Source organism: Ruegeria sp. BF8 (genome assembly GCF_056538625.1).
Window position 1 is genome coordinate 53,680 of the sequence record NZ_JBQFTL010000007.1, and the last position, 41,195, is coordinate 94,874.

General features: G+C 59.3%; 42 protein-coding genes and 1 tRNA gene. 12 read left to right on the forward strand and 31 right to left on the reverse strand.

The window, feature by feature from the left end:
* Positions 1-11: 11 nt before the first annotated feature.
* The 8 genes from ACR0LD_RS18520 to ACR0LD_RS18555 all read right to left on the reverse strand — a co-directional run bounded on the left by ACR0LD_RS18520 (position 12) and on the right by ACR0LD_RS18555 (position 8,262).
* Positions 12-1,070, reverse strand: coding sequence for a LacI family DNA-binding transcriptional regulator (locus ACR0LD_RS18520; protein ID WP_170343496.1), 1,059 nt, complete (start codon positions 1,068-1,070; stop codon positions 12-14).
* Positions 1,071-1,077: 7 nt separating this feature from the next.
* Positions 1,078-2,700: a dihydroxyacetone kinase subunit DhaK gene (locus ACR0LD_RS18525; protein ID WP_480638394.1), complete on the reverse strand. Its 1,623-nt coding sequence runs from the start codon at positions 2,698-2,700 to the stop codon at positions 1,078-1,080.
* Positions 2,701-2,710: 10 nt separating this feature from the next.
* Positions 2,711-3,703 (reverse strand): ABC transporter ATP-binding protein, encoded by a 993-nt coding sequence (locus tag ACR0LD_RS18530; protein ID WP_480638396.1) that lies wholly within the window; start codon positions 3,701-3,703, stop codon positions 2,711-2,713.
* On the reverse strand, positions 3,696-4,793 hold the full coding sequence (locus tag ACR0LD_RS18535) for an ABC transporter ATP-binding protein (protein WP_170373382.1): 1,098 nt from the start codon (positions 4,791-4,793) through the stop codon (positions 3,696-3,698). Before ACR0LD_RS18535 ends, ACR0LD_RS18530 begins: the two co-directional genes overlap by 8 nt.
* Before the next feature lie 2 nt (positions 4,794-4,795).
* On the reverse strand, positions 4,796-4,984 hold the full coding sequence (locus ACR0LD_RS18540; protein ID WP_170343500.1) for a hypothetical protein: 189 nt from the start codon (positions 4,982-4,984) through the stop codon (positions 4,796-4,798).
* A complete protein-coding gene (locus tag ACR0LD_RS18545; RefSeq protein WP_010442361.1) occupies positions 4,981-5,919 on the reverse strand; it encodes a carbohydrate ABC transporter permease in 939 nt (312 codons plus the stop codon). Before ACR0LD_RS18545 ends, ACR0LD_RS18540 begins: the two co-directional genes overlap by 4 nt.
* The gene (locus tag ACR0LD_RS18550; protein ID WP_170332156.1) at positions 5,916-6,863 is read right to left on the reverse strand and encodes a carbohydrate ABC transporter permease; all 948 of its coding nucleotides are present in this window, start codon (positions 6,861-6,863) and stop codon (positions 5,916-5,918) included. The genes ACR0LD_RS18545 and ACR0LD_RS18550 overlap by 4 nt, the downstream gene beginning before the upstream one ends.
* Before the next feature lie 79 nt (positions 6,864-6,942).
* Positions 6,943-8,262, reverse strand: coding sequence for an ABC transporter substrate-binding protein (locus tag ACR0LD_RS18555; RefSeq protein ID WP_093965439.1), 1,320 nt, complete (start codon positions 8,260-8,262; stop codon positions 6,943-6,945).
* A gap of 397 nt (positions 8,263-8,659) precedes the next feature.
* Here ACR0LD_RS18555 and ACR0LD_RS18560 point away from each other — a divergent pair, with 397 nt between their 5' ends.
* Entirely contained in the window at positions 8,660-9,439 is a 780-nt protein-coding gene (locus ACR0LD_RS18560) for an MOSC domain-containing protein (protein ID WP_170530413.1), read from the forward strand.
* Positions 9,440-9,539: 100 nt separating this feature from the next.
* On the opposite strand, the gene ACR0LD_RS18565 is transcribed toward ACR0LD_RS18560, so the two are convergent.
* The 7 genes from ACR0LD_RS18565 to ACR0LD_RS18595 all read right to left on the reverse strand — a co-directional run bounded on the left by ACR0LD_RS18565 (position 9,540) and on the right by ACR0LD_RS18595 (position 17,115).
* Complete coding sequence (locus tag ACR0LD_RS18565; RefSeq protein WP_480638399.1) at positions 9,540-10,373, reverse strand: sulfotransferase domain-containing protein; 834 nt, start codon at positions 10,371-10,373, stop codon at positions 9,540-9,542.
* Between the two features lie 399 nt (positions 10,374-10,772).
* Positions 10,773-12,320 carry an arylsulfatase gene (locus ACR0LD_RS18570; protein WP_170372805.1) on the reverse strand — a complete coding sequence of 516 codons (1,548 nt, stop codon included), beginning with the start codon at positions 12,318-12,320 and terminating at the stop codon, positions 10,773-10,775.
* A 561-nt stretch (positions 12,321-12,881) separates the two neighbouring features.
* Complete coding sequence (locus tag ACR0LD_RS18575; RefSeq protein WP_170392427.1) at positions 12,882-13,730, reverse strand: enoyl-CoA hydratase/isomerase family protein; 849 nt, start codon at positions 13,728-13,730, stop codon at positions 12,882-12,884.
* A gap of 78 nt (positions 13,731-13,808) precedes the next feature.
* Positions 13,809-14,597 carry an SDR family NAD(P)-dependent oxidoreductase gene (locus ACR0LD_RS18580; protein ID WP_480638401.1) on the reverse strand — a complete coding sequence of 263 codons (789 nt, stop codon included), beginning with the start codon at positions 14,595-14,597 and terminating at the stop codon, positions 13,809-13,811.
* A 12-nt stretch (positions 14,598-14,609) separates the two neighbouring features.
* Positions 14,610-15,575 (reverse strand): LLM class oxidoreductase, encoded by a 966-nt coding sequence (locus ACR0LD_RS18585; protein ID WP_480638403.1) that lies wholly within the window; start codon positions 15,573-15,575, stop codon positions 14,610-14,612.
* Between the two features lie 13 nt (positions 15,576-15,588).
* On the reverse strand, positions 15,589-16,365 hold the full coding sequence (locus ACR0LD_RS18590; RefSeq protein WP_170392432.1) for a CmcJ/NvfI family oxidoreductase: 777 nt from the start codon (positions 16,363-16,365) through the stop codon (positions 15,589-15,591).
* Positions 16,366-16,419: 54 nt separating this feature from the next.
* The gene (locus ACR0LD_RS18595) at positions 16,420-17,115 is read right to left on the reverse strand and encodes an NAD(P)H-dependent oxidoreductase (RefSeq protein WP_480638405.1); all 696 of its coding nucleotides are present in this window, start codon (positions 17,113-17,115) and stop codon (positions 16,420-16,422) included.
* 110 nt (positions 17,116-17,225) lie between these two features.
* Between ACR0LD_RS18595 and ACR0LD_RS18600 the strand changes: the two genes are divergently transcribed.
* On the forward strand, positions 17,226-18,140 hold the full coding sequence (locus ACR0LD_RS18600) for a LysR family transcriptional regulator (protein ID WP_170343509.1): 915 nt from the start codon (positions 17,226-17,228) through the stop codon (positions 18,138-18,140).
* A gap of 44 nt (positions 18,141-18,184) precedes the next feature.
* On the opposite strand, the gene ACR0LD_RS18605 is transcribed toward ACR0LD_RS18600, so the two are convergent.
* From ACR0LD_RS18605 to ACR0LD_RS18630, 6 genes are all read right to left on the reverse strand, one after another.
* Positions 18,185-19,267 carry an energy transducer TonB family protein gene (locus ACR0LD_RS18605; RefSeq protein WP_480638407.1) on the reverse strand — a complete coding sequence of 361 codons (1,083 nt, stop codon included), beginning with the start codon at positions 19,265-19,267 and terminating at the stop codon, positions 18,185-18,187.
* Complete coding sequence (locus ACR0LD_RS18610) at positions 19,264-19,641, reverse strand: ExbD/TolR family protein (protein WP_170343511.1); 378 nt, start codon at positions 19,639-19,641, stop codon at positions 19,264-19,266. Before ACR0LD_RS18610 ends, ACR0LD_RS18605 begins: the two co-directional genes overlap by 4 nt.
* 4 nt (positions 19,642-19,645) lie before the next feature.
* Positions 19,646-19,972: an ExbD/TolR family protein gene (locus ACR0LD_RS18615; RefSeq protein ID WP_170343537.1), complete on the reverse strand. Its 327-nt coding sequence runs from the start codon at positions 19,970-19,972 to the stop codon at positions 19,646-19,648.
* A gap of 31 nt (positions 19,973-20,003) precedes the next feature.
* Positions 20,004-20,669: a MotA/TolQ/ExbB proton channel family protein gene (locus ACR0LD_RS18620; protein WP_170372791.1), complete on the reverse strand. Its 666-nt coding sequence runs from the start codon at positions 20,667-20,669 to the stop codon at positions 20,004-20,006.
* Positions 20,666-21,007, reverse strand: coding sequence for a hypothetical protein (locus tag ACR0LD_RS18625; protein ID WP_244952491.1), 342 nt, complete (start codon positions 21,005-21,007; stop codon positions 20,666-20,668). Before ACR0LD_RS18625 ends, ACR0LD_RS18620 begins: the two co-directional genes overlap by 4 nt.
* 259 nt (positions 21,008-21,266) lie before the next feature.
* On the reverse strand, positions 21,267-22,391 hold the full coding sequence (locus ACR0LD_RS18630; protein ID WP_480638428.1) for an ROK family transcriptional regulator: 1,125 nt from the start codon (positions 22,389-22,391) through the stop codon (positions 21,267-21,269).
* 306 nt (positions 22,392-22,697) lie between these two features.
* Between ACR0LD_RS18630 and ACR0LD_RS18635 the strand changes: the two genes are divergently transcribed.
* The 4 genes from ACR0LD_RS18635 (at position 22,698) to ACR0LD_RS18650 (ending at position 26,265) form a co-directional block, all read left to right on the forward strand.
* A complete protein-coding gene (locus ACR0LD_RS18635) occupies positions 22,698-23,666 on the forward strand; it encodes a sugar ABC transporter substrate-binding protein (RefSeq protein WP_093965461.1) in 969 nt (322 codons plus the stop codon).
* 114 nt (positions 23,667-23,780) lie between these two features.
* Complete coding sequence (locus ACR0LD_RS18640; RefSeq protein WP_093965462.1) at positions 23,781-24,854, forward strand: ABC transporter permease; 1,074 nt, start codon at positions 23,781-23,783, stop codon at positions 24,852-24,854.
* Positions 24,854-25,630 carry an ATP-binding cassette domain-containing protein gene (locus ACR0LD_RS18645; protein ID WP_170361606.1) on the forward strand — a complete coding sequence of 259 codons (777 nt, stop codon included), beginning with the start codon at positions 24,854-24,856 and terminating at the stop codon, positions 25,628-25,630. Before ACR0LD_RS18640 ends, ACR0LD_RS18645 begins: the two co-directional genes overlap by 1 nt.
* Positions 25,627-26,265 (forward strand): nucleoside/nucleotide kinase family protein, encoded by a 639-nt coding sequence (locus ACR0LD_RS18650; RefSeq protein ID WP_480638410.1) that lies wholly within the window; start codon positions 25,627-25,629, stop codon positions 26,263-26,265. The genes ACR0LD_RS18645 and ACR0LD_RS18650 overlap by 4 nt, the downstream gene beginning before the upstream one ends.
* Here the strand turns inward: ACR0LD_RS18650 and ACR0LD_RS18655 are convergent.
* The 6 genes from ACR0LD_RS18655 to ACR0LD_RS18680 form a co-directional block, all read right to left on the reverse strand.
* Positions 26,262-26,780: a GNAT family N-acetyltransferase gene (locus ACR0LD_RS18655; RefSeq protein WP_170361602.1), complete on the reverse strand. Its 519-nt coding sequence runs from the start codon at positions 26,778-26,780 to the stop codon at positions 26,262-26,264. The genes ACR0LD_RS18650 and ACR0LD_RS18655 overlap by 4 nt on opposite strands.
* Positions 26,777-27,331 carry a helix-turn-helix domain-containing protein gene (locus ACR0LD_RS18660; protein WP_170342880.1) on the reverse strand — a complete coding sequence of 185 codons (555 nt, stop codon included), beginning with the start codon at positions 27,329-27,331 and terminating at the stop codon, positions 26,777-26,779. The genes ACR0LD_RS18655 and ACR0LD_RS18660 overlap by 4 nt, the downstream gene beginning before the upstream one ends.
* A gap of 108 nt (positions 27,332-27,439) precedes the next feature.
* A complete protein-coding gene (locus ACR0LD_RS18665; RefSeq protein ID WP_170368099.1) occupies positions 27,440-28,453 on the reverse strand; it encodes a Fe(3+) ABC transporter substrate-binding protein in 1,014 nt (337 codons plus the stop codon).
* A 151-nt stretch (positions 28,454-28,604) separates the two neighbouring features.
* A complete protein-coding gene (locus ACR0LD_RS18670) occupies positions 28,605-29,768 on the reverse strand; it encodes a WD40/YVTN/BNR-like repeat-containing protein (RefSeq protein ID WP_480638413.1) in 1,164 nt (387 codons plus the stop codon).
* Positions 29,769-29,883: 115 nt separating this feature from the next.
* The gene (ykgO, locus tag ACR0LD_RS18675) at positions 29,884-30,009 is read right to left on the reverse strand and encodes a type B 50S ribosomal protein L36 (protein ID WP_005648635.1); all 126 of its coding nucleotides are present in this window, start codon (positions 30,007-30,009) and stop codon (positions 29,884-29,886) included.
* 93 nt (positions 30,010-30,102) lie between these two features.
* Positions 30,103-30,177: transfer RNA gene (locus ACR0LD_RS18680), tRNA-Val, on the reverse strand.
* A 148-nt stretch (positions 30,178-30,325) separates the two neighbouring features.
* Between ACR0LD_RS18680 and ACR0LD_RS18685 the strand changes: the two genes are divergently transcribed.
* Positions 30,326-31,186: an N-formylglutamate amidohydrolase gene (locus ACR0LD_RS18685; RefSeq protein WP_170368103.1), complete on the forward strand. Its 861-nt coding sequence runs from the start codon at positions 30,326-30,328 to the stop codon at positions 31,184-31,186.
* A gap of 6 nt (positions 31,187-31,192) precedes the next feature.
* Here the strand turns inward: ACR0LD_RS18685 and ACR0LD_RS18690 are convergent, their stop codons facing one another.
* On the reverse strand, positions 31,193-32,446 hold the full coding sequence (locus ACR0LD_RS18690) for a DNA polymerase IV (protein WP_170368105.1): 1,254 nt from the start codon (positions 32,444-32,446) through the stop codon (positions 31,193-31,195).
* Between the two features lie 373 nt (positions 32,447-32,819).
* Positions 32,820-33,536, reverse strand: a complete 717-nt coding sequence (gene pyrF, locus ACR0LD_RS18695) for an orotidine-5'-phosphate decarboxylase (protein WP_480638415.1) — start codon at positions 33,534-33,536, stop codon at positions 32,820-32,822.
* 87 nt (positions 33,537-33,623) lie between these two features.
* On the opposite strand from pyrF, the gene ACR0LD_RS18700 reads away from it, so the two are divergent.
* The 3 genes from ACR0LD_RS18700 to clpB all read left to right on the forward strand — a co-directional run bounded on the left by ACR0LD_RS18700 (position 33,624) and on the right by clpB (position 38,041).
* Entirely contained in the window at positions 33,624-34,880 is a 1,257-nt protein-coding gene (locus tag ACR0LD_RS18700) for a tetratricopeptide repeat protein (protein ID WP_480638417.1), read from the forward strand.
* Between the two features lie 100 nt (positions 34,881-34,980).
* Positions 34,981-35,295: a hypothetical protein gene (locus ACR0LD_RS18705; RefSeq protein ID WP_170368110.1), complete on the forward strand. Its 315-nt coding sequence runs from the start codon at positions 34,981-34,983 to the stop codon at positions 35,293-35,295.
* Between the two features lie 127 nt (positions 35,296-35,422).
* Positions 35,423-38,041, forward strand: coding sequence for an ATP-dependent chaperone ClpB (gene clpB, locus ACR0LD_RS18710; RefSeq protein WP_480638419.1), 2,619 nt, complete (start codon positions 35,423-35,425; stop codon positions 38,039-38,041).
* Between the two features lie 63 nt (positions 38,042-38,104).
* Here the strand turns inward: clpB and ACR0LD_RS18715 are convergent, their stop codons facing one another.
* Positions 38,105-39,088 (reverse strand): hypothetical protein, encoded by a 984-nt coding sequence (locus tag ACR0LD_RS18715; protein WP_480638420.1) that lies wholly within the window; start codon positions 39,086-39,088, stop codon positions 38,105-38,107.
* Between the two features lie 224 nt (positions 39,089-39,312).
* Here ACR0LD_RS18715 and msrP point away from each other — a divergent pair, with 224 nt between their 5' ends.
* On the forward strand, positions 39,313-40,215 hold the full coding sequence (gene msrP / locus ACR0LD_RS18720) for a protein-methionine-sulfoxide reductase catalytic subunit MsrP (protein WP_480638421.1): 903 nt from the start codon (positions 39,313-39,315) through the stop codon (positions 40,213-40,215).
* Between the two features lie 4 nt (positions 40,216-40,219).
* Entirely contained in the window at positions 40,220-40,834 is a 615-nt protein-coding gene (gene msrQ / locus ACR0LD_RS18725; RefSeq protein WP_480638423.1) for a protein-methionine-sulfoxide reductase heme-binding subunit MsrQ, read from the forward strand.
* 67 nt (positions 40,835-40,901) lie between these two features.
* Here the strand turns inward: msrQ and ACR0LD_RS18730 are convergent.
* A partial coding sequence (locus ACR0LD_RS18730) for a hypothetical protein (protein WP_480638425.1) occupies positions 40,902-41,195 on the reverse strand: 294 nt, incomplete at its 5' end.

A 41,195-nucleotide genomic window follows, 5' to 3' on the forward strand; every position in this document is an offset into this window, starting at 1 on the left:
AACCTAAGCCGCTATGGCGGTAAATTTTCCCTCAGATAGATGTCGATACGGATACGTTCCTGCGCTTTGTTGAATGGGACTTTGTCCGAAGTCGCACGCAGAAGACGGACGGCTGAACGAACAATGTGCCCGGTGTCTTGCGAGATCAGAGCGTCAAACGTGCCAAGCCTTAGAGCCTCTCGACTAAGCGGAGTCAGCTCATGCGCTATGATCACCAGATCCTTGCTGAGCTTGTTTTCCGAAAGGAACTGAATAAGGCCGGCATTGCCCGCTGCTGACGAGTATATTCCGACCAGATCCGGGTAGGTTTCGAAGATCTCGGGCATCATCTTGTAAATCAGATCCGGGTCATCCCGGCCCTCAACAGACGCCACGACCTCGAGATGCGGAAACTCCTCGGCCACAACAAGATCAAAGCCCTGGCGACGCTCTAGGTGGTCACGTGCCAAACGAGAGCCAGTCAGAACCAGGACCTTGCCTTCCCGATGCACGAAACGCCCCATCAATTGACCGGCGGTTCGTCCTGCGGAAACGTTGTCAATTCCTACAAAGTGGTCTCGCTCGGAACTCGGCAGGTCAGACACCAGGGCAACAACCGGGACCCCTTTGTCCTTGAGCCGTCTCACCGCATCGCGAACAGAAGGCGTTTCGGGTCCGAAAACGGCAACTCCATCGACATCTAAACTGTCGACAGCATCCAGAATGTTGACGATATCCTGCGGTTCAAACGGCGCGACCCTTTTGATCGTAATGCGTGTCCGCTCAATAAACTGGTCACGGGATTGCTCTGCGATCTGATTGCTGATCGCCTCCACAAATTCATTGTCGGTGTCCGGCAAAACAAAAAGGAAATTGTAAACCCGGTTTCGTGCGAGGTTGGCCGCCGCGGTGTCGCGCACATACCCCAGTTCATCAATTGCCTTTTGTACTTTCTGAACGGTTACTGCGCGCACGCCGGGGCGCCTGTTCAAGACCCGGTCCACAGTGGCCAGACTGACACCCGCAACCCGCGCGATGTCATTGACGGTTGGCTTCTTCACCAACTCTAGTTTTTGTTTTTGGTCTGCCACGTGTTCCTCAGCCCTCAAGCTCCCGCGCCAAGCCCTCGAACAACAAGGCAACGGCCTCAGCGCCGGGATCGTTATGTCCAACTAGGTTTTCTTCGGGAACATAAGCTGCTCGGCCCGCCTTCGCACGGCGAATTTTGGCCGTATTGTTCGCTCCTTCGCGGGCGGCATGTGCGGCATGGGTCAACCCCGATGGGAGAGCGGCAAGCGCGGGTGCCAAGGCGTCAATCATAGTTCTGTCGCCGACCTTGGCGCCTCCAACTTGGCTGACGCGTTTCAGGCCTTCTTCCAGTGATTTGGCAACGGTTGCCCCATTGGCACATGCGTCACCAGCTGCGTTGAAGAAAATTGCAAGTATCACACCGGAGGAGCCACCCATAGTCTGGCTCAATTCATTGCCCAACGCCGGAAAAAGCTGAGTCAAATCAGCGAGCGGCATGCGGTCAAGGCTGGCTTGCAGCGCTCTTGCGGCCGTCGCCAATGTGCTTCCTGTATCGCCATCACCGGATTTCGCATCCAGTTCGTTCAGTTTCTTCTCAGCGTTGATGAGGAGTTCGGACAAGCGCGAGATCGTTTCCCTTGTGGTGGGATTGTTCGAAGGAATTGGATCGATCGGCGTCAGGCCGTCAGGCAATGGTGCCACTTTGATCGGGTCGATGGAATTGACCCCGGGCCACGCGGCCAGATCAACAGGTGCTTCAAGAGCTGACAAATCGGCCTGATCCACGGGTAGAATGGAAACAGAAAACCCGTGCATATCCAGCGATGTCATCATGGGGGCCGGGCCGATGATATGGTGGGCAATACCGGTTTCGGACAAGGCGTGCGTGAGGACAGCCATTTCCAGCGGAGTCGTGGAACCGAGGTTGTTGACCAACGCCACACATTCCCCGGCCCCAAGCCGTTGCCTCAGTTTCTCCACCACTGTGGACATGGCCGATACGGCATTTGAGAATTCGACTTGCTGCACACCCGGCTCGCCATGGATGCCCAAGCCAAGTTCCGCCTTGCCGGGTGCGATCCTGTCTTCTTTCGGAGATCCCGGAACGGTACAGGTGTCCAGGCTCATACCGATGCTGACAACTTTTTCGATGGTGCTACTGGCTGCTTTGGCAACGGTGTCCAGGTCAGCACCGTTTTCCGCAAGCGCTCCGGAGATTTTGTGCACGAACAACGTGCCTGCCACGCCACGTGGCTGCGGCAGGTCAGGCAGGGCGATGTCGTCGTCGACGACCACCATCTCAACCTTGCGGCCCAATGCACGGGCGCGTTCAGCGGCCAGCCCAAAGTTCAGCCGGTCACCGGTATAGTTCTTGACGATCAGCAAGCACCCTGCCTCACCCGTGACTGCAAGAATGCCTGCCAGAACCGCCTCGACCGACGGGGATGCAAACACTTCGCCGCAGACTGCGGCCGTCAGCATACCAGCGCCGACAAAGCCCGCGTGGGCGGGTTCGTGACCTGACCCTCCACCGGACACCAACGCTACCTTCGACTTGTCCCAATCCGACCTGTAGACAACTTTGATATGCGGGTAGCCGTCCAGCCGGGTAAGCCTCCCTCCAGAGGAGGCCAGAAGACCGTCTATGGCATCTGTTACCAGGGTTTCTTTTGTGTTGAGGAACTGGGCCATGCTTTGCTCCTTAATTCACCCGCGCGCCGGACGCGTCAAAATACAATGGGTTGTGGGGGCGGATTTTAATAATTTTTCCAGATGGATAGTCCTGGTGGACATCTATCAACGTCACGACCGGGTGACCGTTTAGGTCCAGGTGCAGCCGTGTTTGATCGCCCAGATGCTCGGCGCGTATCACGCGCGCCTCACTGCCTTCACCTTCAACGATGTTTTCCGGGCGAAGCCCAATCTGCGGACCCTTGTGGTCGCCTCCGAACAACTCGGACGGCAGGATGTTGATCCGTGGCAGACCCAACCTGCTGGCCACGTAAACGCTGCCGGGGTTTTCATAGATATCGCGAGGGGTACCGTATTGAACCAGCCTTCCGTTCTCCAAAACGCCGATATGTGTGGCCATTGTCATGGCTTCCACCTGATCATGGGTCACATAAAGCAAGGTTGATCCCAGGTCGGCCTGAATTCTTTTCAGTTCGACCCGCAAATCCGCCCGAAGCTTGGCGTCCAAAGAGCTGAGCGGTTCGTCCATCAGGAAGATCTGGGGGTCACGCACCAGCGCCCGTCCGATCGAGACACGCTGCATTTCGCCGCCAGACAGTTCGGTGGCTTTGTTATCCAGCTTGTGCGGGATCTGCAGGATCTCCGACACTTCGGTGACCTTCCTCGCGATCTCATCCTCTGGCGTCTTCAGGATCGGCGACCGCAGAGGGAAAGACAGGTTTTCACGGACTGTCATGTGCGGGTACAGCGAGTATTGCTGGAAGACCATCGCCACATCGCGCTGGGCGGGTGTATCCATCCCGACGTCGCGCCCGGCAATGCGAACTGTGCCTGAATCCAGTTTCTCAAGCCCGGATATCAGTCTCAGCGTCGTTGTTTTTCCCGCACCCGTCGGACCCAACAACACCACAAAGGCGCCGTTGGGGATCGTCATTGAGATATCTTCCACCGCTTTGATGTCGCCGAATGACTTCGAAATGTTTTCCAGAACGACTTCAGCCATTGCTCAGTACCTCGTCGTTCAGTGCGGACCTCAACGCGCGTCCGGTAGATTTTTCGAAAAGGGTTACTGCGGATGAGCGGAATTCCAATCCGACCGTCTCGCCGGGATTGACGGTTTCGCGGGCATCAATCCGGGCTTTCAGCTCTCCGTTCGGGCTTTGCAGGGTCACGATCTGGGTGGTTCCCAGATATTCTGCGGCCAGGACTTTGGCACGGTAGGCGCTGGCATCCGACAGAAAAACATGCTCGGGTCGAACGCCGAAAACCAAGTCACCTTCCGCACCTTCCATCAGTTTGGGCACGGCTTCGTCATGGCCATTCAGCCGTACCATTTCCGAGCCAGGCGCGACCGTTCCCTGAAACGGCAGGAAGTTCATCGAAGGCGATCCGATAAAGTCCGCAACGAACATAGTGGCTGGTTTGTCGTAGATTTCCTGAGGCGTGCCGAATTGCTCGATCACAGCGTTGTTCATCACAACGATCTTGTCGCCCATTTGCATGGCTTCCAGTTGGTCATGTGTGACGTAAACAGTGGTTGCGCCCATGCGATCGTGGAGCGCGCGCAATTCTTCGGCCATGTGCTCACGAAACTCGGCATCCAAAGCGCCAAGAGGTTCGTCCATCATGAATGCCTTGGGTTCGCGAACAATTGCGCGACCCAGCGCCACGCGTTGCCTGTCGCCACCTGAAAGCCCACCCACCGGGCTGTCGAGGATGTCGTTTATCCCCAGAATTCCCGCGACTTCTTCGACTTTGGCTTTGACAGCAGCGCGCGGCATGCCCTGCGAAATAAGCGGATAGCTGATGTTCTTGCGCACGTTCATGTGGGGATACAGCGCGAACATCTGGAACACGAAGGCAATGTCCCGCTCTGATGGCGGCCGCTGGCTGATCTCTTCGCCGTCCAGATAGATTTCGCCCGACGTTGGAAGCTCCAATCCCGCGATCATCCGCAGCGTCGTCGTTTTCCCGCAACCGGAGGGGCCCAGCAGCATGAAAAACTCGCCGTCTTCAATCGTGAACGAACTTTCGCGGACAGCCGTGAAATCGCCGAACATCTTCTTTACGTTTTTGACTACGATCTGGGCCATTTCTACTCCGGGAAATGGCTGACTATGATGAACATGACGGTTCCGATCAGCGTGACGATGAAAGAGTAAGTGAAGGCCCAAAGGACAAAGGGCTGCATCAGCATGAAGACACCCAGTGCGATGAGGATGGTTGCGACCATCTCCCATGGGCCGCGGCGGAGCCGCACCAATCCGGAAAGAAACTCGCTCATTTGCGTACGGCTCCGAATGTTATCCCGCGCAGCAAGTGTTTGCGCATCAGGATGGTGAAAATCATGACCGGGATCAGGAAGATCGTCGCGCCGGCCGCAACGGCAGGCCAGTCCAAGCCGCCGATACCGATGATGGTCGGGATGAACGGTGGTGCAGTTTGCGCGTTTGCGGATGTCAGCAGCACGGCGAACGCATACTCATTCCAGGCGAAGATCAGGCAGAAGATCGCAGTTGACGCAATTCCGGTAGCGGCTTGCGGCAGCACCACTTTGTAGAAGGCCTGAAACCTCGTGTACCCATCGATAAGGGCGGCTTCTTCGTACTCTCTGGGGATTTCGTCGATGAATCCTTTCAGCAACCAGACCGCCAGGGAGATATTCACGCCCGTGTAGAGCAGGATCATCCCGAGATGCGTGTCGCTTAAACCGAGGTTTCTGAACATCAGGAAGATAGGGATGGCGACAGCGACCGGAGGCATCATCCTTGTACTCAGGATGAAGAACAGAAGGTCATCCTTAAGCGGGACCTTAAATCGGCTGAACGCATAGGCAGCCAACGTGCCAAGGAAGATACTCAAGAACGTCGAGCCAAATCCGATGATGACCGAATTCATGAAGCGCTCGCCGAACTTGGAGGGCCCAACGATCACCATGTCGTATTGGCGTACGATCTCATCGGCCCAGTTCTGCGGCGGGTTGGCTTCCAGAAACTCCTGCGTCTGCCTGGTGCGTGTGGTGAAAAGGTTTACGTAGCCTTCGAGCGTTGGGTCAAAGACCACTTTGGGCGGGTAGCTGATCGCGTCGGCCGGAGACTTGAAGCCAGTCAGCAAGATCCAAACCAGCGGGATCATCGTGATCAGCGCATAAGTGATGACCAGGAAGCCTGCGATCCATTTGGACCGGTTCGAAGGTTCAGTGACCGAAAAACTGCTCATCGCTGTTTCACCTTGTTCAGGGCTTTGACGTAGATCGACGCAAGGCCGAACACGGTGACGAACAAGATGATCGCATAGGCCGAGGCGTAGCCCGTCCGCCACTTCTCAAACGCCTCTCGCTTGAGATTGATTGAGGTGAGTTCCGTTACAGATCCCGGCCCACCGCCTGTCAGCTGAACAACCAGGTCGAACATCTTGAAGTTCTCGATCCCTCGAAACAGCACCGCGAGCATCAGGAACGGCAGCACCATCGGAATGGTAATCGTAAAGAACTGCCGCAGCTTGCTGGCCCTGTCGATCTCAGCCGCCTCGTAGATGTAGTCGGGGATGCTGCGCAGCCCGGCCAGACAGATCAGCATCACGAAGGGGGTCCACATCCAGGTGTCAACGATCACGATCGCCCAAGGGGCCAAAGTGACCGACCCCAGCATTTCAAAGCTTGAGGGGTCCTTGCCGGTGAACCAGGACACGATGTAGTTGAACAGGCCGATTTGAGGCTGATACAGGAATTTCCAGAAATTCCCGACGACGGCCGGGGACAGCATCATCGGCAGCACGATGATCGTGGTCCAAAGATCGTTGCCCTTGAATTTCTTGTTGATCAACCACGCCAGCGTGAACCCGATCAGGACCTGGAAAAAGATTGTCCAGAACAGGAAATGCGCTGTTGCCTGCATATTCAGCCAGGTATCCGAGTCCGTCAGGATACGCTCGTAGTTCCTGAGTCCGACGTCTTTGACTTCGCGCCCGATCCGGTTGGCCTTGTAGTTGGTAAAGCTCAGCTGGATGGTCCAGATCAACGGAAAGATGTTGATCGCCAGCAATAGAAAAATCGTTGGGGAGATGAAAATCCAGGCGATCGCGCGGTCGGATAATCCTCGGATTTTTCGCGCAACTCGCTCGGGCGTTGCCTGCGCAACGCGATCTACGGTCCTGTCAGACATCTCTTTGCCAGCTCTTGTTGGTTTAGGACTCACGGGTGAAGGTGGAGCGGGATTGCACCCGCTCCTGCCTGTGTCCGGACTACAGCTTGCCTTCGTCTTCGAAGACTTCGGTCCAGTCTTGGATCAGAAGGTCAAGCGCTTCTTGAGCGGTGCCCTGGTCCGCAACCACGTAGTCGTGGATGCGCTTCTGCATCGCCAGCAGCAGTTCCGCATAAGCAGGCTCCTGCCAGAAATCCTGCACCCCGGCCATCGCTTCCAGGAAGTCACCGGCAAACGGCTGGCTGTCAACAAAACCCGGATCTTCCAGTACGGAGTTATGGGCCGAGTAGCCGCCGAGCTCCCACCATTTGGCCTGAACGTCCGGTTGTGCAAACCACTTGATGTACTCAAGTGCGGCGTCCTGTTTGTCAGAGTAGCTGACAACAGAGATACCTTGTCCGCCCAGTGTCGAACCTGCCTGATTTTGTGGTGGGTTCACAAAGAAGTCGATCTTGTCGCCGCCGGTATTGGGATCGGCGTAGAGACCCGGGAAGAACGCAAACCAGTTCATCGCCATGGCGACCTGACCGGACTTAAAGGCGTCCAGACTCTCACCCATGTAAGAGTTGGTATATCCCGGAGGCGTCGCCGTTTCGTAGAATTCCTTGTAGAATTCCAGAGCTTCAACCGCTTCGGGCGAGTTCACGGCGCCTTCCATGTCATAGGAACCCGGCGTGTTTTCGTATTTGAAGCCCCAAGGATACAGCGCTCCGGTCACACCCATGGTGATCCCTTCCGAGCCGCGCTCGGTAAAGATGGCTGCGCCATAGACAGTCTTGCCGTCGATCTCACGACCTTGGAAGAACTGCGCGATCTGCAGGAGTTCTTTTTGCGATTGAGGCTCGCGAAGATCCTGACCCGTCGCCTCTTTGTAGGCGGCTTGGATGTCGGGGTTTTCGAACCAGTCCTTGCGGTAGAACCAGCCATTCGCATCGCCCATCGCTGGCAGCGCATAGTAGTTCGGCGTGCCCTTGGGCCAGGTCGAGTACGCATAGACGGTGGCCGGCGCGAAATCGTCCATGCTGATGCCTTCAGCATCGAAGAAGTCGTTCAGTTTGACATAGTGGCCATTCTCAGCGCCCCCGCCGATCCACTGGCTGTCACCGATCAACAAGTCGCAGAGCTTGCCCCCAGAGTTCAGCTCGTTCAGCATCCGATCCGCAAAATTCGGCCAGGGAACAAACTCGAAGTTCATCGTGTGACCGGATTCGGCTTCGAATTCCTTTGAAAGCTCGACAAGCGCGTTGGCCGGGTCCCATGCAGCCCAACAAAGCGTCAGATCTTCAGCATTCGCCTTGGTGGAAAGAGTAGTAGCGGCAAGGACTATTGCGCTGGCCGAGGCCAGTTTTGTGTAAGTCATCCATTCCTCCCTTTTTTCGCCGTCAATCGAGGATGTGCGAATCGCGGCATACCTCCAAGGCTATTTGAGGTACGCACATCAAGTCTAGATATTTTTGAGGTTCGTACCTCAAGCGGACGGTGGTTGACGATTAGTGCTCCTTTAAATCACTGATGTAATGTAATTTTATTCCATTTGGTCGGTGTGCATGTATTTTCAGCAGTGAGGCATTTAAGGGCCGCACCCTCCAAAAGTGGCCCAGCTCACAATCACGGCCATCAAGCGGCCACCGGATTTTGGAACCCGCTTGTGAAGCCCTAGCGGATTATTCGGTCGATACCTTTGAGGATTGGAGATAGCGTCAAACGGCACGGGTCACTCTGGATCGTGCATGACTCGGTTGGACAGGGGCAGACGTATGAATACGCTCTCTATCGTCAGATTGAACCGGTACCCAATCAAAGGCTTGAGTGCCGAGCCGATGCAAACCGTGACGCTGCGGGCAGGGGAGGGGATCCCGGGTGATCGCCTGTTCGGATTTGCGCGCTACAACTCCGGATTCGACGCACAGAACCCTCAGCCACTGCCGAAAGATCGCTTTGTTGTTTTGTTGAATGAGGCCGCGCTGGCAGGCGTTGAGACAAGCTTTGATTTTGAGACCCAAGATCTTGAGATCAAAGCGAACGGCAAAACACAAAGCTTCAATATGCGAACACCAGAAGACCGGATGAATGCAGCAAGTTTCCTGTCTTCAGAAATCGGCTTGAAAGATCCCGAACTGCCGGTATTCGTTTCGTCTGCTCCTCATCGGTTTACGGATGTGTCCGTCGTCTCCCCAAAGATGATGAACGCGATATCCGTTCTTAATCGCGCATCGGTGAGAGAGTTGGGTGAAAAACTGAACGCAGAGATCCAGCCAGCGCGGTTCCGCGCGAATATCGAGATAGACGGCTTGCCTTCGTTTTCCGAGTTGGATGCAGTTGGATCAGTTCTGAGATTTGGCGATGTTGAGTTGAAGATACTATCGCGTACGAAAAGGTGTGCGGCCACTGAAGTGAACCCGGATACGGCCGAGCGTGACTTGATAATACCCTATCTTATTAGGAAGTTGATGGGGCACATGGATATGGGAGTCTATGTCGAGGTGACCAAAGGCGGAACCCTAAGTGTCGGCCAACCCGGGGAAATGCTTGCCTGAATGCCGCCCCCCTCAGTTTGGCGACCTCGGGAAACCCTGTTCCATATTCAATCGTGAAAAAGAACTTCGGTTTTTGCTGGTTCGCCCGGGGCGGCGATGTCTACGCAGCGAGGCTCCCCTGAGAGCCATATTCCAACCAGTCTCGGTCTTCGGGATCTAGGTGTGCATCCATCATCGCGTCGTAGCTTGCCAGTTCTTCCGCCGTCAGTTTCCCGTACCATTTGCCGCTCGTTCCGCTGTGGAAAAACTCGGCATCCGACTTGAAGAACCCTTTGCCACCTGAGGGAGCATAGCGTTCTGCTTTGTCCTTCATATTGTCGAAGGTCGCAGCTTGAACCAATTGATCCATGACTGCCTCTGAATGGGCCGTGCCCAGGATGTCAGCCAGCCTGAAGAACGTTCCCCTCAAGTCCCGGGTCATGTCTGCGTAGTGAAAAAGCGATACGTTCGGCCGGTCGGAAAGCGCCGCAGCGGCTTTATAGTGCCGAATGATATGGGCCAGTGGCATCGCATCGGTATCGAACCCTTCCGCCCCGCCGTCCAGAAAGCGACGGAATGTGATACCTTCTTCATCGTTCTCGGGATACCAGGTGTCAAACCAGGTCATTGGAATGTTTCTGATGTGTTTGCGAAACGAGAAATGCGCATCGAGGGGATGACGAAAAACGCAGATGTACTGTGCTTGATCATCCAGAGGTAACCCATCCATCGGTGTGTGGCTTTTCATGCTGCGTCGATGCTGCATGGCTTCGAGCCGCTCTGCGACTTCAGGCATTTCTCGGATTCGGATGTCTACCCACGGCATCTTCACGGACAACTCCGTTTCAACTTCTGGATCACCAGAAAACAACAGCGATACGATGGTTTGCATCCAGGTCGTGCCGCATTTCGGAGGTGTCACTACGAACACATCATCGGGGCAGATGCGAACCATATCCCAGCGTCTATTGTCGGTCAGGGGGCCAAGGTAGTGCTTTCGGTTTTTCGCGTCTGAAAACTCCTCCGCGCGAATTGGTTCAGGAAAAGTGGATTGAAAGTGAAAGGCGACTGGTTCTCATGGCAGAAAGCCCAAAAAGCCAGTTGCTGCCTTGTTGAGTTAGGCTGGCAACTGAATGAGAGCGGAGCAGCACCTATACGTTTTTCCAAAGACCGCTCAGGGTTCTGTCCAGCAAGCAGCGCTCAATACCCGCAAAACGGAACCAAGCCGCCGTTCATTCTTTCCCTTGGACTGCGCTGGTCTTCAGTCCAAGGGGATGATTTGCCAGTCTGAATTCGACAAACAGTTGTCTTTGAATTCAGACTGGCGAACACAGCTCACGGCGTCCCGTTGGTGCTATTGGTTCCCGGCACGGCTTGTGAGTTCCTCCATGACGTTGTCGAGGTTGAAGCTGCCGGGTTTTTGCCTTGGCGGAAATTCCTCGAAGCTTTGCAGCCATTGCCCAACGAAGGCGGAGGCCGGAGCTATCGCGAACATATGCTCGAGGAACCAGCGCTGGTATCCCATAGCGTTCTCTTCCTCGGCTCGCTCGAACGGATCGCTGCGGAGGTTTGCCAGCATCGGTGCGCGCAAGACTTCAAACGGTGAGAGCCATACATCAAGCCCGTGCGCATTCTGCTTCAGGAATGTCACCTTGTACTGTTCGTATCGCAAGGCGGCGACGCTGCCATCATCGGTCCAATAGATGAACTCGCTGCGCGGCCACTCATCCGTTTCACCTGAGAGCGACGGCAGAAGATTGTAGCCGTCAAGATGGGCCTTGTATTGGCGACCGATCGCTTCAACGCCGCCATCGAGCAACCGTTCTTTGATGTCTGGCTCACCGACCGCAGCCAGAATGGTAGGCAACATATCCGTATGCGATACTACGCCATTGACCTTCGAACCCGGCTCGATGACGCCCGGCCACTTGATGACCGTCGGGACGCGATAGCCACCTTCCCACTGCGTGTTCTTCTCACCGCGGAAGGGTGTCGTACCGCCATCCGGCCACGTGAACGTCTCCGCTCCGTTGTCGGTTGAATACATCACAACGGTGTTGTCGGCGATTCCGAGCTCATCAAGTTTATCAAGCAGTACACCGACATGCCCATCATGCTCGACCATGCCGTCGGGATAAACTCCAAGTCCCGTCACTCCCTCGGACTCTTCCTTCAGATGCGTGAAAATGTGCATCCGGGTGGAGTTCCACCAAAGGAAGAAAGGTTTGTCCTGTTCGACGGCTCTATCCATGAAATCCAGCGCGCTGGCCGTGACTTCTTCGTCAACGGTTTCCATGCGCTTTTTCGTAAGCGGTCCGGTATCCTCGATCGAGCCATCAGCGGTCGACTTGATCACCCCGCGCGGGCCGAAGTTTTCCCTGAAGGCTTCATCCTTGGGGTAGTCAGGGTTTTCGGGCTCTTCTTCTGCGTTGAGATGGTAAAGGTTTCCGAAAAATTCATCGAAACCATGGTTTGTGGGGAGGTGCTCGTCACGGTCACCCAAATGGTTTTTGCCGAACTGGCCAGTCATGTAACCATGGTTTTTGAGCAGCCCGGCGATGGTTGGGTCTTCGACAGGCATGCCCTCGGGCGCGCCGGGTAGGCCGACCTTGGTCAAACCCGTGCGGATGGGAGATTGTCCTGTGATAAAGGCCGCTCGTCCTGCGGTGCAGGACTGCTCTCCGTACCAATCAGTAAATAACGCGCCTTCTTTGGCTATGCGGTCGATGTTGGGTGTCTGATACCCCATCATGCCATGGTTGTAGGCACTGATATTCCAGAATCCAATGTCATCTCCCCAAATAATCAGGAAGTTCATAGGGGGATCATCTTGTGCGGAAACGGCTGTGGCAGCTGCAGCAAATAAGGCCGCCATTATCGTTGATCTTGTTTTGTATTTCATTTTCGTCCTCCCAAAATTTTTTGTTAATACCGAGTAACCTATCACAAAACTGGCGGTTTTGTCGGGGCATTTGCGGTTTTCAGGATTTCGGGCGGAAACGCGCAAGTGATCCAAGAGACCCAATCGACTTTGATGGCTTTGATTTACGAGCCGGCTGAAACTTTTCTCCGCGCTTCAAGGCGTGGTTGATAAAGACGAGTTACGTCGAGTCTCGGAGCCACGCCAATGCGGTTTCTGGAGCACTTCTTCTGCTTTTGGAGCAAAGAACGGCCTGCTGAACGTTTTTTGGTGTGTGTTCAGTAAGTCTGTCGGTCGTTCCGGCACATTCGATCCCGTGCGTTGGCGACCGAAAAGCGCCGCGCACCGTTGATCAACCCGGCCGTCGGTGCTGCTGCCGTCTATCCTTTAGCCTATCGCCGGCTTCGGAACATGGGTGTTTGGATTCCTTGACAACCGCAGCATCGCGACCTGCGTGCCTCCGCCCCCTTGCCGTCGGAACGCCCAAACCTGCTGCGGGATATGATCCGCTGAAACCGATTTCAGCGGATCAAGGGGCAATGGTCAGTTGGTGATTTCTTGCACCTTCATGACCAGTTCGTTCCAGTTTCGCTGGTTTTCGATATCATGCTCGAGCCCTTGTTCATCGGCAATTCGAAAGCGTTTGACCGCCGGCGTCTTGCTAGTCGCCTGGTACAGCCAATAGGCCTCGGCTCTCAACGCCTCGGAAATAGGTTTGTCGATGGATTCGTAGACCATCTGCTTGCACGCGTTGATGGATTCGGCGGGGAACTGGGCAATGCGCCTGGCCAGAGCATCGACATAGGGACCGATCTCGTCGGAATCCAGCGCCTTGTTGATGGTGCCCATGCGCTCGGCATCGTCGGCATCGTAGTCCTGCGCACTCAGGATGATTTCCAATGCCCGGCCAAGTCCGGTTTGGCGCGCCATGCGAGAAGCTCCGCCGCCGCAGGGCAGGATACCCATGCCAACTTCCATCTGCATGAACTTGAACCGTCCACGTGCTGCAAAACGCATATCCAGCGCGAGTGCGAGTTCGTGTCCGCCGCCACGGGCGAAGCCTTCAAGCTTTGCGATTGTTGCCTGCGGGACCTTGCTCAGCCGTTCGCACACGGACTGCAGGTCCAGCAACTGGGCGTCTTCACGCGAGACGGCTTCGGTCGAAAGATCCTTGAGCAACTCGGTATCGTAATGACAGACCCAGATTTCGGGGTTCGCCGACTGGAAGATCACCACTTTGGTTTCCCGGTCCCGCTCCAGCCGCATCGCAAGGCTGTTGAGGTCGGCCAGCATCTCCTGGCCCTGAACATTGACCGCTCCGAAGTTGAACGTCACGGTGGCAATTGCATTCTCGACCGCGACGTCGAAGGTCTGGAAATTTTCGTATTTCATTGGACAGTCCTCTCCTGTTCTCGCCATCAAAGATGCGAGGGTTTGCATGGATTTGCAGGGCGCGGGAGTGCGCCCGGCTCAGCCGCAGTGGCGGATAGTGTCTTGAATGGCCTTCATGACGTCGGCTGCGTGTTCGGACTTCAGCGCCGCGGGGTGCGGGTCTGCAAAGGTACCGCCGTCATTGTCGAAATAGGCGCCCGACGCCTGCGCGAACCGATCGCTAAGTGCGGCGTCGATCAGGATGTCGGCGCCGATGTTGAGGTCGTTGCCGGCGACTACGAAACCGTCCTTGACCATTTTGGACGCCAGCAACGAACCCGGATTGACCGCGATCAACGCCGGTCCATCGGGCAGGGCGCGGGCCTGTTCGCGCGTCCATATCGTGATTGCCAACTTGCTTTGCGCATATGCGCACATATCGGCCAATCGCGTTTTGCCGGTCAAAGCATCCACATCCACAGGGGCCTGGGCGGCCGAGGACAGGTTCACGACGCGGCCAGTCTTGGGAATGATCGGAAGAAGAAGTTCGGTCAGCAGATAGGGCGCGAACGTGTTAACGACGAAGCGGATATCGAGACCGTTTTCGAGAGTGGTCTGCGGAGCCTTCAGGACGCCGGCGTTGTTCATCAGCACATCCAGCCGGTCGTGATTGGAGCGGATGGCCTCCGCCAAAGACCTCACTGCTGATAGGTCGGACAGATCGGCGCTGTAGGTTTCCGGCTGCCCTCCAACCTTCTGGGCGGCTGCTTCCAGCTTTGCAGTGTTCCGTCCGTGCAACAGAATACGGTGACCGTCAGCCGCCAGTTTCTTGGCGGTGAGGAGTCCGATACCATCGGTTGCGCCAGTGATCAGAATGGTTTTGGTCATGCGATCCGTTCCTTATGAAAATTCCGGCAAGATCGTATCCGCCAGGCGTTTGAGTGTCGGTTCGATGGCGGCCTGGTTGAAACGCAGATTCAGGGCGACGTGATTCATCCCGATCTCACGTATTTCAGCCAAGTAGCGGCGCAGGAAATTCGAACCCGACTGGAATCCCAGATGTATGGGACGTGCGGGGGCATTTGGGTCTTCCAGCAAGTCGACATAGAGCGACTGCATCACCGGTTTGTCCGGTTGCCCCAGTGTTTTCAGACGGTTCCGGTAATCGGCCACCGCGCGCCCCTGTGAGGCCGCATCGCGCGGATAGGTCATCCATCCATCGCCGTTTTCAGCCACCCAATCCGGGGATTGTCGACTGCCGCCCGTGATCAACAGCGGCAGGCGCGATCCCGAGGGTTTTGGCAGAAGGTCAATGTCGCCGGGCAGATGCCCCTGCAGGCTTTCATGCTTGGGATAGGGTGTTGCCGTCGCACGGATATAGTCGACACTGTCGCGGAACCGCTCACCTCGATCGGGGAAGGATTGACGCATTGCCGGATACTCTTCCGGTCGATCGCCGGACGCCACACCCAACAGCAGACGGCCATCGGACAATACATCCGCCGACGCGGCTGCCTTTGCCACATGGGCCGGATGGCGCAGGGGCAAAACGATGCTGGCGGTCCCCAGGGCAATGCGATCCGTCGCGGTCGCTAGCGCACCCAGATAGACGAACGGGTCAAAGATCTGGCCGGGGTCCCCGAAACTTGGAACATTGAATGGCACGTCGCGCAGCCAAAGCGCGGCAAAGCCCAGAGAATCGGCCAATTGCGCGGCCTTCATGTGGCCTTTCATCGTCGGCTCGGATCCCACCGGGTAGGCCTCAAGCGGCAATACCAGCCCGAGCGTCAGCTGATCCGGTCGAAATACCTGGCCGTAGGCCTTGTTGATCGGGGCAAAGGACAGGTTTTGGTTTTTGTCCAACATGATGGTTCCTTGCTCAGTACCGCACCAAAGTGCGGGTCTCGATGCTCTTCCGGATGGTGGTGACGGTCGGGTCCTCGACCATATCGAGCGCGCTGTGCGCGACGGAAGGCAACCCCCGATTGTCGTAGATGTTGAAAATCGCGATTTCATCCGGGCTCATTCGAGACAGATAGACCCAGTCATGCCGTGCATTCCCGACAAGCCCCATGATCTGCCCTTTGCGGTCAGGATAGATCAGGTCAAGCAGGATCCAGTCTTTGGGTTCGACGGACGAAGGACGGACAAACCCCAGCGGCGCGCTGTTGATCGGGTGACCGACCGGCCGCCATAGATTGACAAAGGCATAGTGCCCTTTGCTCCACTCGGCCGCCCGCTCGGGGCTAAGCAAATCCACCAGTCGTTGCCGAGCGCCGTCCGCGCTGTAATCGCTGTGAACATTGCGCGCCGGCTTGCGCGTCGCCTTTGGGTCGTCCACGCGCAAGGTATGGTCAAAGATCACGACCTCGCGAACGCCGATCTTTGTGGTCAGCAGTTGAGTGAGCTCGTGTTCGTAGGTCCGTTTCCACTGATCCCCGTAAAAATCGCGGATGGCACTGGGCGCATTCAGAAACTCGACGCCGTCGGGGTCAAAGCGCAGGGGTTGCCCCGATGTCCGCATATCAGTCAGGTTCACCTGTGTCGGTAACAGTTCGGGCGAAATCAGGTTGCCGACAATGCCGCCGGCGTCCAGTTGGAACGCCTGCCGTTCAGGTTTGTGAACGTGATAGTTTACGATACCGGTTCGTTGCATCTGTACCCTCACTGAATTGCGGATGACGCAGCCCCTGGCTTTATCGACGTTGGCTCAGAACCAGTTCACGGTTTCGGCCATCGGGCGGCGGGTCTTGGGGAATTGCGGATCACTGGCGCGATACCCAAAGGCAAACATCACCGCGGGTTTCCATTTCGAGGTATCCACCCCGAAATGCTCGGCCAGAGTCTGGGTGGTGAGTTCCATGTCAAACCCTTCGATGGGGCAGGAATCGATACCCATCAAAGCAGCGGTCGTCATCATGTTGGCCAGAACGATATAGGCCTGTTTGCCGGCCCAGTCGGTGATCTCGCGTTCAGTGGTGATGCGATGGTCGGTTGACTGGAACTTGCCATAAGCACCGTTGAACAACTCGATGACGTCCTCGGGCAGTTGTTTGACCTTGCGATAGTGGTCTTGCAGATAATCAGACCCAGCGGTCATGGTTGCCGCAGTGCTGGCCAGAATGATGCCAAAGTGGCTGGCTGTCCCCAGCTGGCCGGAGCTGCCGTTCATCATGCCATTGGCGCCCCAGGAAAACTCGCGCAAAAGCTCGCGTTTGTCGGGCGATTGGATGACAAGAATCTTGAATGGCTCGTGCCCGAAAGAGGTGGGCGACAGGCGGCCAGCTTCAAGAATGGTTTCGAAATCGGCGTCGCTGATCTTTCGGTCGGGATCAAAGACCTTTGTCGCGTGCCGGAAATTGAAGGCTTCGAGGATCTGAGACTGAACGTTCGGGCGAACGGACATTTGTGGCTCCATTTGGTTTGTCTTCCGTGGAGCCAGAAATATCACTTGCAGAATCCGATGAAACAGCGGATATCAGGTTTCAGTTTTCGGATTTTGCGTATAATAAGCTAATGGACACACAAGCGCTTCGTCTTTTTGTGCTTGCAGCGGACAAGCTGAACATATCGGCCGCCGGGCGCGAACTGGGTTTGGTGCCCGCAGTCTCGAGCGCCCGACTTGCCAAGCTGGAGCATCAGCTGGGTGTCGAGTTGCTTCACCGCTCGACCCGGAAAGTATCGTTGTCTCTGGAGGGCGCTGAGTTTCTACCTTATGCGCGCGAGATTCTGGCGCAGGAGAATGCGGCCTTGGCCGCTTTGGGGCAGGGGTCGGCCCAAGCCACCGGCACACTGCGGTTTACTGCGCCCAGCACGTTTGCACAGCTCTACATTGCTCCGATCCTTGCTAAGTTCCAGGAACAGCATCCGGGTGTGACCCTGGACCTGCGTCTGTCGGATGCTCAGTTTGATCTGATCGAAGGCAGCTATGATCTTGCTTTGCGGAACGCACCGCTGATCGATACCAGCCTCAAGGGGCGCAAGCTGGCGGATGACAAACGCATCCTCTGCTCGGCACCAGATTACCTGTCGGCCCACGGAGAGCCCAAGACGCCGGATGATCTGGCGCATCATCGGCTGATTGCATTTCGCCACACCCGGGCCCGGGCGCTGAAAACTGCCCGGGGAGCTGTCGCAAGTTTCGATCCCGGAGCCACGAAATGTCCATTGATCATGGATGACGGTCTCAGCCAGAAGCTGGCCACCGTGGCAGGGGCGGGGATCTCGATGAACTCACTGTGGAGCGTTCAGGAGGAGCTTGCCTCGGGCAAGTTGCGTCATGTCCTTCCCGAATATGAGGCGGCGGAAGACAACGTGCTTTGGCTGATCTATCCCAAGTCGAACGTATTGTCGCCAAAGGTGCGAGTCTTCATGGATTTTCTGATCACCGAGATCGGCGTGAAGCCTCCGTGGGAAAGATCATTGGACTGACTGATTGCGTCCAGTTGCTTCGGGCCAGCGCAGCAAAGGCCCGATTAGCCGTTCTGAAAGTAGAACGACAGCTTCCGGCTGACCCCGCCCGGAGGTTTCGGGAAGGGCGATGCGCGGCGGACCTGTTCCTTGGCGGCCCTGTCGACCTCGGTCGAGCCAGAACTGTCGATAATATCGACCCAGGCCAGTGTTCCGTCCGGGTTGATTTCAAAGAAAACTTTGGCAAAGCCGCGAACCGAGACATAGACCGGGGGAGTTCCGTTGAGGTGGACAAGAACCTGCCCGGCGTAATTGGTGACATTCGAGTTTCCCGGGCCTCGACCGCCGGACTGATTGGAGTTGCCTCCTCGGCTGAAGGAATCGACCCCCTGTCGGCGATAGGTCGTCAGCGGCGAGTCGATCTGCCTGTTGGGAAATCGCAGGTTGTCAAAACTGTCCAGCCGGCTGGCCCTTTGGTCGGGTACAGGGGCCGGAGCAGGGGGCCGGTCCGGAAGGCGCGGGCGGATCGATGTTGCAACCGCCAGATCCGAGACGCCGTCTTCGGTGTCGCTTTCGACCGGTTGCTGCTCCTCCGCCGGCACTGAGGGGTCCGGGATCGGCGAGGGGGCCGGCAGGGCTGCCAGTTGCTCTGGTTCCGAAACCGGATCCTCTATGGGTTCGACCGGTGCTTCGGGCGCCGCTGCGGACTGCGTTTCGGCTTGGACGGGGGGTGTTTCATCCACCTCATCGGCGGCCTGCCGATCACCTTCGGCCGAGTCCGCCGGCTCAACTATTTCCGGAACGGGCTGATCAGGCTGCACCGGGTTGGTTTGTCCGATATCAGGCGAGTTGACCTTTTGCGGGTCCGACGAGGCGACCAGTGTTTCGCTGACGGGTATTTCGGCCCGGTCCGGCTCTGTCGGCTGTTCGACATCGGGCTCCGGCTCTTCTGCGGGGGTTGGCGACTCGGGCGGGGTCGCGGTTTCCGCCAGATCCTCGAACGCGTTGCCCAAGGCAACCGTGTCCGGTTGCGAACCGGCCGTCGCAGGTTCCGCAGAATCCCGCGCGGCTGGCAGCAGCAGGAAAAGGTGGAGCAGCACCGAAAGCACAACGGCCAGCGCCGCGACAAACAGGGATTCCCGGATCATTCGAGCGCCCGTTCGGTCACCGCAAAGACTGCGGTGGCGCCGAGACGTCGCAAGGCGCCGGTGACTTCGATCAGGCGTGCCCCGGAAACGTTCCGGTCAGGCACGATCCGCACGGGTTCTTCCCCCCGGCCGGTCATGTAGGTCTGCGGATCCGTCGGTGTTCCACGAAAGCTGAGCGTCCCGTCAGCGTGAAGAACCAGAGCATCGGGTGGTTCGCGGCCATCCAGATCGGATGTGTTGACCAGTTCCAAGTCCGGGTCCAACGGTTGAGCAACGGTTCCGGCGATCAAAAAGAAGATCAGCATCAGAAAGACCACGTTGATCAACGGGATGGTCGAGTCGCGCTTGCGGCTTGGGCGGTCGTGGCGGATCATGGCGTCACTCCAGAACCGTTACCGACAGACCGTCGAGGCCGCGCAATTTCACCAGAAAGTCAACAAGCCGTTGGGCGTTGACGTCGCCGTCAAGACTGACCAGCACCTGCCCGGGCTGCAGTGCCTGTGCCAATTCATCCAGCGAGAGCGGTGCTCCGTTCAGCACCACGCGGTTCGCCCCCAATTGCACAAATGCGCGATCCGACGGGGCGCTGGGCTCTGATGGGCCCGCGGCTGCGCTGCTGAGTTGAATTTCTCCGAATGTCGAAAAGGTCGACGTTAGCATGAAGAACAGCAAAAGCAGAAAAATCACGTCGATGAGCGGTGTCATCGACATGGCGCGCCGAACAAATGGGGCCGCGTTACGCATGTCCCGGCGCGGCGACAAACGCGGTGCTTGTCGTTGCTGCAGGCAGCGCCTGGGTCGGTACGAGGATCGTGCGCAAGGCCTTGTCTGCGAACACCCGCTCGCGCGCGGTGCGGCTTTCGAACCAGGACAGGACCATGGATGTGGGCATCGCAACCGCCAGACCCACCGCAGTCGTCACCAGCGCAACCCAGATCCCACCAGCCAGCAGCGACGGATCCACACCGGCCCCGGCCGTCTGCAGGCTTTGGAACGCTTCGATCATGCCCAGAACCGTACCGAACAACCCCAGCAAGGGGGCCAACTGCGCGACCGTATCCAAAAGCCGGAAACCGCGCTCGAGCCCGGCCAACGCCAGTCCGGCTTCGGCGTCCAGCCGTTCGTCCAGCCCCGCCGTATCCGGGGCGTTCATTGCCGCACCCACGATCGGGGCAAGGTAGCTGCTGCTGGCGGCCAGACGCTCGCGCGCAGTGTCGTGGTCTCCGGCATCCCAGGCCGCCAATGCCTGGGACAGCACCCTGTGGCGGCCGACGCCACAGGCCGCAAACTGCCAGAGCTTGTAGATCGATACCGCCACGGTCAGGATCGACATCACAAGAAGGATCGCCACTACTGGCCCGCCCAATGCAAGGATCTGGCCAAGCGCGTTGAAGATGTTCATCCCAAAAGCTCCATTTCCAAGCGGCTGGTCACCGACAGGGCCGAATTGCAAAGATCACTCTCGGAACCGCCTGTTACGCAGGAACTGGCTCCGTTTATCAGAACGCGCCCGACCGTTGCGCATGGTCTGTCAGGCAGGTCGAACTGGCGCACACGCGGGCGGTCCTGCGGCAAATCCCGAAAATCGAACAATGACAGTTTGATCACCGAACCCTGCGTGTCGAAGATCACGGTTTCGAAAACGGCTTTGTCGATCGCCTGTCCGGTTTCGTTGGTGATCAGAAATGACAGCCGACAGGCCTGCCCTACATCCTGCGCCGCGTTGAGTTCCAGTGACAACCCTGCGCCATCGGCGTCAGATGATTGCGCACTGGCCGCAAAGGGGAGGGCTGAACATGCGATAAGGGCGGGTAAAAGGTGACGCAGTTTCAATGATAGAACCTCATTCTGAACACGTGGTACCTGCAGCCCGCCAAACAGTGCTGGCGCCGTGTCTGTGATATCTTAGACCGTCTGTACGGGGAAGGGTTGGCGGGGGCTTTGTGATCGTTCGTCAGGCGAAACCTCGCCAATACTCTTGGAGGTTCGCGGCTGTCGCTCAGGTTTCGACAAGATATCTGTCCGACAGAGGCAGGCTGGCTGCCCCCAGGGCGCGGGCATCCGGACCCACCGACCCGGCCAGAACCGAGGGCTGCTCGAGCCCGGTAAAGTTCAGCCGGGAGAGATGCGTCTCGACACGTTCGATCAAGCGCGCGGTAACGCTCTCGGGCATCCAGCCGTCGATTTTCACCGTTTCAAAGTCGATCAGGCTGCAGGAAGACAGGATCGCATAGGCCAGACCTTTCGCGGCCTCGTCCATCCATGCTTCGAGAAGCGTGTCCGGCATGGCCCAATGGTCCGGGGTCTCCCACATGTGGAAGGGAACCAGCCCTGCGGCGACAAGCTTCTGCTCAAGCACGCACAGGCTGGCGACATCGATCAGGGGTTTGACTTCGCCCGAGCCGACGGGAACCGGCAACGGACCCAAGGCGCCTGCATTCCCGCGCCCGGAAAAAATGACGCCGTTCAGGACGACTCCCCCGCCAATGAAGTACCCCATGTAGAAATACAGAAAGTTCCGCGGCCTTTCGGATGGCCCGAACACCAACTCTGCCCCGCAAGCCGCGGTGGCATCATTCTGCAAATAGACGGGGATGTCTCGCGCTTGGGAAAGACTGGCTTGCAGATCGGCTGAGCGCCATGGATCCATCCTTTCTTGTGGGACATTCAGGGTCTGCGCCCAATCCCAGAGATAGAAGGGCATCGCAATGCCCAACCCGGCAACCCGGTCACGCGATGCTTCCGGCATCTGGTGCATCATCCGGTCCAATGTGCCCGTGGCGAAATCCAATGTCGCACCGGGGGTGGGATAGTCATAGGTCTCTCGCGCGCGATCCCGTACTTTGCCCAGGAAATCGGTCAATACCAGCTCGGTGCTGCGGCGGCCGACCTTCAGCCCCAGAAAATAGGCCCCATCCGGATTCAGGCGCATTGGCACGGAGGGTTGCCCAACCTTGCCACGTTGTGGCTCGCCCCGCAGCAGCAACCCATCGCTTTCCAGTTGGCGCATGATCACCGACACAGTCTGCGCCGACAATCCGGTCATGCGGGCCAGCTCCGATTTGGCGAGCGCTTGGTGCCGGCGAACCAGCGACAGCACCAGTCGCTCGTTGTGGGCGCGCATGCCACTTTGGTTCGTCCCGCGCACGGTCGAAACACGCTCGGGCGGATTGCTCTGCGCTGATTGTTCCTCGGGCACGGGCCGCTCCTCCTTCAGTCAAGAATGTGGATGCGCCTACCCAGTGTCAATAATAAATAAGAGTGATTTATTTATTGACAGAACCCGAGAATCACCGGATGGTTTTACACATGGGAGCCGGCAGAATTCCGTTCGGATTCCTTAGATGCCCGTCGGGTATCGGAGATATTGGGAGGAAAAGCCTTGAAGATTTCAGCATTTGCCGGCGCGACCGCGCTGGCCTTTACAGCCATGGCAGGCGCTGCCGCCGCGCAGGACACGGTCTGCCTGATCACCAAAACCGACACCAACCCCTTCTTCGTGAAGATGAAAGAGGGGGCCACCGCCAAGGCCGAAGAGCTGGGCATGACGCTCAAGGCGTTTGCCGGCAAGATCGACGGCGACCATGAGACACAGGTGCAGGCGATCGAGACCTGCATTCTGGACGGCGCCAAGGGTATCCTGTTGACCGCATCCGATACCTCGTCGATCGTTCCGGCCGTCCAGCAGGCGCGCGACGCCGGTGTTCTGGTCATCGCGCTGGATACACCGCTCGAACCGATCGACTCGGCGGACGCGACTTTCGCAACCGACAACTTTCTGGCGGGCGAGCTGATCGGCAAATGGGCCGCGGCCACGCTGGGAGACGAAGCCCAGAATGCGAAGATCGCGATGTTGGATCTGGCAGTCAGCCAGCCCTCGGTCGGGGTGCTGCGCGATCAGGGCTTCCTGCAGGGGTTCGGCATCGACCTGGGCGACCCGAACAAATGGGGCGACGAAACCGACCCGCGCATCGTGGGCCATGACGTCACCGCCGGGAACGAAGAGGGTGGCCGCAAAGCCATGGAGAACCTTCTGGCCAAGGACCCGATGGTCAACGTGGTCTATACGATCAACGAACCCGCCGCCGCGGGTGCGTATGAGGCGCTCAAGGCCATCGGCCGCGAAAACGACGTGCTGATCGTCTCGGTCGACGGCGGCTGCCCCGGTGTGCAGAACGTGGCCGACGGTGTGATCGGTGCGACCTCGCAGCAATACCCGCTGCTGATGGCGTCGCTTGGCGTCGAGGCGGTCAAGAAATGGGCCGACGAGGGCGTGAAGCCCGAGAACACACCCGGCAAGGACTTCTATGACACCGGTGTTGCGCTGGTGACGGACAAGCCGGCCGATGGCGTCGAGTCGATCTCGGTCAAAGAGGGCATGGACCTCTGCTGGGGCTGATCTGAACCCTTCAGGGGCCGCAGCGCGCGGCCCCTGAATTGAACCACGACCTCACCCGAAATTTTGCTAGAGTCGCCCCAAGACGGGAGCTTGACGCATGGGGGAACCTCACTGATGTCCGACACATCGAGACAGTCCGACGACTTCGAAGCCGCGGCCAAAGGCAGCCCGGAACAAGTTGCCGAATTCGAAGATCACCACCGCGGGTTCATGGGGACAGTCCAACACTTTCTGCATGTGAACCCGTCGCTGGTGCCGCTGATCGTTCTGGTCGCGGCGATCCTGATTTTCGGCGCCTTGCTTGGGGCCAAGTTCTTTTCGCCATTCGCACTGACCCTGATCCTGCAACAGGTGCAGATCGTCGGCATCGTCGCCGCCGCCCAGAGTCTTGTGATCCTGACCGCCGGGATCGATCTTAGCGTGGGCGCGATCATGGTCATGTCCTCGGTGGTGATGGGCCAGTTCACCTTCCGCTATGGTCTGCCGCCCACGGTGGCGATCCTGTGCGGTCTGGCCATCGGGACCGCCATCGGCGCGGTGAACGGGTTCCTGGTCAGCCGGGTCAAGCTGCCACCCTTCATCGTGACGCTGGGCATGTGGCAGATCGTACTGGCCGCCAACTTCCTGTATTCACAGAATGAAACCATCCGGTCGCAGGAAATCGAGGCCAACGCCCCGATCCTTCAGCTGTTCGGCGCCAAGTTCAATGTCGGCGGGGCGGTGTTCACGGTCGGGGTGATCTTCATGTTGGTGCTGATCCTGGTGCTGGCCTATGCGCTGCGGCATACCGCGTGGGGGCGCCATGTCTATGCCGTGGGCGACGACCCCGAGGCGGCCGAGCTGTCGGGCGTGAATGTGCATCGCACGCTGATGTCGGTCTACATGCTGTCGGGGCTGATCTGCGCCTTTGCCGGCTGGGCGCTGATCGGGCGCATCGGCTCGGTCTCGCCCACCTCGGGGCAGTTGGCCAACATCGAAAGCATCACCGCCGTCGTGATCGGAGGCATTTCATTGTTCGGGGGGCGCGGATCGATCCTGGGCTCGTTGTTTGGGGCGCTGATCGTTGGCGTGTTTACCCTCGGACTGCGGTTGTTGGGCGCGGATGCGCAGTGGACTTTCCTTCTTATCGGCATGCTGATCATCGCCGCCGTGGCCGTGGACCAGTGGATCAGAAAGGTAGCAGCGTGATGGAACCCATTCTCAAAGGGCGCAACCTAGTCAAACGCTATGGCAAGGTCACGGCGCTGGATCACTGCGATTTCGACCTGATGCCGGGCGAGATCCTGGCCGTCATCGGCGACAACGGGGCGGGTAAATCGACCCTGATCAAGGCGGTCTCCGGTGCCGTCGCCCCGGATGAGGGCGAGATCTGGCTGGAAGGGCTCAAGGTCGATTTCCACTCGCCCATCGACGCGCGCGAAGCCGGGATCGAAACGGTCTACCAGACGCTGGCCATGTCGCCCGCCTTGTCGATCACGGACAACATGTTCATGGGGCGCGAGATCCGGCGCAAGGGACCGTTGGGTTCGGTGTTCCGGATGCTCGACCGTCCGGCGATGGAGAAGTTCGCCCGCGACAAGCTGAACGAACTGGGGCTGATGACGATCCAGAACATCAACCAAGCGGTCGAGACTCTGTCGGGTGGACAGCGTCAGGGTGTGGCCGTGGCCCGGGCGGCGGCGTTCGGGTCCAAAGTCATCATCCTTGATGAACCCACTGCGGCGCTTGGCGTCAAGGAAAGCCGGCGGGTTCTGGAACTGATCCAGGACGTGAAATCGCGTGGCATTCCGATCATTCTGATCAGCCACAACATGCCCCATGTGTTCGAAGTGGCCGACCGCATCCATGTGCATCGGTTGGGCAAGCGGCTCTGCGTGATCGACCCCAAGGACTACACCATGTCCGATGCCGTGGCCTTTATGACGGGCGCCAAAGAGCCCCCGGAACAGGATCGCGCGGCATGACGGCCGAAGGGTCATCGCCACAGGCGCTGGCCGAGCGGATCGCCGACGCCGCAGCCGGGCTGGCGAGAGGCGAAGCGCGCCACCTTGTCGCCGTGGCCGGGCCGCCGGGTGCGGGGAAATCCACCGTGGCCGCTCTTGCCCAACAGGCGCTGCAGGGGCGCGGCATTCCGACCGGGCTGCTGTCGATGGATGGTTTCCACTATGACAACCAGATCCTGACGGCACGCGATCTGCTACCGCGCAAGGGTGCGCCCGAGACATTCGACCTGCCGGGCTTTCACGCCTTGTTGCGCCGCCTTCAGGCCGAAGACGAGGTCGCCGTGCCCGAATTCGACCGCGTGCTCGACAAGTCCATCGCAGCCTGTTCGTTCGTGACCCGCGACCAGCAGGTGGTGATCGTCGAAGGGAACTATCTCCTGCTGGACGAACCGGGATGGAACGATCTGCGCGACCACTGGGCGCTGACCGTGTTTCTGGACGTGCCCCTGCCGACACTCGAGGCGCGGTTGCTGGACCGTTGGATCGGGCTGGGCCTGCCGCGCGACGAAGCCGAGCGCCGAGCCTTTGCCAATGACATTCCCAACGCCCGACGCGTGGTGCAGAACTCGGGCGCTGCCGACCTGGTGCTGCGTTAGCCCAGCGCCTTGTACATGTAGGTGGTGGGTTCGAACACGGGTTCGAACGGGTTGCGGCAATAGCCGGGAATCTCTCCGGCAGTTTCAAAGCCCAGGCTCTGGTACAGGATGCGCGACGGGTCGGTGCTGCGCGTGTCCAGCACCAACAGGATCCGGCCTAGTTCGGTGGCGCGCGTTTGCAGCGCGTGCATCAAGGCGCGGCCCAGCCCGCGCCGCCGTGCGTCGGGATGCACCAGCAGCTTGGCCACATCGGCGCGGTGCGGCTGGTTGGGCATCGCAGCCGGAATCAGCTGAACCGTCCCTTGGATGCGTCCGTCGCCATAGGCCACGAAAAGATCCAGCTCTCCGGCTGACAGCCCCGGGCGCACGCGCTCCTGCCAATAGGCGCGCGCGGCGTCACGGGAAAACGGCAGAATGAACCCTATGCTGGCGCCGGTATGCACGCAGCCATGCAGGATATCCGCCAGATCCTCCACCGCCTGGTCAAAAGTCGTTTCGGTCAGGCGTGTAATCATATCAGCACCAGAATGTAGCGGGCGCCGCGGGACGCCTCGGTTTCAAAGCGGGTCGCGCCCGACAGATGATAGCGGAGGCAATCACCCCCGTTCAGCGCATGGGACGTTCCATCAACGGTCAGGGTCAGTGCGCCATCCAGCACGATCAAGTGATGCTCCTGCCCGGGACGAGGCGGTGCGTCATAGGTGATCGTTGTGCCGGGTGGGAGGTGACATTCCAGAACCTCGCCCGTCAGCCCCGCCGAGGGGGGCGACACCGACCGGCGCGTGAACCCGGTTTCGGGGTCGCGCCATTCGATCTGCCGTTCGTAAGGAACTTTGGGGTCGAAGCTGTCCTCGACCATCATCAACAGGCGCGACATAGGCAGCCCGTAGGCTGCGCATAATCGGCCAAGATTCTCGGCCGTCGGGCTGACCTCGGCCTTCTCCATGCGCGACAGGGTGGCCCGGCTGACCCCGCTGGCCTGAGCGAGTTGTTCAAGCGACCAGCCCCGGCTGCGGCGCAGGTCGCTCAGGTGGCGGGCGAGGCGGCTGGACAGGTTGTCTAGCATGTCTCATATCCGAGAATCAGTTTCGATAATGAGAAACATAGCATAAATAAATCAAATAAAAAGGGGCGCCTGTGCTGCGCCCCTTCAACTGCTCGATATGATGTCGGCTTACTTCCAGCCAACCTCGTTGAAGATCTTCTGGGCCTCGGGGATGTTCTTGGCGACTTCAGACAGGTTCACTTCATCGGCCTTGAATTCACCCAGAGCGGCCACGTTCTCGGCCAGCTCAACACCTTGGACGGCGGGGAATTCATCGTTGCCGTTCGAGAAGTAGACCTGTGCCTGATCGCTGGCGAGGTATTCCAGGAACTTGACCGCATTGTCCTTGTTCGGGGCATGGGCCGCGACGCCCGCACCCGACAGGTTCATGTGTGCGCCTTCGGCATCCTGCGCGGGGAATTGAATTCCGATCATGTCGACGCTGTCCGACAGGCCCTTGACGTCTTTGCGCAGGGCACGTGCAAAGTAGTACGAGTTCGACACGGCGATTTCGCATTCACCGGACACGATTCCACGCAGCTGATCGGTGTCGCCGCCCTGAGGTTCACGCGCCATGTTGGCCACGACGCCCTCGGCCCATTCTTTGGCCTTTTCGGCACCATGATGGGTGATGATCGAGGCCAGCAGGGTCTGGTTGTAGGTGTTGCTGGACGACCGGATGCAAACCAGCCCTTTGTATTCAGGGTCGGCCAGATCCAGGTAGGTGGCCGGCGGGTTGGTCACGTCATTCTTGTCGTAGAAGATGATGCGCGCGCGCTGCGAGAAGCCGAACCACTGGTTGTCTTCGTCCTGCAGGTTGGCGGGGATGCGCTCTTCCAGAACGTCGCTGTCGACCGCCTGCAGCAGGCCGGCGTTCTTGGCCCGCGCCAGGCGCGAGGTGTCCACGGTCAGCAGGATGTCGGCGGGCGAGTTCGCGCCTTCGGCTTCCATCCGCGCGATCAGCTCGTCGGCCTTGCCTTCGATGCGGTTGATCTTGATGCCAGTGGCTTCTTCGAAATCGGTGTAGAGACGCTCGTCGGTGTCGTAATGGCGCGAGGAGTACAGGTTCAGCTCGCCTTCAGCGGCGGCCGATCCGGCGATCAGGGCCGACAGTGCGGCGGCGATAAAGCTCGTGGTTTTCATCTGTGGATGTCCCGGTTGTCGAATCTCATGAGCGGGGTATTTCCCGACTGATTTGCTCAATTAAACGATTCCGGGTGGGATGCAAGAAAATCCGACAAAATTACTTGGTCTAATTTGCCGCAGCGTGTTTAAGTGCGCCGGACAGGCATGGCTAGCGCGCGCGTTGAATTGTCTCGACCGACAAAATGGTCGGCAAATGCCTGGCGATCTCGGTCCAGGTTTCGCCTTCGTCGGCGCTTGCAAACACCGAGCCGCTGTTGGTTCCGAAATAGACACCCGCAGGGTCGCAACAATCTCCTGCCATCGCCTGGCGCAGAACCGTGAAAAAGCAGCTGGTCTGCGGCAGCCCTTCGCGACAAGCGGTCCAGCTTTGGCCACCATCGGTCGATTTCCAGACCGCCGCCGCCGCATCCGGCGGATACCGTCCGATGCTGTCTCCATTCAGGGGAATGGTCCAGATCGTATTGGGATCGTGGGGATGGACGTGGATTGGGAATCCAAAGGTCGACGGCAACCCGCCCGAGATATCGTCCCAGCTGCGCCCGTCATCGGACGAACGCCAGACACCATGATGGTTCTGTTGATACAGCAGCCCTTTGGTGCCGGGCGCCCGGACCATGTTGTGTACGCAATGACCGATTTGACCGTCCCGCGGCGCGGCCGGATGGTCGTGATGGCCGCAACTTTCGGCGTTCGACAGCCGGTTGCGCCGCTCCCAGGTAGTGCCGCCGTCTTCCGAGGCGAATACTCCGGCCGCCGATATGCCCACCCACAGCTTTTGCGCATCGTCTGGATCGGAAACGATCGTGTGCAGCACCAAGCCTGCGGCCCCCGGTGACCAGTCTTCGGCTGAGGGGTGATCGGTCAGGCCATTGACCGTTTCCCAGGTCTGCCCAGCATCCGAACTGACCAACAACCGCGCCGGTTTTGTTCCCGCGTACAATGCCCCGCCCGTATGATGCAGCGACCAGATCTGCGAGAACTCGTCGCCGAACGGTGCTGCTTCTCCGGTCCACCCGATCAACTCGGCAAAGTCGGGATCGTTCGCGGCCCACTCGTCCTGCTGCCCCCGGGTGAGCTTGGTGACCTCCCAGCTCTGGCCCCCATCCTCGGAGCGCCAGACGCCGGCTCCGTGCCAGTCGCCGCCACCGCCGGCCCAGAGTGTACCGGTTTCGTCATATCCGACGACGTGGTTGATGGGCCAGCCGCCGCAATGCGGACCCGTAACGCGCCAAGATGCGCGATCCGGGTCTCCGATGATCACGAAGGCACCCTTGGTGGTGCCCACCAGTATGTCGATGCAAGAGTGTTTCATCCGTTTCGCGCTCCCGGCTGTTTTCAACAGCCTAACACGAACGGTCAGTCTCGGCGCGCGGCACAAAAAAACCGCGCCCGGAGGCGCGGTTCTTTGAAACAGCGATTTGCCGTACTCAGCCCTGACGAGCTTTGAACTTGCGCTGCGTCTTGTTGATCACATAGACGCGGCCTTTGCGACGCACAACCCGGCAGTCGCGGTGCCGGTTCTTGAGCGAGCGGAGCGAGTTCTTGACCTTCATGGTCTCTCTCCAATTCTGCGGCGCCTTCATCAAGGACGTGGCCAGCGCCTGGGTTAGCGGGTGCCCCGGGTCAGACCCGAAACAGTGAAACGATGGTGGGCGGTACAAGGATCGAACTTGTGACCCCTTCGATGTCAACGAAGTGCTCTACCGCTGAGCTAACCGCCCACTTTCCCTTTGCGTATCCTGCCCCATAACGAAACGGGGCGCGGATCTCCGCGCCGGTGGAGGGGTCTATAAAAGGAGTCGCGAAGGGGTTCAAGGGGTTTGGTCCAACAATTTTCCGGTCTATGTTATCGGCAAAGAAGGAGAGGCCATGCACAGCGCCGCATACGCTTTGGAAATGCCCGCAGAACGCACGTCGTGCGTTGTTTTTTCTTCGCCACATAGCGGTCGGAACTATGTGCCGGGCTTTCTGGATCGTTCGGTTCTGAACCGCAATGTGATTCGCTCTTCCGAAGATGCCTTTGTCGACCAACTCTTCGCTTCGGCCTCGATCCATGGCGCACCGTTGATTGCGGCACAGATGCCGCGCGCGTTCCTTGACCTCAACCGCAGCGCCGAGGAACTGGATCCTGCGTTGATTCTGGGCGCGCGCCGCCAGGGACACAACCCGCGCGTGGTGTCGGGGTTGGGCGTGATCCCCCGTGTCGTGTCCAACGGTCGCGCAATCTACAGCGGCAAGCTTACGATGGACGAAGCGCGCCTGCGCATCGACACCTATTGGCGCCCCTATCACGCCCGCCTGAAGTCTCTTTTGGCCGAATCGATCGACATGTTCGGACAGGCCATCTTGATCGACTGCCACTCGATGCCGCACGAGGCTGTTGCCATGGCCGGGAACCCCAAGGGGCGCCGTCCCGAGATCGTACTGGGGGATCGGTTTGGTGCCTCGGCATCGGGCGTTATTGTTGATCAGATCGAAGCGGCCTTTTCGTCCGCCGGTCTGACCGTGGCCCGCAACACGCCCTTTGCAGGGGCGTACGTGACCCAAACCTACGGGCGTCCCGCCCGTCATCAGCATGCGATTCAGATCGAGATCGACCGGGCGCTCTACATGAATGAGAACACGATCGAGCCCAACGCCAATTTCCTGGCGTTCAGGGATATTCTGGAAGAAGTCATCGCGGATATCGCCCGAATTGGTTCTCAGCCGGCACGGTTGGCCGCCGAATAAGAAGAGCTACCGCAGCGCTCGGCCCTTCACGATTGCATCAGTTCCATATTTTCGCCGGATCTCGTCGGTCGCACGCTCTGCTTTCGAGCGTTGCGTGGCCCCAGGGTCCAGCAGGTCGCCGGATATGTCGGCCTGATCTTCGGCGCACAGGTCTGACAATCCGCAGCCCAGCAGACGATAGGGGCCTTGATCGCCGACCTGATCGAACAGCCCGCGGGCGGTGCGGTAGATGCGGTCGGCCATCTGTGTCGGATCCCGCAATGAGACCCGGCGGGTCAGCAGTTTGTGGTTGGCCTTCTTGAGCTTCAGCGTCACGACCCGCCCGGCCAGCCCCTTGGCCTTCGCACGGTCGGCCACCTTTTCGGCCATGCGCCAAAGGTGGCCGTCCAGAATGTCGGGGTTGGCGGTGTCCTCGAAAAACGTTGTTTCATTGCTGATCGACTTCATCGGCTCGTGGGCCGAAACGCGCCGCTTGTCCTGCCCTCTGGCCAGGTGCCACAGCCGATAGCCCATCGAACCGAAGCGCGCCGTGAGGGCCTCTTGATCCCATCGCAGCAAGTCCGAGAATGTGCGAATGCCGGCCCGTTCCAGTGACTCCTGCGCAGCCGGTCCGATGCCCCAGATCAACCGCACCGGCTTGTCGTTCAAAAACTCGGCGGTTTCCGCCATGCCGATCACGGAAAACCCGCGCGGTTTGTCCAGATCGGACGCCACCTTGGCCAGAAACTTGTTGTGTGAAAGCCCGATCGAGCCGGTCAGGCCCAATTCGTCTTTCATCCGTTTGACCAGTCGTGCCAGCATCACCGCGGGCGGCGCACCATGCAGCCGCTGGGTGCCTGACAGGTCCATGAACGCCTCGTCCAGTGACAGGGGTTCGATATCCGGTGTCAGTTCGTCCATCATCGCGCGGATCTGTCGTGAGACCTCGACATAGACGGACATGCGCGGTTTGATTACCACTGCATCGGGGCATAGTTTCAGCGCTTGAAACATTGGCATGGCCGAGCGCACGCCGCGAATACGCGCCACATAGCAGGCCGTTGAAACCACGCCACGCCGTCCCCCACCGATGATCACCGGCTTGTCCGCCAGTTCGGGGTTGTCGCGCTTTTCGACCGAGGCATAGAACGCATCGCAATCCATATGGGCGATGGTCAGATCGAACAGCTCTGGATGCCGCAACACCCGCGGGCTGCCGCAGGAGGGGCAGCGCCGTTCGTCGTGAAGACTGGCAAGGCAATCGCGACAGAGAGCGGGCATCATTTCCTTTCCACGGGCACCGTGAATGAGCAGTCTGGCCGAGGTGCCAAAAGTACAACACCGCACGCTGCAGCGCAAAGCGATTGAACGAAAAGGTGGGGCCGACAAGAAGACCCCCCGCAGTTTCGCGGGGGGAGGTAACGGGCCTCAGGAAGACGCGGCCCGTTGGGGAGTGTCTCTCGATCAGAATCGCCCAAAAATGTCGATTTCGATAGGCCTACGAAGCAGGTCCCAAAACTCGTGTTTTTCATGTGTGTTTTGGGGCACAGAGGCAATTTGGCGCGGCCGCGGCCAAAAGTGACGCAAGGTCAACCGCTTGCGGGCCAAATCGTGCTTCTGGAATGGTGATTTGACGCGACTTGCCCTCGAAAGGTTACGCCGAACGCAACTCGGCCAGTACGGCGTCGGCTGCAGCCTTGGGGTCGGCGGCCTGATAAATCGGCCGCCCGACCACGATGTGATCGGCCCCTTCATTGATTGCGGCGGCGGGTGTCGCGACGCGTTTCTGATCGCCAAGGTCCGATCCGGACGGCCGCACGCCAGGGGTGACGATCAGTCGGCCTTCGGCCTGGGGCAGGGCGCGGATCAGGGCCGCCTCTTGCGGACTGGCAATCACGCCGTCGGCGCCGGCCTCGAATGCGCGGGCCGCGCGTTCCAGAACCATGTCCTGCATGTCGCCGGACTTCATCAAACCTGCATCCAGATCGTCACGGTTCAGCGAGGTCAGGATGGTCACCGCCAGGATCTTCAGATCCTTGCCTGCCGCGCCTTCCTTGGCGGCACGCACCACGTGGGGGTCGCCATGCACGGTGAGGAAATCCAGATCGAACTGCGCCAGCCCCCGCACGGCATTCTCGACCGTGTTGCCGATGTCGAACAGCTTCATGTCCAGAAAGATGCGCTTGCCGTGCTCCTGCTTCAACTCGTTTGCCAAGGCCAACCCGCCACCGGTCAGCATGCCCAGACCGATCTTGTAGAACGATACCGCGTCGCCCAGCGTCTCGGCCATTTTCAGCCCTTCCAGCGCGTTGGGCACGTCGAGGGCGACGATCAGGCGGTCATCTGCGGTTTGGGGCAGGGCTTTGGGCATTGTTTCGACCTTTCAGGCTTGACGGGATCGGCGCTTCTGTAGAGCGTGCGGCGCAATCAGACAAGAAAAGACGCAGGGAAGTACAGGATGATACGGTTGGGTGTGATGGCTACGGCAGCTGTTTTGGCCGGGGCGGGCGCTGTCTGGGCCGGCGAAACCGATTGCGGCGAGGCCCGACTGGTCTGGGCGGACGTCAAGGACAGCGGGTCGGCGGCAGCCATCCAAAGCTTTGCCGAGGTCTATGCGGAGTGCCCGATTTACTCGCAGCTTGCACGCGAGCAACTGGCCGAATTCAATGGAGGCTCACCTGAACCGGAGGAGGTCAGCACCCCCAAAGAAGAGACACGACGCCTGCTTGTGACCGACCTGCGACCGCGGCCGGAACCAGACCCCGACGATCCGCCATACGAGCCCGACTATTCGGATGGAGAATATCAGTGCCTGATGGCCGCTGCCGCTCCGGGCCAGTCGCCTTATTTCGACGGGGTGGAATGGGCGGACATGGACGCCGAGAATGCGATGGCGATCTGTGCCGATCTGCTGCTGAAAGACCAGAATGTCGATGCCGAGGTCGTCGCCGCGTTCGGCCGGGCGCTGATGAAAGGCGGCAAGCTGGAAATGGCGCTCGAATTTTCGGAGCTGGCAGCAATGGAAGGCAGCGGGCTGGCGATGAACACGCTCGCTTCGCTCTATAACGAGGGTGAGATCGTTCCCGAAAACGATGAAACGGCGTTCGGGTGGTACATGGCGGCTGCCGATGCCGGCCTGTCCATGGGGATGCACAACGTGGCATACGGCTATGAACACGGCGATGGTGTCGCGCCCGATATCGACAAGGCGCTCGAGTATTATGAACGGGCTGCGTTCTTTGGGTATGATCCTTCTATGGTCCGCCTGGGCATTTTCCATCGCGACGGTACGCATGTCACACAGGATATGGACCGCGCGGTCGACTATCTGGAGCGGGCCGCCGATCACGGAAACGTCGATGCCGCGGTGCATCTGGGCTTGATCTACGAAACCGGCCAGAACGGATATCCCAAGGATATCGAAAAGGCGCTGGAGTATTATTTCCAGGCCGCCGAAGAGGATGACGTCGTGGCGCTGCATAATCTGGGGTCGCTGACCTATCACGGGCGGGACGGCGTGCCCCAGGACACGCAGGCGGCTTTTGTGCTCTGGGGCAGGGCGGCCGAGCTTGGCCATATGGCCTCGCAGCGCAAGTTTGGCCGTTTGCTGCACGAGGCGGGCGAGATCGAAGGCGCGTTGAAATATTACCGTCTTGCGGCCGAGCAGGGCGACGACGTTGCAAAAAAGCTGATCCGGGAAATCGAGGGCGATTGACCCCCACGGCTGGCAGGGGAGGCCCTGGTTTCCCCGCTTTGGCCCAACTGTGCTATGGTGCCGCCATTCAGGACCAAAAATTGAACCAAAGGGACAGACCATGAAGCACCTATTTCCGCTGGCCGCCGTGGCCGCGCTCGCCGCTTGTGAGGAGGCCCCTCCACAACCCGAGACGGGCGCTGCCCCGCCGCCCACCAACGATGATTTGTACCTGGTCGGCGGCTATCGGTCCGAGGATGACTGGTGCCAGTTGACCGGCGAAACCGCCTTTACCGTCAATTTCCTGGACCACACGGCCGACCTTGTCTCGTGCCCCACCGGCAGCGCCGCCGCGCAGTCGCTGGGCGAAATGCAGAATGCTCAGCAGGTGGCCGAAACCGGCGGCTATACCGTCTATACGATTCCCCGGGGCTGAGCGTTTTTTTCACCCGCTACCCTCTTGAAGCAGCGGGAACATTTCCCAAATTGATCCATGAGGCCCGGACCATTGCGTGCTGCCAAGCAGGCGCAAATTTAACGGGCGCTTGGAAAAGGAGAATGCCATGGACTTGAACAAGTTCACCGAGCGTGCACGAGGTTTCGTGCAGGCGGCGCAAACCATTGCGCTGCGCGAGGGACACCAGAGACTGGCTCCCGAGCATATTCTGAAAGCACTGATGGATGATGACCAGGGGCTGGCCGGCAACCTGATCAAACGTGCGGGCGGCGCGCCCGAGCGCGTGGTCGAGGCGCTGGATGTTGCCCTGGCCAAGATCCCGAAGGTCAGCGGCGACGCGGGCCAGGTCTATCTGGACGGTCAGACCGCGAAGGTTCTGGACGAGGCCGAGAAGATCGCCAAGAAAGCCGGCGACAGCTTCGTTCCGGTCGAGCGCGTGCTGATGGCGCTGTGCATCGTCAAATCCAAAGCCAAAGAGGCCCTGGAAGCCGGTGCCGTGTCCGCCCAGAAGCTGAACGAGGCGATCAACGACATCCGCAAGGGCCGCACGGCCGACAGCGCCAATGCCGAAGAAGGCTATGACGCGCTGAAGAAATACGCCCGCGACCTGACCGAGGCCGCCCGCGAGGGCAAGATCGACCCGATCATCGGCCGCGACGAGGAAATCCGCCGCGCCATGCAGGTTCTGTCGCGTCGGACCAAGAACAACCCGGTTCTGATCGGTGAGCCTGGTGTGGGTAAGACCGCCATCGCCGAAGGTCTGGCTTTGCGCATCGTGAACGGCGACGTTCCGGAATCGCTGAAGGACAAAAAGCTGCTGGCGCTGGACATGGGTGCCTTGATCGCGGGTGCGAAATACCGTGGCGAGTTCGAGGAACGCCTGAAAGCCGTTCTGAACGAGGTCACCGCCGCCGCTGGCGAGATCATCCTGTTCATCGACGAGATGCACACGCTGGTGGGTGCCGGCAAGTCCGACGGTGCGATGGATGCGGCCAACCTGATCAAGCCCGCGCTGGCGCGGGGTGAGCTGCACTGCATCGGTGCCACCACGCTGGACGAGTACCGCAAATACGTCGAGAAGGACGCGGCCCTTGCCCGCCGGTTCCAGCCCGTCTACGTGCAGGAACCCACGGTCGAGGACACGATCAGCATCCTGCGCGGCATCAAGGAAAAATACGAACTGCACCACGGTGTGCGCATCTCGGATTCGGCGCTGGTTTCGGCCGCGACCTTGTCGCACCGCTACATCACCGACCGCTTCCTGCCCGACAAGGCGATCGACCTCGTGGACGAGGCCGCCTCGCGTCTGCGCATGGAAGTGGACAGCAAACCCGAAGAGCTGGACCAGTTGGATCGCCAGATCCTGCAGCTCCAGATCGAGGAAGAGGCGCTGAAGCTTGAAGATGACGCGGCTTCGAAGGATCGGCTTGAAGCGCTGCAGAAGGAACTGGCCGAGCTCAAGGAGAAATCCGCCGAGATGACCGCCCAGTGGCAGGCCGAGCGTGACAAGCTGGCCAGCGCCCGCGAGCTGAAGGAGCAGCTGGACAAGGCGCGTGCCGAGCTGGAGATCGCCAAGCGCGAGGGCAACCTGGCCAAGGCCGGTGAGCTGTCCTATGGCGTGATCCCCGAACTGGAGCGCAAGCTGGCCGAGGCTGAAAGCCAGGAAAGCAACGCGGTCATGGCCAAGGAGACGGTACGCCCTGAACAGATCGCGGCCGTGGTCGAACGCTGGACCGGTATCCCGACCTCGAAGATGCTGGAAGGCGAGCGCGAAAAGCTGCTGCGCATGGAAGAAGCGCTGCATGCCCGCGTGGTCGGCCAGGACGAGGCCGTGCGCGCCGTGGCCAATGCCGTGCGTCGGGCCCGGGCCGGTCTGAACGACGAGAACCGCCCGCTGGGCTCGTTCCTGTTCCTCGGCCCGACCGGTGTAGGTAAGACCGAGCTGACCAAGGCCGTCGCCGAATACCTGTTCGACGACGAACACGCGATGGTGCGGATCGACATGTCAGAGTTCATGGAGAAACACGCCGTCGCCCGCCTGATCGGTGCCCCGCCGGGCTATGTCGGCTATGAGGAAGGTGGCGTTCTGACCGAAGCCGTCCGTCGCCGGCCGTACCAGGTGGTTCTGTTCGACGAGGTCGAGAAGGCGCATCCGGACGTGTTCAACGTGCTGTTGCAGGTGTTGGATGACGGTGTGCTGACCGACGGTCAGGGCCGCACGGTCGACTTCAAGCAGACGCTGATCGTGCTGACCTCGAACCTTGGGTCACAGGCGCTCAGCCAGTTGCCCGAAGGGGCCGATACGGCGCAGGCCAAGCGCGACGTGATGGACGCGGTCCGGGCCCATTTCCGGCCCGAGTTCCTGAACCGTCTGGATGAGACCATCATCTTCGACCGGCTTCAGCGGTCGGACATGGATGCAATCGTCGACATCCAGCTGTCCCGCCTGCGGAAGCGGCTTGCCGGGCGCAAGATCGATCTTGTGCTGGACGATGCCGCCAAGGAGTGGCTGGCCAACGAAGGCTACGACCCGGTCTTCGGGGCGCGTCCGCTCAAGCGCGTAATCCAGCGTGCCCTGCAGAACCCGCTGGCCGAAGCCCTGCTGGCCGGCGACATCCGGGATGGCGACACCGTGCCGGTAACTGCCGGACCCGATGGTCTGATCATCGGCGACCGGTTGGGCACCAGCGACCGCCCGCGCCCGGACGAGGCCGTGGTCCACTAAGCTGCGGTTTGGCTGCAACAGGAAAGGCCCGCCAGAGATGGCGGGCCTTTTTCATGTGCACCATCAGTCGTGGTTCTGACGGCTTTTGCGCAATGCGCGCAAGTCGTCTGCACTCAGGCGCGGACCGGACTCGGGCGATGGCGGCGGTGCCGGCGGAGCCATGCGCTGGGCCGGATCCACCATATGGCGGCTGGGGCGCCCGTCCTGCAGTTTCAGATAGGCCAATACCGCGCCCGCGGATTGCAGGCTCAGCCCCCAAAGCCCGACCAGGATAAAGCTGAGAAACAAGGCCACAGCAGGCCAGATCGGGTTTTCGATGGCCCCACCGCGGAACAGGCCTTCGATTTCGGTGACGGACGTTGCCAACGCCGGTAGCCCCGCCAGGAATGCCACGGCCAGAAAGGCGAGGACGTAAAGCACCATCATTGATACATAGCTGATGGCCACCAAAGCAAACAGCGGCCAAAAGGAGGCACCCAGATTGCGGAAGGGCGTATAGGGTCGGTCGTCAGGGTCGCTGCCCAAGGCTGCCGCAGCCAGGGGAACCAGCAGACTGGCCCGCGCAGCCGAGGCTACCGTGAATACCGCAACCGTGACGACGAGGCCCGCCACCGAAACCGACGCGCCGGCAGAGGTCAGCCAGTCCAGGGCCGGTGTTTCTTGGGTCTTGGTCAGATCAACCAGATTCGGCGCGACCTGAACAAAGGCCAACCCGACCACTGGCGCAAGAATCAGGGCGATCGCCAGAGACTCCGCCCCGCCATAGGCAATGGCGGGAACGATCAGCTTGCGATAGCCCACACCGGGTCGGATCAGTTTCGACTGGAACCCGAACCGGGCGCCGACCATGATCGGGATCACGCCGGATGAGGCGCTGATCAGGAAGGTTGCAATGAACAGTGTTCCGGGCAGGATCAACCCGATGACGAACCCGATCACGCCACCCAACGCGCCGTACAGAAAAAGGCCGATGAGCAGGATCGGGAACGTCACCGCAAAGCGCCACAGGATCGAAAGGGACAAAGGAATGGTTTTGGTCAGTAACACGGGGCGGCCTTCACACAGTCTCTGGTTGTTTCGGCGATACCTTATCGGATGTGCAGCTTCCATCCCGTTGATGCCGTTCCAAACAGGTGTTCGTCTGTGCGCGACGGGAATGCAACGCAGGCTTCGTTACAGTCCCGTCTCTCAATCGTGACGCAAGTTGCGTTGGTCCGGTGCTAAAACGAGGCTAATTCAAGGCTGATTTTTGTAGATGAACGGAGAACGGAATGGCGCACCGCTGGATCAACACCCTGACACATGCCGATACGACCCGGCGGGCGGCGTTCCTGAACCGCCGACAGATCATGGCCGGACTCGCCGGATCGGGACTGGCGATGATCGCGGGCCGTGCCGATGCGGAAGATGCGCTGGAGCAGAACACGTGGGAAGAGATCACCTCCTACAACAACTACTATGAGTTCGGGACCCGCAAGGACGACCCTGCGAAATACGCCCATACCCTCAAGACCGAACCATGGAGCGTAACGATCGACGGGTTGGTTGACCGCCCGGGAGAGTATGATTTCCAGGACATCATGTCCGAAATGACGATCGAAGAACGCATCTACCGGTTCCGCTGTGTCGAGGCCTGGTCGATGGTCGTGCCGTGGAACGGGTTCGAGCTGGCCGATCTGCTGAACATGGCGGGTGTGCAGGAGGGGGCGAAATACGTGGCCTTCGAAACCGCGCTGCGCCCCGACGAGATGCCGGGCGTTGCATATCCGGTTCTGGACTGGCCGTATCGGGAAGGTCTAAGGCTGGATGAAGCCATGCATCCGTTGACGATCATGGCAACGGGTATCTATGGCCGCCCGATCCCCAATCAGAACGGTGCCCCGCTGCGCCTGGTGGTTCCATGGAAATATGGCTTCAAGTCGATCAAATCGATCGTACGCATCACTCTGACCGAAGAAGAGCCGCCAACCAGCTGGAACATGGCCAACCCGCGTGAATACGGGTTCTACAGCAACGTGAACCCGACCGTGGATCATCCGCGGTGGTCCCAAGCCTCGGAACGTCGCATCGGCGGCGGGTTGTTTGCCAAGCGACAACCAACACTGATGTTCAACGGTTACGAAGAAGAGGTCGCAGGGCTTTATGACGGCATGGATCTCAGGGAATACTACTGAGGTCATGCACAAGCTGAACCAGATACTGCGCTGCGTTCCTGTCTGGGCGGTCTACATCGCCGGATTGGTTCCGGTGCCTTGGTTGTTCTACCAAGGCATGACCGGTGGCCTTGGGGTCGAACCGATCGAGGCTTTGGAACATGAATATGGGGAACTGGCGCTTCAGTTGTTGATCCTGGGTTTGGCGGTCACGCCGTTGAGGCGGCTCACCGGCTTGAACCTCATGAAGTTCAGACGGGCCATCGGCATTTTGACCCTGTCCTATGTGGTGTGCCACCTTTTGGTTTGGCTGGTTCTGGACGTGCAAGACCCAGGTCAAATTTGGGCAGACATCATAAAGCGACCCTACATCACGGTCGGCATGGTGGCATTCGTTCTGATGCTGCCGCTTGGGATCACGTCGAACAATGCCTCGGTCCGGTGGCTGGGGGTAGCTTGGAGGCGCCTGCACAAGCTGGTCTACCCGGCAGCCATTCTTGCGGGGCTGCATTACGTCATGCTGGTGAAGGGCTTTCAGATCGAGCCTCTGATCTACCTGTTCGTGATTCTTGCCCTGTTGCTGCTGCGGCTGCCCAAACCGGCATTCAATACGGCGTCCCGGCACGCCGATTCCGCATGACTCGGGGGCTGGGCTGTGGGTAACCATGTGGGCAAGTCAGACAGTGAGTGATTTCTCACTGCGAGGCCTAGGCAAAAACTGAGTTCTGGGGAGGTATGACGGCAACAATATATTGAAAATAAACAATAGTTTTTGTTTTCGCGATTTTTTTCCTATTCCTGTCATTTTCTGCTTGCGGTGATTTGTAGTTATCCTTAGAACGCCCTTCACCGGCGCTGCTGAGGCGGTGTTGGTTGGTCGGATGGACGGCCTGACGGGCTGGAAAGACGGTTGAGACGCCTGGGAGAGACCGGGGGCATCTTGAGTTGGGGTTTAGGCGGGCGCGCTGATTTATTGGCGCAACGGTCTGGTTTTTGGCTCT

Coding starts and splice junctions, on each gene's coding strand:
- ACR0LD_RS18615 (WP_170343537.1), bottom strand. CDS start 19,972: ATGACACCGCTCATCGACGTGATTTTTCTGCTTTTGCTGTTCTTCATG.
- ACR0LD_RS18595 (WP_480638405.1), bottom strand. CDS start 17,115: ATGTCCGTTCGCCCGAACGTTCAGTCTCAGATCCTCGAAGCCTTCAAT.
- ACR0LD_RS18585 (WP_480638403.1), bottom strand. CDS start 15,575: ATGTTGGACAAAAACCAAAACCTGTCCTTTGCCCCGATCAACAAGGCC.
- ACR0LD_RS18540 (WP_170343500.1), bottom strand. CDS start 4,984: ATGAGCGAGTTTCTTTCCGGATTGGTGCGGCTCCGCCGCGGCCCATGG.
- ACR0LD_RS18645 (WP_170361606.1), top strand. CDS start 24,854: ATGGAACCCATTCTCAAAGGGCGCAACCTAGTCAAACGCTATGGCAAG.
- ACR0LD_RS18655 (WP_170361602.1), bottom strand. CDS start 26,780: ATGATTACACGCCTGACCGAAACGACTTTTGACCAGGCGGTGGAGGAT.
- ACR0LD_RS18640 (WP_093965462.1), top strand. CDS start 23,781: ATGTCCGACACATCGAGACAGTCCGACGACTTCGAAGCCGCGGCCAAA.
- ykgO (WP_005648635.1), bottom strand. CDS start 30,009: ATGAAGGTCAAGAACTCGCTCCGCTCGCTCAAGAACCGGCACCGCGAC.
- ACR0LD_RS18660 (WP_170342880.1), bottom strand. CDS start 27,331: ATGCTAGACAACCTGTCCAGCCGCCTCGCCCGCCACCTGAGCGACCTG.
- ACR0LD_RS18560 (WP_170530413.1), top strand. CDS start 8,660: ATGAATACGCTCTCTATCGTCAGATTGAACCGGTACCCAATCAAAGGC.
- ACR0LD_RS18700 (WP_480638417.1), top strand. CDS start 33,624: ATGATACGGTTGGGTGTGATGGCTACGGCAGCTGTTTTGGCCGGGGCG.
- msrP (WP_480638421.1), top strand. CDS start 39,313: ATGGCGCACCGCTGGATCAACACCCTGACACATGCCGATACGACCCGG.
- ACR0LD_RS18565 (WP_480638399.1), bottom strand. CDS start 10,373: ATGGTTCGCATCTGCCCCGATGATGTGTTCGTAGTGACACCTCCGAAA.
- ACR0LD_RS18600 (WP_170343509.1), top strand. CDS start 17,226: ATGGACACACAAGCGCTTCGTCTTTTTGTGCTTGCAGCGGACAAGCTG.
- ACR0LD_RS18605 (WP_480638407.1), bottom strand. CDS start 19,267: ATGATCCGGGAATCCCTGTTTGTCGCGGCGCTGGCCGTTGTGCTTTCG.
- ACR0LD_RS18555 (WP_093965439.1), bottom strand. CDS start 8,262: ATGACTTACACAAAACTGGCCTCGGCCAGCGCAATAGTCCTTGCCGCT.
- ACR0LD_RS18630 (WP_480638428.1), bottom strand. CDS start 22,391: ATGCGCGCCCACAACGAGCGACTGGTGCTGTCGCTGGTTCGCCGGCAC.
- ACR0LD_RS18670 (WP_480638413.1), bottom strand. CDS start 29,768: ATGAAACACTCTTGCATCGACATACTGGTGGGCACCACCAAGGGTGCC.
- clpB (WP_480638419.1), top strand. CDS start 35,423: ATGGACTTGAACAAGTTCACCGAGCGTGCACGAGGTTTCGTGCAGGCG.
- ACR0LD_RS18570 (WP_170372805.1), bottom strand. CDS start 12,320: ATGAAATACAAAACAAGATCAACGATAATGGCGGCCTTATTTGCTGCA.
- ACR0LD_RS18580 (WP_480638401.1), bottom strand. CDS start 14,597: ATGACCAAAACCATTCTGATCACTGGCGCAACCGATGGTATCGGACTC.
- ACR0LD_RS18650 (WP_480638410.1), top strand. CDS start 25,627: ATGACGGCCGAAGGGTCATCGCCACAGGCGCTGGCCGAGCGGATCGCC.
- ACR0LD_RS18620 (WP_170372791.1), bottom strand. CDS start 20,669: ATGAACATCTTCAACGCGCTTGGCCAGATCCTTGCATTGGGCGGGCCA.
- ACR0LD_RS18635 (WP_093965461.1), top strand. CDS start 22,698: ATGGCAGGCGCTGCCGCCGCGCAGGACACGGTCTGCCTGATCACCAAA.
- ACR0LD_RS18685 (WP_170368103.1), top strand. CDS start 30,326: ATGCACAGCGCCGCATACGCTTTGGAAATGCCCGCAGAACGCACGTCG.
- ACR0LD_RS18705 (WP_170368110.1), top strand. CDS start 34,981: ATGAAGCACCTATTTCCGCTGGCCGCCGTGGCCGCGCTCGCCGCTTGT.
- pyrF (WP_480638415.1), bottom strand. CDS start 33,536: ATGCCCAAAGCCCTGCCCCAAACCGCAGATGACCGCCTGATCGTCGCC.
- msrQ (WP_480638423.1), top strand. CDS start 40,220: ATGCACAAGCTGAACCAGATACTGCGCTGCGTTCCTGTCTGGGCGGTC.
- ACR0LD_RS18530 (WP_480638396.1), bottom strand. CDS start 3,703: ATGGCTGAAGTCGTTCTGGAAAACATTTCGAAGTCATTCGGCGACATC.
- ACR0LD_RS18575 (WP_170392427.1), bottom strand. CDS start 13,730: ATGAAATACGAAAATTTCCAGACCTTCGACGTCGCGGTCGAGAATGCA.
- ACR0LD_RS18590 (WP_170392432.1), bottom strand. CDS start 16,365: ATGCAACGAACCGGTATCGTAAACTATCACGTTCACAAACCTGAACGG.
- ACR0LD_RS18550 (WP_170332156.1), bottom strand. CDS start 6,863: ATGTCTGACAGGACCGTAGATCGCGTTGCGCAGGCAACGCCCGAGCGA.
- ACR0LD_RS18535 (WP_170373382.1), bottom strand. CDS start 4,793: ATGGCCCAGATCGTAGTCAAAAACGTAAAGAAGATGTTCGGCGATTTC.
- ACR0LD_RS18525 (WP_480638394.1), bottom strand. CDS start 2,700: ATGGCCCAGTTCCTCAACACAAAAGAAACCCTGGTAACAGATGCCATA.
- ACR0LD_RS18690 (WP_170368105.1), bottom strand. CDS start 32,446: ATGCCCGCTCTCTGTCGCGATTGCCTTGCCAGTCTTCACGACGAACGG.
- ACR0LD_RS18610 (WP_170343511.1), bottom strand. CDS start 19,641: ATGATCCGCCACGACCGCCCAAGCCGCAAGCGCGACTCGACCATCCCG.
- ACR0LD_RS18545 (WP_010442361.1), bottom strand. CDS start 5,919: ATGAGCAGTTTTTCGGTCACTGAACCTTCGAACCGGTCCAAATGGATC.
- ACR0LD_RS18665 (WP_170368099.1), bottom strand. CDS start 28,453: ATGAAAACCACGAGCTTTATCGCCGCCGCACTGTCGGCCCTGATCGCC.